51 protein-coding genes (2 of these 51 cut by a window edge) are annotated in these 56,146 nt (G+C 71.2%); 28 read left to right on the top strand and 23 right to left on the bottom strand.

All coding sequences use genetic code 11. From position 1 onward, the window contains the following. On the bottom strand, positions 1–193 hold the 5' end (the start) of the coding sequence (gene rhaI / locus QSK18_RS19855; RefSeq protein ID WP_285621548.1) for an L-rhamnose isomerase. It extends 971 nt beyond the left edge of the window; 193 of the gene's 1,164 nt are visible here — the first part of the coding sequence; it begins with the start codon at positions 191–193; the stop codon falls past the left edge of the window. Positions 194–443: 250 nt separating this feature from the next. Then, the gene (locus tag QSK18_RS19850; protein WP_285621545.1) at positions 444–2,699 is read right to left on the bottom strand and encodes a glycoside hydrolase family 3 C-terminal domain-containing protein; all 2,256 of its coding nucleotides are present in this window, start codon (positions 2,697–2,699) and stop codon (positions 444–446) included. A 108-nt stretch (positions 2,700–2,807) separates the two neighbouring features. On the opposite strand from QSK18_RS19850, the gene QSK18_RS19845 reads away from it, so the two are divergent. The 7 genes from QSK18_RS19845 (at position 2,808) to QSK18_RS19815 (ending at position 14,189) form a co-directional block, all read left to right on the top strand. After that, a complete protein-coding gene (locus QSK18_RS19845) occupies positions 2,808–3,407 on the top strand; it encodes a TetR/AcrR family transcriptional regulator (protein WP_232809509.1) in 600 nt (199 codons plus the stop codon). A 401-nt stretch (positions 3,408–3,808) separates the two neighbouring features. Then, positions 3,809–6,493 carry a fibronectin type III domain-containing protein gene (locus QSK18_RS19840; RefSeq protein WP_285621542.1) on the top strand — a complete coding sequence of 895 codons (2,685 nt, stop codon included), beginning with the start codon at positions 3,809–3,811 and terminating at the stop codon, positions 6,491–6,493. 119 nt (positions 6,494–6,612) lie between these two features. Further along, complete coding sequence (locus QSK18_RS19835; RefSeq protein ID WP_232809511.1) at positions 6,613–7,581, top strand: AAA family ATPase; 969 nt, start codon at positions 6,613–6,615, stop codon at positions 7,579–7,581. Next, positions 7,581–8,918 (top strand): DUF58 domain-containing protein, encoded by a 1,338-nt coding sequence (locus tag QSK18_RS19830; RefSeq protein ID WP_285622049.1) that lies wholly within the window; start codon positions 7,581–7,583, stop codon positions 8,916–8,918. Before QSK18_RS19835 ends, QSK18_RS19830 begins: the two co-directional genes overlap by 1 nt. After that, positions 8,915–11,176: a DUF4129 domain-containing transglutaminase family protein gene (locus QSK18_RS19825; protein WP_232809512.1), complete on the top strand. Its 2,262-nt coding sequence runs from the start codon at positions 8,915–8,917 to the stop codon at positions 11,174–11,176. The genes QSK18_RS19830 and QSK18_RS19825 overlap by 4 nt, the downstream gene beginning before the upstream one ends. Next, positions 11,173–13,845, top strand: coding sequence for a protein kinase domain-containing protein (locus QSK18_RS19820; protein WP_285621539.1), 2,673 nt, complete (start codon positions 11,173–11,175; stop codon positions 13,843–13,845). The genes QSK18_RS19825 and QSK18_RS19820 overlap by 4 nt, the downstream gene beginning before the upstream one ends. A gap of 50 nt (positions 13,846–13,895) precedes the next feature. Further along, positions 13,896–14,189, top strand: coding sequence for a WXG100 family type VII secretion target (locus tag QSK18_RS19815; protein ID WP_232809514.1), 294 nt, complete (start codon positions 13,896–13,898; stop codon positions 14,187–14,189). Positions 14,190–14,294: 105 nt separating this feature from the next. On the opposite strand, the gene QSK18_RS19810 is transcribed toward QSK18_RS19815, so the two are convergent. The 5 genes from QSK18_RS19810 to QSK18_RS19790 all read right to left on the bottom strand — a co-directional run bounded on the left by QSK18_RS19810 (position 14,295) and on the right by QSK18_RS19790 (position 22,275). Next, positions 14,295–18,572: an FtsK/SpoIIIE domain-containing protein gene (locus QSK18_RS19810; RefSeq protein WP_285621536.1), complete on the bottom strand. Its 4,278-nt coding sequence runs from the start codon at positions 18,570–18,572 to the stop codon at positions 14,295–14,297. A 98-nt stretch (positions 18,573–18,670) separates the two neighbouring features. Beyond that, on the bottom strand, positions 18,671–20,158 hold the full coding sequence (locus tag QSK18_RS19805) for an MFS transporter (protein ID WP_285621534.1): 1,488 nt from the start codon (positions 20,156–20,158) through the stop codon (positions 18,671–18,673). Then, positions 20,155–20,715 (bottom strand): TetR/AcrR family transcriptional regulator, encoded by a 561-nt coding sequence (locus QSK18_RS19800; RefSeq protein WP_232809517.1) that lies wholly within the window; start codon positions 20,713–20,715, stop codon positions 20,155–20,157. Before QSK18_RS19800 ends, QSK18_RS19805 begins: the two co-directional genes overlap by 4 nt. A gap of 97 nt (positions 20,716–20,812) precedes the next feature. Beyond that, positions 20,813–21,226: a hypothetical protein gene (locus QSK18_RS19795; protein ID WP_285621529.1), complete on the bottom strand. Its 414-nt coding sequence runs from the start codon at positions 21,224–21,226 to the stop codon at positions 20,813–20,815. Next, complete coding sequence (locus QSK18_RS19790) at positions 21,190–22,275, bottom strand: alpha/beta hydrolase family protein (protein ID WP_285621526.1); 1,086 nt, start codon at positions 22,273–22,275, stop codon at positions 21,190–21,192. The genes QSK18_RS19795 and QSK18_RS19790 overlap by 37 nt, the downstream gene beginning before the upstream one ends. A gap of 47 nt (positions 22,276–22,322) precedes the next feature. Between QSK18_RS19790 and QSK18_RS19785 the strand changes: the two genes are divergently transcribed. Together QSK18_RS19785 and QSK18_RS19780 are read left to right on the top strand one after the other, a co-directional pair. Continuing rightward, complete coding sequence (locus QSK18_RS19785) at positions 22,323–22,910, top strand: GNAT family N-acetyltransferase (RefSeq protein ID WP_232809520.1); 588 nt, start codon at positions 22,323–22,325, stop codon at positions 22,908–22,910. After that, on the top strand, positions 22,907–23,725 hold the full coding sequence (locus tag QSK18_RS19780) for a PaaX family transcriptional regulator C-terminal domain-containing protein (protein ID WP_232809521.1): 819 nt from the start codon (positions 22,907–22,909) through the stop codon (positions 23,723–23,725). Before QSK18_RS19785 ends, QSK18_RS19780 begins: the two co-directional genes overlap by 4 nt. Here the strand turns inward: QSK18_RS19780 and QSK18_RS19775 are convergent. The 4 genes from QSK18_RS19775 to QSK18_RS19760 all read right to left on the bottom strand — a co-directional run bounded on the left by QSK18_RS19775 (position 23,688) and on the right by QSK18_RS19760 (position 26,940). After that, complete coding sequence (locus tag QSK18_RS19775; protein WP_285621521.1) at positions 23,688–24,494, bottom strand: alpha/beta fold hydrolase; 807 nt, start codon at positions 24,492–24,494, stop codon at positions 23,688–23,690. The two genes, QSK18_RS19780 and QSK18_RS19775, sit on opposite strands and share 38 nt — an antisense overlap. A gap of 15 nt (positions 24,495–24,509) precedes the next feature. Then, positions 24,510–24,965 (bottom strand): universal stress protein, encoded by a 456-nt coding sequence (locus QSK18_RS19770; RefSeq protein ID WP_232809523.1) that lies wholly within the window; start codon positions 24,963–24,965, stop codon positions 24,510–24,512. Positions 24,966–25,116: 151 nt separating this feature from the next. Beyond that, positions 25,117–26,274 carry an iron-containing alcohol dehydrogenase gene (locus QSK18_RS19765; protein ID WP_232809524.1) on the bottom strand — a complete coding sequence of 386 codons (1,158 nt, stop codon included), beginning with the start codon at positions 26,272–26,274 and terminating at the stop codon, positions 25,117–25,119. 69 nt (positions 26,275–26,343) lie between these two features. Continuing rightward, entirely contained in the window at positions 26,344–26,940 is a 597-nt protein-coding gene (locus tag QSK18_RS19760) for a GNAT family N-acetyltransferase (RefSeq protein ID WP_285621519.1), read from the bottom strand. Between the two features lie 103 nt (positions 26,941–27,043). On the opposite strand from QSK18_RS19760, the gene QSK18_RS19755 reads away from it, so the two are divergent. After that, positions 27,044–27,769, top strand: a complete 726-nt coding sequence (locus QSK18_RS19755) for a universal stress protein (protein WP_285621517.1) — start codon at positions 27,044–27,046, stop codon at positions 27,767–27,769. Positions 27,770–27,779: 10 nt separating this feature from the next. Here QSK18_RS19755 and QSK18_RS19750 read toward each other — a convergent pair whose 3' ends face one another. Next, a complete protein-coding gene (locus tag QSK18_RS19750; protein ID WP_285621515.1) occupies positions 27,780–29,324 on the bottom strand; it encodes a sensor domain-containing diguanylate cyclase in 1,545 nt (514 codons plus the stop codon). 57 nt (positions 29,325–29,381) lie between these two features. Between QSK18_RS19750 and QSK18_RS19745 the strand changes: the two genes are divergently transcribed. Then, positions 29,382–29,981, top strand: a complete 600-nt coding sequence (locus QSK18_RS19745; protein ID WP_285621512.1) for a phosphoribosylanthranilate isomerase — start codon at positions 29,382–29,384, stop codon at positions 29,979–29,981. Here the strand turns inward: QSK18_RS19745 and QSK18_RS19740 are convergent. Next, positions 29,978–30,853: a nucleoside hydrolase gene (locus QSK18_RS19740; RefSeq protein WP_285621509.1), complete on the bottom strand. Its 876-nt coding sequence runs from the start codon at positions 30,851–30,853 to the stop codon at positions 29,978–29,980. The genes QSK18_RS19745 and QSK18_RS19740 overlap by 4 nt on opposite strands. A gap of 114 nt (positions 30,854–30,967) precedes the next feature. Between QSK18_RS19740 and QSK18_RS19735 the strand changes: the two genes are divergently transcribed. Further along, positions 30,968–31,660, top strand: coding sequence for a carbohydrate kinase family protein (locus QSK18_RS19735; RefSeq protein WP_232809530.1), 693 nt, complete (start codon positions 30,968–30,970; stop codon positions 31,658–31,660). 3 nt (positions 31,661–31,663) lie between these two features. On the opposite strand, the gene helR is transcribed toward QSK18_RS19735, so the two are convergent. Beyond that, positions 31,664–33,823 carry an RNA polymerase recycling motor ATPase HelR gene (helR, locus tag QSK18_RS19730; RefSeq protein ID WP_285621505.1) on the bottom strand — a complete coding sequence of 720 codons (2,160 nt, stop codon included), beginning with the start codon at positions 33,821–33,823 and terminating at the stop codon, positions 31,664–31,666. A gap of 129 nt (positions 33,824–33,952) precedes the next feature. Here helR and QSK18_RS19725 point away from each other — a divergent pair, with 129 nt between their 5' ends. The 4 genes from QSK18_RS19725 (at position 33,953) to QSK18_RS19710 (ending at position 37,724) form a co-directional block, all read left to right on the top strand. Next, positions 33,953–34,471 carry an HAD domain-containing protein gene (locus tag QSK18_RS19725; RefSeq protein WP_232809532.1) on the top strand — a complete coding sequence of 173 codons (519 nt, stop codon included), beginning with the start codon at positions 33,953–33,955 and terminating at the stop codon, positions 34,469–34,471. 139 nt (positions 34,472–34,610) lie between these two features. Continuing rightward, positions 34,611–35,603 (top strand): ABC transporter substrate-binding protein, encoded by a 993-nt coding sequence (locus tag QSK18_RS19720; protein ID WP_285621502.1) that lies wholly within the window; start codon positions 34,611–34,613, stop codon positions 35,601–35,603. Beyond that, entirely contained in the window at positions 35,603–36,415 is an 813-nt protein-coding gene (locus QSK18_RS19715) for an ABC transporter ATP-binding protein (protein WP_232809534.1), read from the top strand. Before QSK18_RS19720 ends, QSK18_RS19715 begins: the two co-directional genes overlap by 1 nt. 25 nt (positions 36,416–36,440) lie before the next feature. Next, positions 36,441–37,724 (top strand): amidohydrolase family protein, encoded by a 1,284-nt coding sequence (locus tag QSK18_RS19710; protein ID WP_285621498.1) that lies wholly within the window; start codon positions 36,441–36,443, stop codon positions 37,722–37,724. Positions 37,725–37,743: 19 nt separating this feature from the next. Here QSK18_RS19710 and QSK18_RS19705 read toward each other — a convergent pair whose 3' ends face one another. Beyond that, positions 37,744–38,304 (bottom strand): helix-turn-helix domain-containing protein, encoded by a 561-nt coding sequence (locus tag QSK18_RS19705; RefSeq protein WP_232809536.1) that lies wholly within the window; start codon positions 38,302–38,304, stop codon positions 37,744–37,746. Positions 38,305–38,468: 164 nt separating this feature from the next. Between QSK18_RS19705 and QSK18_RS19700 the strand changes: the two genes are divergently transcribed. The 7 genes from QSK18_RS19700 to QSK18_RS19670 are packed head-to-tail and all read left to right on the top strand — an operon-like array spanning position 38,469 to position 45,086. Continuing rightward, the gene (locus QSK18_RS19700; RefSeq protein WP_232809537.1) at positions 38,469–39,683 is read left to right on the top strand and encodes an amidohydrolase family protein; all 1,215 of its coding nucleotides are present in this window, start codon (positions 38,469–38,471) and stop codon (positions 39,681–39,683) included. Positions 39,684–39,697: 14 nt separating this feature from the next. After that, positions 39,698–40,447, top strand: coding sequence for an ABC transporter ATP-binding protein (locus QSK18_RS19695; protein WP_232809538.1), 750 nt, complete (start codon positions 39,698–39,700; stop codon positions 40,445–40,447). Then, complete coding sequence (locus QSK18_RS19690) at positions 40,444–41,217, top strand: ABC transporter permease (RefSeq protein WP_232809539.1); 774 nt, start codon at positions 40,444–40,446, stop codon at positions 41,215–41,217. The genes QSK18_RS19695 and QSK18_RS19690 overlap by 4 nt, the downstream gene beginning before the upstream one ends. 35 nt (positions 41,218–41,252) lie before the next feature. Continuing rightward, complete coding sequence (locus QSK18_RS19685) at positions 41,253–42,440, top strand: substrate-binding domain-containing protein (RefSeq protein WP_232809540.1); 1,188 nt, start codon at positions 41,253–41,255, stop codon at positions 42,438–42,440. After that, on the top strand, positions 42,440–43,756 hold the full coding sequence (locus QSK18_RS19680; RefSeq protein WP_232809541.1) for an FAD-binding oxidoreductase: 1,317 nt from the start codon (positions 42,440–42,442) through the stop codon (positions 43,754–43,756). The genes QSK18_RS19685 and QSK18_RS19680 overlap by 1 nt, the downstream gene beginning before the upstream one ends. Beyond that, complete coding sequence (locus QSK18_RS19675; RefSeq protein WP_232809542.1) at positions 43,753–44,520, top strand: creatininase family protein; 768 nt, start codon at positions 43,753–43,755, stop codon at positions 44,518–44,520. The genes QSK18_RS19680 and QSK18_RS19675 overlap by 4 nt, the downstream gene beginning before the upstream one ends. Further along, positions 44,517–45,086: a pyridoxamine 5'-phosphate oxidase family protein gene (locus QSK18_RS19670; protein ID WP_285621486.1), complete on the top strand. Its 570-nt coding sequence runs from the start codon at positions 44,517–44,519 to the stop codon at positions 45,084–45,086. The genes QSK18_RS19675 and QSK18_RS19670 overlap by 4 nt, the downstream gene beginning before the upstream one ends. A 3-nt stretch (positions 45,087–45,089) precedes the next feature. Here the strand turns inward: QSK18_RS19670 and QSK18_RS19665 are convergent, their stop codons facing one another. After that, complete coding sequence (locus tag QSK18_RS19665) at positions 45,090–45,710, bottom strand: DUF1349 domain-containing protein (RefSeq protein WP_285621483.1); 621 nt, start codon at positions 45,708–45,710, stop codon at positions 45,090–45,092. A 21-nt stretch (positions 45,711–45,731) separates the two neighbouring features. Next, the gene (locus QSK18_RS19660) at positions 45,732–46,223 is read right to left on the bottom strand and encodes an NUDIX domain-containing protein (RefSeq protein WP_232809545.1); all 492 of its coding nucleotides are present in this window, start codon (positions 46,221–46,223) and stop codon (positions 45,732–45,734) included. A gap of 48 nt (positions 46,224–46,271) precedes the next feature. Between QSK18_RS19660 and QSK18_RS19655 the strand changes: the two genes are divergently transcribed. Next, positions 46,272–46,937 carry a TOPRIM nucleotidyl transferase/hydrolase domain-containing protein gene (locus QSK18_RS19655; protein ID WP_232809546.1) on the top strand — a complete coding sequence of 222 codons (666 nt, stop codon included), beginning with the start codon at positions 46,272–46,274 and terminating at the stop codon, positions 46,935–46,937. Here the strand turns inward: QSK18_RS19655 and QSK18_RS19650 are convergent. From QSK18_RS19650 to QSK18_RS19625, 6 genes are all read right to left on the bottom strand, one after another. Further along, a complete protein-coding gene (locus QSK18_RS19650; protein ID WP_232809547.1) occupies positions 46,921–47,313 on the bottom strand; it encodes a hypothetical protein in 393 nt (130 codons plus the stop codon). The two genes, QSK18_RS19655 and QSK18_RS19650, sit on opposite strands and share 17 nt — an antisense overlap. A 27-nt stretch (positions 47,314–47,340) precedes the next feature. Beyond that, complete coding sequence (locus tag QSK18_RS19645; RefSeq protein ID WP_232809548.1) at positions 47,341–49,557, bottom strand: putative bifunctional diguanylate cyclase/phosphodiesterase; 2,217 nt, start codon at positions 49,555–49,557, stop codon at positions 47,341–47,343. A 24-nt stretch (positions 49,558–49,581) separates the two neighbouring features. After that, on the bottom strand, positions 49,582–50,403 hold the full coding sequence (locus QSK18_RS19640) for an SAM-dependent methyltransferase (protein WP_232809549.1): 822 nt from the start codon (positions 50,401–50,403) through the stop codon (positions 49,582–49,584). Between the two features lie 129 nt (positions 50,404–50,532). After that, positions 50,533–51,093 carry a hypothetical protein gene (locus QSK18_RS19635; RefSeq protein ID WP_232809550.1) on the bottom strand — a complete coding sequence of 187 codons (561 nt, stop codon included), beginning with the start codon at positions 51,091–51,093 and terminating at the stop codon, positions 50,533–50,535. Positions 51,094–51,135: 42 nt separating this feature from the next. Next, positions 51,136–51,348 (bottom strand): DUF397 domain-containing protein, encoded by a 213-nt coding sequence (locus QSK18_RS19630; protein WP_285621475.1) that lies wholly within the window; start codon positions 51,346–51,348, stop codon positions 51,136–51,138. A gap of 104 nt (positions 51,349–51,452) precedes the next feature. Beyond that, positions 51,453–52,355 carry an SDR family NAD(P)-dependent oxidoreductase gene (locus tag QSK18_RS19625; RefSeq protein ID WP_285621472.1) on the bottom strand — a complete coding sequence of 301 codons (903 nt, stop codon included), beginning with the start codon at positions 52,353–52,355 and terminating at the stop codon, positions 51,453–51,455. 99 nt (positions 52,356–52,454) lie between these two features. Here QSK18_RS19625 and QSK18_RS19620 point away from each other — a divergent pair, with 99 nt between their 5' ends. From QSK18_RS19620 to QSK18_RS19605, 4 genes are all read left to right on the top strand, one after another. Then, the gene (locus QSK18_RS19620) at positions 52,455–53,120 is read left to right on the top strand and encodes a TetR/AcrR family transcriptional regulator (RefSeq protein WP_285621469.1); all 666 of its coding nucleotides are present in this window, start codon (positions 52,455–52,457) and stop codon (positions 53,118–53,120) included. A gap of 72 nt (positions 53,121–53,192) precedes the next feature. After that, positions 53,193–54,422: a glycosyltransferase family protein gene (locus tag QSK18_RS19615; protein WP_285621466.1), complete on the top strand. Its 1,230-nt coding sequence runs from the start codon at positions 53,193–53,195 to the stop codon at positions 54,420–54,422. Then, positions 54,409–55,632, top strand: coding sequence for a glycosyltransferase (locus QSK18_RS19610; RefSeq protein WP_285621463.1), 1,224 nt, complete (start codon positions 54,409–54,411; stop codon positions 55,630–55,632). The genes QSK18_RS19615 and QSK18_RS19610 overlap by 14 nt, the downstream gene beginning before the upstream one ends. Then, on the top strand, positions 55,632–56,146 hold the beginning of the coding sequence (locus QSK18_RS19605) for a glycosyltransferase family 4 protein (RefSeq protein ID WP_285621452.1). Its footprint extends 640 nt past the window's final position; only the first 515 of its 1,155 coding nucleotides appear in the window; the start codon lies at positions 55,632–55,634; its stop codon lies beyond the right edge, outside the window. Before QSK18_RS19610 ends, QSK18_RS19605 begins: the two co-directional genes overlap by 1 nt.

Here is a 56,146-nt window from a genome sequence, read left to right as displayed (position 1 = left end):
GCAGCGCCACCGTGGGGGCCAGGCCGGTGTACCGGTGCACCTGCGCCGCGTCGGCGATCTTCTCGAACGGGTCGCGGGCGGTGCCGGCCGATCCGAAGACCTTGAAGCGGGTGCCCGAGTTGCCGAAGGCCCAGGAGGGAAGCTCGATCGCCTGCGCCGCGAGCTGCGGGGCGACATCGATGAGTCGAGACATGACGGCGTTGTCCGTTCGTCGCTGAAACGTTTCATGGGAACGTAGCACGGGCGGGCCTCGGGCTTCCAGAGGCAGTTACGAACAGATTGAGGACGTCGGTCAGCGGTCCGGCGGGAGCCTCGCCCGAAGGGCGTGTGGGCTCGGGTGAAGGGCCGGGATTGTGCTCCGGCGTCCGGAACGCACGACGGCTGGGGGCACCCGGACACGGGTACCCCCAGCCGTCGGCTGAAACGTCTCAGTCCACTTCAGTTCACTTGGCGGCCTTGTCCACCTCGTTGAGCAGGCCGGCCACCGTGCCGTCGATGTCGGTGCGGCCGGAGAACGAGATCAGGCTGCGCAGCGGCATGCTGCCCAGCAGCTTCTGGGTCTCCGGGTCACGCCACATGGCGCCCGCCTCACCCAGCCCGGACAGGAACTGCCCCAGCACGGCGGCGCCCTGCGGGTGCTGCATCCACTCCTCGAACGTCGCCTCCTTGCCCAGCTCGGGCTCCGGGGCGGGGACGTCGAGGGTGATCGTCTCGACCGCCCGCAGGTCCCGCGAGGACGCGCCGATCTGCACCACGAACTCACCGGGCTCGACCACCCAGCCGTTCGGCGACCAGAAGGCGAAGGCCCGCTCGTCCAGCTCCAGCCGCACCCGGCGGGACTCGCCCGCCTCCAGGCGCACCTTGGCGAACGCGCGCAGCTCGTGCACCGGACGGTCCACCCCGGCGACCGGGTCGCCGACGTACACCTGCACGACTTCGGCGCCCGCACGCGTCCCCTGGTTGGTGACCGTCACCTCGACCACCGCGGCGGCCACCGTGGGGTCCGGCACCGTCACCCTGGCGTCGGAGTAGCCGAACGTGGTGTAGCCCAGGCCGTGGCCGAAGGGGAAGGCGACGTCGCGGCCGGTGGTGTCGTACCAGCGGTAGCCCACGTAGAGCCGCTCGCCGTAGAACACCTTGCCCTGGTTGCCCGGCCAGTTCACGAAGGCGGGGGTGTCGCTCAGCTGCAGCGGCACCGACTCGGCCAGGCGGCCTTCCGGTTCCGCCGAGCCGAACAGGATGTCGGCCGTCGCACTGCCGCCGGCCTGACCGCCCAGCCAGACCTCCAGCACGGCGTCGGCGTTGCCGACCACCTCGCCCAGTTGCACCACGGCCCCGTTACTGAGCACCACGACCACCTTCGCCCCGGTGCCCCGCAGTGCGGCCAGCAGGCGCAGCTGGTTGGCGGGCAGATCCATGTGGGTGCGGTCGAAGCCCTCCGACTCCTCGGCGTCCGGCAGCCCCAGGAAGGCGAACACCACGTCCGCCCCGGCCGCGGTCTCGAGCGCCGCGGCCACCAGGGTCTCCTCGTCGGAACCGTCGAAGGCGAAACCGGGAGCGAAAACCACCTCACGACGGGTTGCCTCACCGATCGCGGTGAGCGCGTCGTCCAGCCGGGTCGGGTTGATGTGCGAGCTACCGGCGCCCTGATAGCGCGGCGTGCGGGCGAACTCGCCGACCACGGCGATCTTCCCGCCGTTCTCGGCGTCCAGCGGCAGCAGGGCGCCCTCGTTGGTCAGCAGCACCGAGCCGGCCGCCGCGGCCCGGCGGGCCAGCGAGTGGTGCTGCTCGGCGAGCTGTTCCACCGACTGCGGCGTCTCGTCCGCGGGCCGGGCGGCCCGCAGCCGCTCGTGGGTGGAAAGCACGTTCGAGACTGCGATGTCGAGAAGTGACTCCGACAGCGTTCCGTTGCGGACAGCGTCCACAATTGCTTTCGGGCCCCGCTCGCCGGAGGAGGGCATCTCCAGGTCCAGGCCGGCCGCGACCGCGGCCACCGGGTCGGCCACCGCACCCCAGTCCGAGACCACGTAGCCCTCGAAACCCCAGTCGCCCCGCAGGACGTCGGTGAGCAGCCAGCGGTTCTGCGAGGCGAAGGTGCCGTTCAGGCGGTTGTACGAGCACATCACGGTGGCCGGCTGGGCCTGTTGGACGGTGCGCTCGAAGGCCGGGAAGTAGATCTCCCGCAGGGTGCGCTCGTCGACCTCGGCGCTGATCCGCATCCGGTCGGTCTCCTGGTTGTTGGCGGCGTAGTGCTTCAGCGAGGCGCCAACGCCCTTGGACTGCACCCCGTTGACCCAGGCGGCGCCGAGTTCACCGGCCAGCAGCGGGTCTTCGGAGAAGTACTCGAAGTTGCGGCCGCACAGGGGGGAGCGCTTGATGTTCACGCCCGGGCCGAGCAGCACGTCCACGTCCAGCGCACGGGACTCGGCGCCCAGGGCCTGCCCGACCTGCTCCAGCAGTTCCGGGTCCCAGGTGGAGCCCAGGGCGGCGGCGGTGGGGAAGGCGGTGGCCGGGTGGGCGGCGTTGATGCCCAGGTGGTCGGCGCCGGCGGTCTGCATGCGCACGCCGTGCGGGCCGTCGGTCAGGGTGGCGCCCTCGATTCCCAGGCGCTCGACCGGGCGGGTGGTCCAGAAGGAGGCGCCGGAGACCAGCGAGGCCTTCTCCTCGAGGGTGAGCTCTTCGATCAGGGGGTGCGCCATGGGTTCTCCTCGTCGAGGTGTGGTCCTGTCCTGACCGTACCTCGAAATTCGACCACGTGGTCGAGGATGGGTCGACATCTTCGGCCGACGGTCGCTAACCTCACCGGAATGGCAGATCCCCCCACCCGCCGGCGCGGGCCGTACGCGGGCACGGCCGAGCGGCGCCGGGCGATCCTGGAGTCGGCCTTCGAGGTGTTCGCGAAGGTGGGCTACCGCAGCGGGTCGATGCGGGACGTGGCCCAGCGGATCGGGATCTCGCACACCACCCTGCTGCACCACTTCTCGTCCAAGAGCGAGCTGCTGGCCGGGGTGCTGGAGCTGCGCGACGAGTACGGCTCGACGGACTTCGCCGACGGCGGGCCGGGGATGCTGAGGCAGCTCGTCGAGGTGGTGCGGCGTAATCAGGACACCCCTGGGCTGACCGAGCTCTACTGCATCCTCTCGGCCGAGGCGACCGATCCCGAGCACCCGGCGCACGAGTACTTCCGGGGGCGCTACGCCCGGCTGACGGCCCGGCTGCACGAGCAGTTGCAGGAGATGGCGGCCCGGGGGGAGCTGCGCGACGGGGTCGATCCGGCCCTGGAGGCGCAGCGGATCATCGCGCTGATGGACGGGCTGCAGGTGCAGTGGCTGCTGAACCGCGAGTCGCTGGACATGGCCGAGCAGCTGCGCGACTACCTGCAGCGGCTTTCGGTGCCCGTGATCTGAGATACATCACCGATTGCGATCGCTCGACTACCCCGCGGTCGAGAGGGCTTGAGCTACGGGCACTCTGCGGTGACGGCTGCGTACGTAGCGCGATCCGGGGTGGGCTGGGGAGGTGATGGTCTCTTCGGTTTGCCATCCGTGCTGAAGGATCGAAATGTGCTGTCTCTCCAACAAAGGACGCCCGCAGGCGGCACCTTGTGAGGGTATGCACACTGCCGGGTGTGTTCTTGGAGCTTGGCGGGGTCAGTAATCTGTCGCCCTGTTTCTCTGGTCCGGTGTCTCGCCTGGGGGTGAAGTGGTCCAGGTGAAGCCAGAGATGAAGTTGTTTTGATGTGTTTTTAGGGGAATCGCAGGGACTCGCGCGGCATAATCGCTGCCGGTGAGCTTCTGGGGGGAGGCCTGTGTTCTGGGAACGGTTTGCGTCGCGCCTCAAGGTGCGCGGTGCGGGTGTGGTCGGGTGCGTGCTGGTCTTCGCGCTCGTGGTTGGGGCGGGGCTGATCGGCGCCCAGGCGACCGGTGCGGTGGTGCGCCTGCAGGACGGCGGGGCCTGGCTCGCGAACTTCGCGCAGGGCAGCGTCACCTGGGTCAACGGCTACGCCGGGCAGGCCGGTAAGACAGTCCCGATCGGCTCCCTGAGCTCCCCGTTCAAGGTCGTGCAGCGGCCCGACGGCGCCTACGCGGTCGACGAGAACGGCAAGGCGACCCTGATCGACGGGGCCCAGCTCGACGTCTCCGACCGGCCCAAGCAGCTCTCCAGCGGTGTGCGGGTGCTGGCCAACGGCGCCGCCACCTGGGTGCTCGACACCGAGAAGGCCCAGGTGCAGCGGGTCGACCCCGACTCGCTCGAGCCGATCGGTGAGCCGGTCGCGGTCGAGGGGGTCAGCCAGGCCGTCGTCGACAGCGAGGGCTACCTGTGGGCGGCCGTGCCCTCCCAGGGCGTGGTGGTGCGGATCGGTGACGGCGCGGTCGGCCGTACCGAGGTGGGCAGTGCCGGGCAGAACGTGACGGTGGCCGCCGACGAGCAGGGCGAGCGGGTCTTCGCGGTGAACACCACCGCGGGCTCCACGTTCTCGCTGCACGGTGACGGTGAGGCGCGCTCGTTCGAGCCGTTGCCCGAGGGCAGCGGCGGTAAGGGCCTGAAGGTCGACGTCGGTAACGACGGGCGGCTGCTGATCGGTCTGGACGGGCGGGCCGTGGTGGTTCCGGCCGACGGTGAGGGGCGCGCGGTCTCGCTGCCCTCCGGCACCAAGGTCGACCAGGTCGAGATCGTCTCCGGCATCGGCTACGTGGTCGACCGCGACTCCGACAGCCTGATCAAGGTGGACATGGGCGCCGGCACCGGCGCGGCCATCCCCAACGTCGGCAGCAAAGACCTCGACGACGTGGTGGCCCACGGAAACCTGCTGTACCTGAACGACTCCGGTGGCAACCAGGTCAAGGTGGTCAAGCCCGACGGCGTGATCGTGCCGATCGAGAAGTACCGGCCGGGCCAGAAGCCGTCGAAGAAGAAAAAGAAGAACCAGAACAACGAGCAGCAGCAGGCGCCGGAGACTCCCGACCCGCAGACGCCCGAGACGCCGGACAGCGAGAAGCCGGACGCCGAGCAGCCGCGCAACAACGACAAGAACGACAAGAACAAGGGCGAGCAGGACAAGCCCAAGCCCGGTCAGGACGACGAGGACCAGGGTGAGCCGCAGACGCCCGGGCCGGACGTCACGCCGATCGAGAACGACGGCCCGCCGGCGGTGGCCACGCCCGACCCGGAGGCCACCGGGCTGCCCGAGGTCACCGAAGAGCCGGAGCCCACGCAGGATCCGGAGCCGACCGAGGAACCGGCCGATCCGCCGCAGGCGCCGGTCGTGGCCGAGATGGTTCCGGAAGACGCTGCGGCCCTGGTCACCTGGGGCCCCGCGCAGGACCGCGGGTCCGAGATCACCGGCTACGCCATCGTGGTCGACAACCAGGCCATCGTTGAGGTCGGTGCCGGCGAGCGTCAGTACCGGCTCACCGATCTCACCAACGGCCAGCAGTACGGCGTGCAGGTGCGTGCCCTCAGCGCAGCCGGTGACGGTGACCTCTCCGCGGTGCGTTACGTCACGCCCAGCGCCGACCTGCCCGGTGTTCCGGGTGGGGTCAGTGCCACCGCGGGCGATGCTCAGATCACGGTGAAGTGGACGGCGGCGCAGGGCAATCGCACTGCGGTCCAGGGTTATACGGCGGCCGCGGTCACTACCGGCGGTAACCGCATCCCGGTCGAGGTCGTCGGCGCCAACGCCACTGAGGCCACGATCCCGGGGCTGACCAACGGCACCGGGTACACGGTCGAGGTGGCCGCGCGCTCGGGTGGCGGCGAGGGTGAGTACGGCCGTCCTGCCGATGGGCAGCCGGGCAGCGCTGGCAATCCGGTGGTGCCCGCGGGTGTGCCGGGTCAAGTCACGCTGGGCACCCCGGTCGCCGCGGTTGGCTCGGTCGACGTGAGCTGGCAGCCCGGCGCCAACGGCGGCAGCGCTATCACCGGTTTCCAGGTGCAGGTCGGTAACGGCGCGGTGCAGAACAAGGGTGCCGCGGAGCGCAAGCACACCGCCAAGGACGTTTCGGCCACCGCCGACACCACGGTGAAGGTGCGAGCGGTGAACGCCAAGGGTCAGGGGCCGTGGGCCTCGGTGGCGGTGCGGTCGAAGGAGCTGGCGCGCAAGCAGATGTACCAGTGCAAGAACCGCGAGGTCGGCGACATCTACATGCTCGACCTGGACTCGGACTGCAACAACCCCGAGGCCACGCGCTGGTACCAGGCCACGCCGATCTTCAAGGCGCTGTCCACCCAGCAGCCCGGCACGGTGCAGTTGATGCGCTGCATGATCACCAAGCCGCGGGGCATCATCCGGCAGCAGTTGCAGACCTGCCCGGCCGGCTCGGAGGCCAACGGTGGCACCGCGTTCTGGGCCTGGACCAGCGCCAACGCGAACGGCATCGAGATCCGGGAGTACCGCTACTCCGGGTCGGAGAACGGCGGCTACTACTACGCCCCGGTGGGTTCCGGCGCCCCGTCCGGGTTCGCCGCGACCGGTCGCTCGTTCTGGACGTGATCGGCTGCCCGGCCTGCGGGTGATCCGCAGGCCGGGCAGATCGGCCGTCTGCACCGGCGCAGCGGCCTCGTGTGCACCACCCGACGCAACGCACGACTCAGGAAAGCGCAGGAGACACGATGTCTGAACTTGCCGACATTGCCGGGAGTATCCGCTCCAGCGTGGAGCGGGCCCTCCAGGGCAAGCCGGAGGCCGTCCGGCTGGCGGTGATCACCCTGCTCAGTGAGGGGCACCTGCTGGTCGAGGACGTCCCCGGGGTCGGTAAGACCACGCTCGCCCGGGCGCTCGCGGCGAGCGTGGAGGGGCGCTGGCAGCGCGTGCAGTTCACCCCCGACCTGCTGCCCGCCGACGTCACCGGGATCACCGTCTACCACCAGCAGTCGGGGCGTTTCGAGTTCCGGCCCGGCCCGGTGTTCGCCAACCTGGTGCTGGCCGACGAGATCAACCGGGCCTCGCCGAAGACCCAGTCGGCGCTGCTCGAGGTGATGGAGGAGCGGCACGTCACCGTGGACGGCCGGGAGTACCCGGTGCCCCGCCCGTTCACCGTGGTCGCCACCCAGAACCCGGTCGAGATGGACGGCACGTTCCGGCTGCCGGAGGCCCAGCTCGACCGGTTCATGATGCGGATCAGCATCGGCTACCCCGACCCGGGCACCGAGTCGGCCATGCTCAAGTACGAGGCGGACGGCCCCACCGTGGCCTCGATCCGCCCGGTCATCGGCCTGGACGTGGTCCAGCAGATGATCACCCAGATCGCCAAGGTGCACGTGGCCGACGAGATCCGCGACTACATCGTGGCGGTCACCGGGGCCACCCGGCAGCTGCCGGAGGTGCGGATCGGGGCCAGCCCGCGCGCCGGCCTGGCCCTGCTGCGGGCCTCGCGCACCGCGGCGGCGATCGACGGGCGCGGCTTCGTGACCGCCGACGACGTGAAGTCGATGGCCTCGGCCGTGCTGGCGCACCGGCTGATCCTCACCCCGCAGGCCGAGCTGGCCGGCGTCACCGACTTCGACCTGGTCGACCGGGTGATCAGTGGCCTGCCCACGCCCACCTCGCTGGCCGCCGGGCAGGGTAACCGCCGGTGGTGATGACCGAGCCGGCCGGCGCCCAGCCGGCCGCCGGGCCCGCCGGTCCGCGTGGATCGCGTGGGGTGACCGGGCCGCAGTCCGCCCGCCCGGCTCCGGCCGGCCCGGGTGTGCCGCAGGGGCAGGCCGGCGGGGCCGCTGCGCCGGCGCTGGGCAGTCCGCTCGGTGGTGAGTCCGTCGATCTCGGCCGGATCCGGCTCAGCCCGGCCGGCAAGGGTCTGCTGGCGGTGGCCGTGGCCGGTCTGGTGGCCGGTTTCGGCTTCGGCTACGTCGAGCTGGTGGGGGTGGCGTTCGCCGCCGCGCTGCTCGTACTGGTCGCCGCGGCGCAGGTGCTGGCCCGGGTCTCGGTCCAGGTGGAGCGCAGCATCGCCCCGCAGCGGGTGTCGGTCGGCGAGAAGGCCATCGGCATGCTGCAGATCCGCATGGGGGGCCGGGGCCGTTCGATGCGCGCGGTCGACCAGGTGGGGGGCCGCAAGCACGAGATCCCGGTGCCGAAGGGCTCCAGCGGTGAGATGCGGCGGGTGGTCTACGACCTCGACACCAGCCGGCGGGGTGTGTTCCCGGTCGGCCCGCTGCGCCTGCACCAGCACGACCTGTGCGAGCTCGCCCACCGTCAGCGCGAGCTGGGCGGTGTGCTGCAGCTCATCGTGCGCCCGCGCACCTACCCGCTGAGCCAGCCCTCCCAGGGCCAGTCGCGCGACATGGAGGGCCCGCGCGCCAATTCCGGCGCCGAGAACGGGGTCACGTTCTCCGGTCTGCGCGAGTACGTGCCCGGCGACGACCTGCGCATCATCCACTGGAAGGGCCTGGCCCGCGGTGGGCCGCTGACCGTGCGCACGCACGTCGACAGCACCCGCAGCGACATCCTGATCCTGCTCGACGACCGGGCGAGTTCCTACCGCAGCGAGCACGACTTCGAGGAGGCGGTCTCGTTCGCCGCCTCGGTCGCCACCATGGCCCTGGCCGCGGCGGTCACCGTGCGGGTCAGCCCGGTCAGCGGCCGGGGCCTGGCCGGTTCGGCCTCGGCCATCCTCGACGGCCTGGCCGGGATCACCCTCGGCGAGCCCGGCCGGCCGGGCCACAACAACGGGCAGACCCTGGCCAGCGCTTCGCAGCGCACCTCGGGCGGCGGCCGCACGGCCGTGGCCATCCTCGGCCCCAACGCCCGGGACGAGCTCGCCGCGCTGGCCCCGCTGCGCCAGACCTGGTCCACCGTGCTGGCCGCGGTGGTCGATCCGGCCGCCCGCAACCAGCGCCCGAGCGCCGAGCCCGGCGTCGCCGTGCTCACCGAGGCCACCGCGTCCGAGCTGGCCGCGGCCTGGAACCGGAGGTGGGGATGAGCGCCCCGCCGATCGACGCCCCCACCCGCCGGGCGCCGAACGCCCCCAATCGTCAGCGCCCGCAGTCGGGTTCGGCTCAGCCTCCGGTCCAGAGCAGTAGCCACCAGTCCGGTGTGATTCTGCAGCGTCTGGTGCTGGGCCTGATCACCGTCCTGGCCGCCGCGGTGGCCTGGTGGCGCATCTACCCGCCGCTGTCCTTGCCGGTGCCCGCGCTGAGCGGAACCCTGCTGGGAGCCATGGCTGTGGTGTTCGCCGACCGGGCCACCGCCGGGCTGCCCGCCCTGCGTGGGCTCGCCCGGCTGGCCCTCGGGCTGGTCGCGGCCCTGGTGGCCGGGCTGATCACGGCCATGACGGTGGCCGTTCCCCGCAGCACGGCCCCGGCCGACGCGGTCACCGGTGTGATCGAGGCCGTCACCGGCGGTATTTCGCGCATCCTCACCACCACCCTGCCCGCGCCTCCGGCGGCCGACCTGCTGCCGCAGTTCGCCGTGCTGTGCGCCCTGGCCGCGGCCGCCACTGCGGCGATCGCCCGCAGCCGGGGCGGCCTGGCCCTGGCCGCCCCCGCGCTGTGCCTGCTGCTCACCGCGCTGATCTGCGGGGTCGGCGGCGCCGGCGATCCGCTGTGGGTCGCGCTGCCGTTCGTCCTGGCCACCGGCTTCCTCGTGCTCGCCCGGCCCAACCCGGTCTCCATCGCGGTGACCACCGTGGTGCTGGCCCTGGGCTGCGCCGGAGGGCTGGCCGTGGGCGGCCTCGCCCGCGAGCCGATGGATCCGCGCCACCTCACCGCCCCGCCGCTGAAGGCCGAGCAGCCCACCGCGCCGATGGACGAACTGGCCGGCTGGCTGCGGCACTCCGGCGACACCGCGTTCGAGGCCCAGGTCGACGCGGCCTGGCAGAAGAACCCCCAGCCCTGGCGCATCGCCACCCTCGACACCTACGACGGGATCCGCTGGAGCAGCAGCACCCCGGCCGTGCCGGTGGGCTACGACCTGCCCGAGTCCGAGGAGACCCGCCCGCCCCTGGCCCAGTCCGAGGTCAGTGTCACCCCGGTCGCCCTGGAGGGCGTCTACGTGCCGGTCACCGGCCGGGTCGGCCACCTGGCCCGCCCGGGCATGACGTACGACCTGCGCGCCGAGACCCTGGTCGATCCGGAAGGGCTCAACGGCACCTACGAGCAGACCGTCACGCTGGGCGAGACCGAGAAGGAGAGCCTGGCCGGAACAGCCGCCGGGCGGGCCGGGTCCGGCGACCCCAGCCGCTCGCTGGAGGGCTGCACCGACGGCCAGATCGTCCGGCTGGCCCAGTCCGCCGTGGCCGGCGCCGACGGCCGTCCGCTCAGCCAGGCCCTGGCCCTGCAGACCTGGTTCAGCCAGTCGTCCGGCCTGAAGCTCGACCCGGAGGCCATGCCCGGCCACAGCTGCGGCCGGGTCCTGGAACTGTTCGGCGCGAACGGTTCCGGCAACGGTAACAACGGCAACGACGCGAACCAGGGCAACGGCACCCCCGACCAGTTCGCCACCGCCTACGTGCTGATGGCCCGCAGTCTCGGCCTGCCGGCCCGGGTCGCGGTGGGCTTCGCAGCGGGCCGGGCCGACGAGTCCGGCAAGGTCACCGTGAGCTTCGGCGACGCCGACGCCTGGCCGGAGATCTGGTTCCAGGGGCAGGGCTGGGTGCCGTTCTCGGCCACGCCCGACCGCTCCGGCTCCAGCGCCCCGCTGGAGCAGGAGGAACAGCAGCAGGAACAGCCCACCCAGCAGCCCGAACCGCCGAAGGAGGAGCCGGCCGACACCGGCCCGCCGCAGGAGGGCAGCCTGGACCAGGCCGGTACGGCCGAGGCCGAGACCACCGACTGGACGCCGCTGATCGCCGCGGTGGCCGTCGTGCTGGCGTTGCTGCTCGCCCTGCCCGTCGTGGGCGCGGTCGTGAACGTCCTGCGCCGACGTCGTCGCCAGGCCGCCGGTGCCCTCGGCGCCTGGGCCGAACTGCTCGACCGGCTGGCCGATCTCGGCCATCCCAGCGCCGGGCGCACCTCGCTCGAGGTGCGCAGACTGCTGACCGGGGTGGAGCCGGGCACCGGGCGAGACGTGGACGCCCTCGGCCGCCTGGTCGACGCACAGGTCTACGGCGGCTCCTCGCGCGGCGCGGATCCGCAGGCCTGGGGCCATCTCCGGCAGATCGAGAAGGCCCTGGCCCCGCACCGGCCCTGGGCCCGTCGCCTGGCGCGCGCGGTCGACCCGCGCCCGAGGAGGTGGGCATGAGCGAGCACCTCGGTGCCCCCGGCGGCGCCCAGATCGGCGACGTGATCCCCGAGCTCGACGGCCTGGTCGGTATGGAGGCCGTGGCCAGCGGCGGGTTCAGCGTGATCTACCGGGCCTTCCAGCCCGCGCTGAACCGCACGGTGGCGGTCAAGATCATGAGCGCCGACGGGGTGGACCGCCGCGACCGCGAGCGCTTCAGCCGGGAGATGGGCCTGACCGGCAAGCTCGGCACCCACCCGAACATCGTCGACGTGTACCAGCACGGCCTGACCCGTCACGGCCAGCCGTACCTGATGATGCCCTGGTACGACGGCGGTTCCCTGGCCGACGGCCTGCGTGACAGCGGCCCGATGCCCCCGCCGGTCCTGCTGCGCCTGGCCATCAAGATGGCCTCGGCGCTGGGCTACGCCCACAGTCACGGGGTGCTGCACCGCGACGTGAAGCCGGGCAACATCCTGCTCACCGCGCTGAACGAGCCGGTGCTCGCCGACTTCGGCATCGCGGTGGACGCACGGCAGGCCGGGAACGCGACCGTGGCCTGGACGCCGAACCACGCTGCGCCCGAGGTGCTCTCGTACGAGGAACCGACGGCCCAGTCCGACCTGTGGGCCCTGGCCTCCACGCTGTACACCGCGCTGGCCGGCCGCCCGCCGTACCCGGTCGACCCGGGCAACACCCTGCTCTCGATCCAGCAGCGCTTCCGCTCTGCCCCGCCGCCTTTCGTGCGTACAGTCGTGCCTGCTTCCCTTTCGCAGGCCCTCACCGAGGCGCTCGCCCCGGCCCCCAAGGACAGGCCGGCCGACATGGCCGAGTTCATCGTGGGCCTGCAGGCGGTGGAGCGGGAGCTGGGGCTTCCGGTCACCGTGCCTCCGGGCCTGGCGCCGGTCGCTGACGCCAGCCGGGCTCGCCCCACCGGCCCGGAGCCCTCCACCCTGGTACCTGGGCGCCCCGGCGACACCTCCGGGCCCGGGGGTTCTGGTGGGCGCGGTGGCGCGAACGGGCAGGGGCCGCACGGCGATCAGTCGTGGTCCGACGAGTCCTGGTCCGGTCAGCCCTGGTCCGACCCGTCCCGGCACACCACAGGCCCAGGAGCAGACACTGGTCACGGCGCTGGCCCGGGTCAGGCCGGTAGACCTGGTACGGCAGGCGGTTACGGCGCGGTCGGCCACGCCCGTGGCAACGGCAACGGCAACGGCTACGGCGGTGGTGACGGCTACTCGGGCGGCAACGGCTCTGCGGGTGGCAGCGGCTTCGGCGGTGGTGACGGCTACGCAGGTGGCCACGGCTCCACAGGTGGCAGCGGCTTCGGCGGTGGTGACGGCCACGCAGGTGGCCACGGCTCCACAGGTAGCAGCGGCTACGGCGGCGACAACGGCTACGGCAATGGCTACGCAGGCGGCAGCGGCACCACGGGTAGAAGTGACCGCCAGGGCGAGCCCGGCAGTGGGCCCCTCGGTGGTCATGGGCAGACCGGTGGTCAGGGGCAGTTCGATGGCCGGCCCGGCAGCCAGGGCCAAACGGGTGGGCAGGGGCAGCCTGGCGGCTCGGGGAAGTCCGGCGGTCTGAGCCAGACCGGTAATCCCTGGCCGGGGTCCGCCTCCTGGCAGCCCGACGACTCGTGGCAGGCCGAGACTCCCTGGCCCGGCATGCCCACCGACGGGGCCGGTATCACCGACCAGGCCACCCACCTCGGCCAGGACAGCCAGGCCGGAAAGAAGGGCCGGTTCGGCCGACGGGGACGGGCGGCCCAGTCAGACCCAGGAAGCCAGAGCGGCCCCGGCAACCAGAGCGGCCCCGGGAGCCAGAGCGGCCCCGGAAATCAGAGCGGCCAGGGAAGCCTGAGCGGCCCCGGGAACTACGGCGGCCCGGGAAACCGGAACGCGCAAGGGAACTCGAGCGGCCACGGCAACCAGAGCGGCCTGCTGGGCCAGAACGGCCAGGGGAGCCAGGGCGGCCAGAACGGTCAGGGCAGCCAAGGCGGCCACCCGGGCCAGAACGGCCGCGCTCACCAGGGCGGGTGGCCGGGGCACGAGGTGCAGGCCGGGCCGGGCAACCAGCACGGCGCGTACAACCAGGTGGGCCACCGCGGTCGTCCCGATTCGGCGCAACCCGCGCCACCCGTCCCTCAGTTCAATGCCGTTCTTCCCAACGAGGGCACCCAGATCCCCGACGGCGTGACCGTCGTGGTCGGTGGCCGCCGTCCCAAGGAGAAGGCCGGCTGGTCGTGGAAGCGGCGCCTGCTCACCTCCACCGTGGGTGGTCTGGTCACCGTCGCCGCGGTCGTGGTCGGTCTCTCGGTGATGGCTCCGGACAAGCCCGACGAGTCGGTCACCCCGCAGGAGTCGCCGGCCACCTTCGTGCCGCCCACGGTCAGCGGTCTGCGGGCCACCGACCGCAGCCCCACCAGCATCACCATCACCTGGCACTCGCAGGGGCCCTACGAGAACGCGCACCGCGTGGTGGTCGAGAAGGGCGAGACCATCTGGCTGGAGCCCGAGCAGATCCAGGCCGGCGCGTACACGCTCACCGGCCTGAAATCCGGCCACAAGTACTGCATGACGGTCGACGTGTACTACCGGGCGCCCACGTCCGACACGGCGGCGGCCGACGACAAGCCGGAGTACGCCGTCTCCTCGTCCGAGCGCAAGTGCTTCTCCACCCGCAAGTGAGTTCCACCCACAGCTTCCACACCGGAAACCGTTAACGCAGAGGGGTAACCATGAGTATCAACGTCCGTTACGAAGACCTGCAGAGCACGGCCACCCAGCTGAACGCCGGCCGCGAAGAGATGATCGCCAACCTGAACCGGCTCAAGGGCCTGGTCGACGGTCTGGTCGCCAGCGGGTTCGTCACCGACCAGGCCTCGGGCCGGTTCCAGCAGTCGTACCAGCAGTGGAACACCGGCGCCAGCAACGTGATCCAGGGCCTCGAGGGCATGAGCGCCTTCCTGAACCAGGCCATCGCCCGGCACCAGCAGCTCGACTCCGAGCTGGGTTCCGCCGCCGGCGCCTGAGCCGAGCCCTGAGCCGAGCACAGAACAGAAACACGCGTCGTGCCCCGGCGCCGGGTGTTGTGGAAGGCACCCGAGCGCCGGGCAGGCGTACTACGAACGCGCCGCTCAGGCTACGCCCGCGGCCTGGATCGGCTGCACCGACCGGCGGACGGCCAGGTAGCCCCGCCCGGGCGGCACCGGCAGGATCTGGTCGCGCTCCAGCGTGAAGCCCAGCTGGCGGGCGGCGAAGACCCCGGTGGGGGCCAGCACCAGACGGGTGCCGTTCTGGATCGACGTCTCCACCACCCGCGCCAGTGAGCGCACCGAGCCCTCGAGCACCGGCCCGGCGTCACCGCACAGCACCAGCGCCCGGGTGCCGGCCGAGGCCGGATCGGCCAGATCCTCGAGCAGCGTGGGGGCGGGGGCGAAGTTCTCGATCCGCGCCTCGATCTTCATCTGGTCGAAGTCGTCCACCACCACCGCGTGACGTCCCCCCTCGAAGGGGGCCACCGCCGTCCTCAGTTTCTCGTCGTTCCAGGTGGTTCCGGACAGCACGGTCAACTGCGGCGACAGCCCGGCCAGGGTCTGCAGCGGCGAGCGCGGCGGGGCGATGGCCAGCACCGGGACGCCCACGTGCAGCAGCGACTGCACGATCGCGTTGGCGCTGGTGCTGCGGCCGCTGCCCTCGGGCCCGCTGATCAGCAGCAGGTGCGGGTCGTCGCCGAACAGGTCCACCCCGAGTGGTTCGATGTGCGCCCCACCGCGTCCCAGCGGGATCCAGGTGGGGCTGGGCACGTTCTGCCAGAGGATGCGCTCGCCCAGCGGCACGTGCACCGGCAGCGCCGCGAGAGCGCGCGGCGCACTGGTCAGGCTGTGGGCCTCGCGGGTGCGGGCGGTGAAGTCGGCCTCGTCCACCTGGAAGATCTGCACGTGGCAGCCGGTGGCCGTCTCGATGCCGCGGCCGGGCAGCCGGGGCGGCGGGCTGAACTGACCGCCGATCGCGGCCCGGCGGGCCGACTCGTTGGGGAAGGCCAGCAGGACGCGCCGGTTGAACAGGTCGGGCAGCCGGCCGTTGATCATCACCTGACCGCCGGTGACCACGACGTGCACGCCCACCGGGGGACCGCCCTGGATCACCTCGTAGAGCATGGTGAGGACGCTGGTCTCGTCGAACAGGCCCTGGTTGCGGTTCTCCAGGCCTTCCCAGCCGTCGACCAGGACCACCAGGGCCGGTCTCGGGGCGCCCGAGGCGAACCGTTCCCTCGTCCGTTTCTGGACCTCCTCGGCCAGCCAGGTGACCAGGCGGCGGATCCGGTCGGGCTCGCCGATGTGCATCACCGCGCCGGTGTGCGGCAGGGCCGCGCAGGCGTTGAGTTCGCCCTCGCGGTTGGCCACCACGTACAGGTGCACCTGGTCGCTGCGGTGGATCGAGACGCCGTTGATCAGGGCGCGCAGGGCGTTGGTGCGCCCGGACTGCGGGCCGCCGGCGATCATCCAGCGGTCGGTGCCGGCCAGGTCGAGGGCCAGGACCGGCTGCTCCTGGTTCTCCGGGTCGTCGGCCACGGCGAAGGCCAGGGACCCGGGCGGCGCCATCCGCAGGTTGCCGGTGCGCAGCAGGGCGGGCAGCGGGGGCAGCAGCGGCCGCTTCATCGGCGGCAGGTTCGCCGCCCGTGAGGCCGCCTCGACCGCGGCGATGGACAGGGTCTGGTCGGTCTCGCCCCGCACCGGGCCGCCTCCGGCCGAGGGCCGGGGCAGGCCCAGCTGCGACCAGTCCACGTGCCGTACCGAGGCGGGCGGGGCGGTGCCGTCGGGCGGGGGATCGCCCAGGTAGCCGGACTGGAACGGCCGGGGCTGGCGGCTCTCGTCGAGGGTGCACAGGATCAGCCCGCGGCCCTTGAACCGGCCGGGGATGCCCACCGCGTCCGGGGTCCCGAGCACCTCGACGCTGTCGGACTTCTCGTTCTGGCGCAGGGTGATCCGCAGGCTGATGTTGTTCTTCATCTCCGGCGAGAGCTTGCCCTGCAGCGACTGGGTGGCGAAGACCAGGTGCATGCCCAGCGAGCGGCCCTTGCCGGCCACCGCCATCAGTTCCTTGGGGAAGTCGGGCGAGGTGTCCATCGCCCGCGCGTACTCGTCGAACACCATGACCAGGCGCGGCAGCGCGGGCATCCGCGGATCGCTGCGGCGGGCCTTCCAGTAGTTGTCGATCTCACCGCCGTGCCGGCCGAGCATCGACTCGCGCCGGCGCACCTCGGCCCGCACCGAGGCGAGCACCCGCTGGGCGGCGGCCTCGTCGAACTTCTGGGCCGGGTCGTCCTCGGTGTTGCGGATCAGCGCGACCACGTGCGGGCAGTGCTCGAAGGGCAGGAACGCGCTGCCGCCCTTGAAGTCGACCAGCACCAGGTTCAGCTCGTCCGGGCGGTTGGCCAGCAGCAGCGAGGTGACCAGGGTCTGCAGCAGGATGCTCTTACCGGCGCCGGTGGCCCCGGCCAGCATGGTGTGCGGGCCCTGCCCGGCCAGGTCGACGGTGACCGGGCCCTGCGCGTCGGCGCCCAGCGGCACCTCCAGCTGGGGGCCGGGGTGCTCGTCCCAGAGCTTGAGCACGTCTTCCGGGGTGGGCCGGGCCAGGCCGACCAGGTCGAGGAAGCGCTGCGGGTAGGGCAGGGCGCCCGGGTCGTCGCGGGCGCTGAGCCGGTCACGCATCGGGGCCAGGGCCCGGGCCAGCACCTCGGCCTGGCGGCTGCTGAAGCGCTCGGGCACGATCGCGTCGGCCGTGCCGGACCGGTCGCCCCAGGCGGTGACCGTGTCACCGTCGAGCCGCACCAGGCCCCGGCAGTCGATCATGTCGCGGGTGTCGATGCAGATCGAGTAGACCCCGACCTCGGGCCCGTCGTGCAGCACCTCGCGGATGCCGGGCACCTTGCGCATCGACAGCGCGCCCTGCAGCACCACCACCACGTGCTGGTCGATGCGGGCGTTGTGCACCTCGCGCAGCGCGTCCTGGCGGATCGCGATGAGCTGCTTGAGCTCGTCCAGGCGGGCGCCCCGGGTGGCCGGGGTGACCCCGATCGCGCACGGCGTCTCGCCGCCGTCACCGGCCACCACGTGCGGCAGCCAGCGTGTCCAGGCCAGGTCGGGGTCACCGTCGGGGGTGAGCACCACGATCCGCAGATCGGCCGGGCTGCGCAGGGTGGCGAGCTGGGTGAGCAGCCAGTTGGCCACCTGGGTGGTGCGCTCGGGCGGCCCGACCAGGCCCAGCACACCGGTGGCGCGCAGGTCGACGGTCCAGGGCACGCCGCGCAGCCACGGGTCCTCGAACCCGACCCAGGGCTCACCGCGCAGCGTGATCGAGGCCGGCCGGTCGTACCGGCCGACCCGCAGCAGCAGCGCCTCGTCGGACTGGCCGTCGCGGGGCCACAGCCCGCGCACCGAACCGGAGGCGATCAGCGCGATGCTCTCCGGGTCGGGGGCCTGGGCGTGACGCACCTGGATCTCGGTGACCGTGGCCTGGTCGATCTGGCCGGCCACCCGGCTGCGGGAGTTCTCGAACTTCTCCATCCGCTCGCGGCGGGCCCGGCGCTCGAAGAAGGCCGTGGCGCCCATCGTGATCGGGGTGAAGGCGGCGAACAGCAGCATCGCCGGCTGCTTCATGATCAGGGCCATCGCGACCCCGAGCAGCATCGGCACGAACATGGCCACGACCATGGCGCCCTTGCTGCTGCCCTCGGCCGGGGCGCTGGGGAAGCTCAGGTCGAGGGGGGAGACCCGGGGCGTGGGCGCGTAGGCGCGGTCGAACTCCAGGTGCGCGTCGGTGGTGCGGCTCAGCTGCACCGGCGGTCCGGGGGAGGCGATCACCTGCAGCACGTCGTCGCCGACCTGGAACCGCTGACCGGGGGCCAGGAATCGGGGGGCACCGATCCGCTCGCCCTCCACGGTGATCCCGTTGGCCTGGTCGGCGGCCTCGGTGACCTGGATCGTGATGCCCTCGCGGGCCGCCGAGATGTGCGCGTGCTCGCGGGAGATCTTGGGGTCGCGCAGTTTCACGTCGGCCCCGGCCGAGCGCCCCAGCGTGCTCGTGCCCTCGGGCAGGAACAGGGAGCGCCCGGCGTCGGGGCCGCTGAGCACCAGCAGGCGGGCAACCAGGTTGGGCGCCACCGGCCGGGTCAGCGGCCCGGGCTGCCCGATGGTCAGGTACGAGCCGACCGTGAGCGGGCTGTTCTCGATGACCTCGTCGGGGTCGAGCCACTCGTGCCCCACGTAGCAGGGGCGATCGCCCACACGGAAGGGCAGCGCCGCCAGCAGCGAGCGCACGGTGCTCTCGCCGGACGCGCTGATCTCGACGTCGTGCTCCGCCCCGCCCTGTGGATCGAGCTGTGGATCGAGCACCGTCAGCCGGATGATCAAACCGTTTCCCCCACGGATCGGCCTAGTGATGACCGACCGATCCTAGAGGGACATTCGCGCCGGTTTCGGCACGAATACCCTGGGTTACGGCACTACTCTCAATGGTGGACGTCGGTCAGTTCCAGTTCCCGGGGGATCCAGCACCACACCACGACGGCCGCGATCGCGACCATCAGGGCCCCGATGAGCCCCACGGCGGCGAAGGCATTGGTGAACGATTCGCCTGCCGCCTCCTGGAACCTGGTTCCCACTGACCCGGCGACCGATTCGGTGACGGCGTCACCGGCGTCCCCAGGTAGCCCCGAGCGGTAGACGACCCCGGCGATGCTGCCCAGCACGGCCACCCCGAGCACGGCCCCGATCTCGAAGGACATCTCCTCGATGGCGGCGGCCGAGCCGGCCTGGTGCACCGGTGAGCGGCCCATGATCAGTGCCGACCCGACGCCGAGGGCGGCGCCGCCGAGGCCGACCATGAAGAACGCGACGGCCAGGCCCGCGTACGGGATCGGCCGGGGCAGCAGGAAGACCGTGGCCAGGCCCGCTGCGGTGACCAGCAGGCCGGAGGTGATCACGGTGCGCACCCCGATCCGGCCGGCCAGGGCCGGGGCGAACGGCGAGCCGATCAGGCCACCCAGGGCGGTGGGCAGCAGGGCGGCCCCGGCGGCCAGCGGCGACCAGCCCTGCACCAGCTGCAGCCACTGAGAACCGACCAGCAGCAGGGCCATGAACACGGTGCTGTGCGAAAGCGCCGAGAGCACGCCGGAACGGAACACCGGGTCGGCGAAAAGACCCACCGCCAGCATGGGCTCGCTCTGCACCAGGCAGCGCCGCACGAAGGCGGCCATCGCCAGCAGGCCGGCCACCAGGACGGCCACGGTGGGCACGTCGACGCCGTACTTGCTCAGATGCTTGATGGCGTAGACGATCCCGACCATCCCGCCGACCGACAGCAGCACGCCCACCGCGTCCAGGCGCGCGGGGCGCTCGGACCGGCTCTCCGGCAGCAGGAAGATCCCGGCCACGGCGGCCACCAGCATCAGCGGCACGTTGAGCAGGAAGGCCGAGTGCCAGCTGAACACCTCCAGCAGCACGCCGGCCACGATCGGGCCGATCGCGCCGCCCAGAGAGGCCATTGCCGCCCAGATGCCCAGCGCCAGCGCCCGTTCGCCCGGCTCGGGGAACAGGGCGCGGATCAGCGAGAGCGTGGTCGGCATGATCATCGCGCCGCCGATGCCGAGGAGCACCCGCAGGGCGATGACGGCGCCGGGGGAGTCGGCGAACAGCACCAGCAGCGAGGTCAGCCCGAACACGGTGAAACCGGCCAGCAGCATGCGTTTGCGGCCCACCCGGTCGGCCAGGGCGGCCACCGGTACGAGCAGGCCGGCCAGCACCACCGGGTAGGCGTCGACGATCCACAGCTGGGAGACCAGGCTGGGCTGCAGGTCGGCGATCAGGTCGGGCAGGGCGACGTTCAGCACCGTCATGTCCATGACCACGACGAGCAGGCTGGCGGCCAGGACGGCGAGGCCGGCCCAGCGCCGCGGGGGTGACTCGATCTTCGCCACGGGGGCGGTCCGGGTGCTCATCGGGCGCGGGTCCCTTCCAGGAAGGTGACCACCACGTAGGCGTCGAGGTCCTGCCGGGCCACCCGGCCGACCGTGACCGCGTCGCGGGCGGCGACGAGGATGCCGTACACCGCGGAGGACAGCCAGCGCGGGTCGAGGTCGCTGCGCAGCAGCCCGGCCTTCTGCCCGGCGGCCAGCAGCGCCGTCTCCTGCCAGGCCAGCTCCTCGGTGCGGGCCACCAGGTCCGGGGCCACCCGCAGGTAGGGGTCGGTCAGGGCGAAGCCGAACTCGTCGTAGTCGGCCAGGTAGCGGCTGAGCACGTCGCGGATGCAGGCCTCGATCCGCCCGGCGTCGCCGGAGGCGATGGCCTCGGACACGCCGGCCTCGGCCATGCTCTGCTCCCAGCGGTTCAGGGAGCGGGTGCCCAGTTCGTGCAGCAGTTCGTCACGGGTGGAGAAGTGGCGGTGCAACGTGGCCCGGCCCACCCCGGCCGCGGCGGCCAGGTCGGCCATGGAGGCCCGGGCATCAGTGTTCAGACGGCGTACGGCCGCGGCCAGGATCGCGTCCCGGGAAGTCATGGTGAGTCCTTCGGAAGACTTGCTGAGACATCACTGTCTCATGTGAGACAGATCTGTCTCAACAAGTATTCCCGGGGCCCACCCGGGATCCACCCGGTCAGCCCCCGATGCCGCCCGAACTGCCGGACTCGCTGTTGCGGGGTGGCTCCAGGCAGGTGACCGTCCCGTCCGGCTCGTCGAGGTAGCGCTCGGTCTTCTTGGGGCAGTCCTCGTCTGTGGGCACGTTGGGGCCGCTGACGTAGTCGTGGTCCTCGGAGCAGAACACCTCCGCGAGCGGTTCGCCCTCGGCGTCCTCGTTGCCGTCGTTCGCCCAGCACACGTCGTCCACCGAGTACCCGTCCGGCGTGGTGGCGAACAGCAGGGCCCCGGCCATGATGAAGCCGGCGACCACGGTGATAGCGCCACCCACCAACCCGAGCACGCCCAGACCGATAAAGACCCCCTTGCGGCGTCGGCTCTCGGTCCGCGGGTCGATCAGCGGTTGCCAGTTGTGAGGGGGTCTCGGGCGCACGCTGCATCTTGCGGTGCAGAAGAGGCGGGTGTCTGCCCGTTTTCCGTTTCGTGACTTTTACGATCGGCCGTCCGGGTGGCGGCGTACTCGGCCAGTGCGTCGAGAAAACCGGGCGCCATCAGCCGGCGGGGCCGGAACACGGCGGTCAGCAGACCACGTACCTGCGACTGCTCCACATCGGTGCGAGCCAGTGAGTGGGCGGCCCCGGCGAACCATCTCACCTGCAGTTGCTGTGGTCCGAGGATGGAACGGTAGATCCGTTCGGTCTCGTGCGCGTCCACGTTCTGGTCATGGCCGGCCAGGACCAGCAGCACCGGCGTGCCTCGCGCCGCCAGGTCGTGCAGGGCGCAGGTGGCGTCGCTGCGAAAGTTCTTCAGCACGAAGCCCCAGCGGGCCCGGCTCATCGGCTCACCGTCCGGATCGGCGGCCAGGTAGTCGTCGTAGTCGCCGTTGCGCTCCAGAACGGCGTTGATCCGCTCTCTCTCCTTCAGCGCTGCATCAAGGTCGGCGGCCGTCGCCCGGAGGTTGAACTCGCCCTGCCGCAGCCAGTTGATCGCGGGGGAGAGCAGAACCACGAAGGAGATGCGCGGATCATCCGCCGCCACCTGCGGCACGACCCAGCCGCCCTGGCTGGCGCCCCACAACCCGACCTCGTCCGGGTTCAGCTCTGACCGCTGCCGCAACTGCCCGACCACTTGCGTCACCTCACGTGCCCGCTCGGCCTGGTCCTGGGTGAGCCAGTCGCCCTCCGATCCGCCTACCCCTGGCTTGCTCCAGGAGACCGAGGCCACCCCCGCCTTGGCCAGCGCCTCGAACTGAGGCCGGTACAGGCCGTCGTTGGTGGCCTCGACCGGCCCGTCGCCGTGCACGAACACCACCACCGGCACCGGCCCCGATCGCTGCCGCGGAAGAGTGAGCACGGCGTCCAGCTGCCCCTGCGGCCCGGTGAGGCGGATCCGGCGCTCATCCATCTCGAAGTGGTTACCCGCAACGGCGAGCCCGGTCAGAACGAGGACCACCGCCCCCAGGGCGGCCAGCCAGCGACGCATGATCTATCCTTTCAGCAACGATCGTTTCCTCGACGATAGGTCATCACATGGAGATCCGGATACACCGGGCCGTCCCCCGCGGAGCCGAGGCCGACGCGGCCCGCCTCTACGGCGACGCGTTCGGGTCGAAGTTGCGGCCAGGGCTGGGCACCGGCGCGGTCCGGGAGCGGTTCCTGGCCGCGGCACTGCGGCCCGATCGGATGGTGTGCGCGGAGGTCGACGGCGTGGTCTGCGGGGTGGTCGGGCTCAATCTCGACGGCGACGGCGCGTTCTCGATCACCTGGCGCTCCCTGCGCGAGCACTACGGCGCAAGCGCCTGGTGGCGGATGCTGCTGCTTCTGCCGCTGCACCGCGAACCCCGGAAGGGCCACCTGCTTTTGGACGGGATCGCGGTCGATGCGCGGATGCGTGGCCGTGGGGTGGGTGGCCGGCTTCTGGACGAGGTGGACCGGATCGCCGCCGAGCAGGGGTTCGACCGCATCGGTCTCTCGGTGATCGACAGCAACCCCCGGGCGCGGGCGCTGTACGAGCGGCACGGCTACTCGGCTGCGCGGACCGAGCGGGTCGGCGCGCTGGGGGATCTCTACGGTGGTTTCCGGTCGGTCACCAAGATGGTCAAGGAGGTCGGGGCGTGAGCCTGCCGGCGCGATTCGTGGTGGAGAGCCTGGTCGACGACGAGGGGACGGCCTCGCTGGCCCAGGTCTACGACGTGGGCAACGCGCTGGGCATCCCCGACCAGCCGATGCGTCTGACCGTACGGCGCATGATCGCGGCGGGAGAGTTCGTGCAGGAGGGGCGCGGGCGCGCCGGAACCCTGCGGCGCACGGCAACCGCAGATCTGACCGAGCGGCACGACGCGGCCTTCGTCGAGTTCGCAACGCGACGCGACCAGGGGCAAGAACCTTGGGACGGGTGGTGGCACCTGTTCGTCTATTCGGTACCGGAGACGGATCGCCAGTTGCGCGACGACGTCCGGCGCACCCTGGTGCGTCTGGGCGGGGCGCAGCTGCGGCCCGGCGTCTACGTCAGCGCCGACCCCTGGCAGGCGCTGGTGAACGCCGAGCTGGGGGACGCGGAGGTCAACAGCTGGACCCTGAGCACCCAGGACCTGCGCCGCGGGGAACTGCGGGAACCGGCCGAGCTGGCCGCAGCGCTCTGGCCCCTGCCCGAGATCTCCGGCCGCTACACCGCCCTACCCAGGCTCACCTCGTCCCCTGTTGGTAGTGACCGCATCGAGAACCTGCGCCGCGCGCTGGAACTGGTGGCAGCGTTCGACCAGGCCATGGCTCCCGACCCGCTGCTTCCGCCGGAGCTGCTGCCCAGCCCCTGGCCTCCGGTCGCCGCCCGGGCCGCGTTCCACCGAGCCTGGGCCGACCTGGCCGAGGCGGTGGCCGCCGAGGGGCTGCCGTTGTTCAGACGGTTCGCGGCAGGAAACTCTCCAGCAGGGTGAGCACCTGCTGCGGGTGCGTGATGGTGGGGGAGTGACCGGCGCCCGGGATCTCGTGCACCTCGCCCGCGCCCGGCATCGCCTCGCTCATCAGTTGCATGCGCGAGCGGGGCAGCGACTGGTCCTCACTGCCGCGCACCAGCAGCGCCGGGCAGGTGATCTCGCCCAGGCGCCCCGACACGTCGTCCCGTTCCAGCAGGCACTGCGCCGCCGCGCCGAGCGGAAGGCTGTAGTGCCGCTGCCAGTTGCGGATCCAGGCGTGCGCGGCCGGGTGCTCGCCGATGAGCTGGCGGGACAACGGCACCACGATGCCCTCGACCGGCCCGTGCTCGGCCAGCCCGGCGAACATCCCGGCGTAGACCACCTTGTCGTGCGGGTCGCAGGCCTGCGCCTCGGTGTCGAGGAGCACCAGGCCCCGCACCCGCTGCGGGGCCAGCAGCGCCACCCGCAGAGCGGTGAACCCGCCCTGGCTCACCCCACCGACCACCGCCTGAGGCACCTTCAGCGCGTCCAGCAGGCCCAGGACGTCGCGCGCCTGGTCCCAGTAGTCGAACGGGCTCTCGCCCTCGGGGGAGTTGCCGTGGCCGCGCGCGTCCCAGGCGATGATCCGCCAGCTGTGCGCCAGGGACGACTCGAAAACGGCCGAGAACATGGTGCGGTCGAGGAAGTAGCCGTGGCCGAGCACGAGCGTGGGGGCCGTGGAGGGACGGCTCGGGGCGCTGTCGGTGTACGAGAAGGTCCGGCCGCCGACGGTGATCTCGCGGGTCTCCATCCGGTCAGGCTACGACTACTTGAAACGGCCGGTGAAGGCGAACAGGGGCTCCTGCTCGGGACGCACGATCACCAGCGGCGAACAGGCCCGGTGAGCCACCTCGGCGGCCACGATGCCGCAGCGGTCCTCACCCACCACGAGCAGGCTGGCGGTGAGCGACTCGGCGATCAGCACGTCGTCGGCCCGCCCGGCGATCACCCGGGTGCTGACCGGCAGCGGGCTGGTCGCGGCCCGCAGCGGTTCGGCGATCGACTCCAGCCAGTGCGCCGTGCTGATCAGGACCTCGGGTGAGGGTGCGGCCGCCCGCGGCGCACCGGCCGGCCGGGGTGGCATCCGCAGCGCGTGGACCAGGACCAGCGGAAGGTGACGGGCCCGGGCCTCGTCGGCGGCCTTACGGGCGACCAGGACGTTGGACGGTGTCAGGTCGATCCCCGCGACGACCCGGTATCTGCGCCCTATCTCGGCAGACATTCAATTCCCCCAGTGAATGATGCGTGAGGAGGACGGTACTCGGTCTACCCGAAGGTAAGAAGCACTTTTCTTGAACCTCGCAGAAAAAGCCGGGTCACGGGCGTGCTGTGAGTTTCGGGATAAGTGAAAACCCCTAGTCCGAAAAGGCTGTTCAGAGCGACGCTCGGACCGCAGCGGTCATTTCTTCGCGGGTGAGTGGAAGAGGATTCGCTTTCGTTGAAGAAGCGGCCAGTGCGCCGTCCACCAGTTCGTCCACGTCGTCCTCGCGCAGCCCCAGTTCGGCCAGACCCGGCACGCCCAGAGCCTGGACCAGTTCGCCCAGCGCGGCCACCGCCGGCTCGGCCCCCGCCTCCTCCGAGCCGGTGACCAGCGGCCCGAGCGCGGCGAAACGGGCCTGCACGGCCGGATCGGGAGCGCGGCGCAGGGCGGCCAGATCAGCCTCCAGAACCGCCGGGAGGAAGGCCGCGCACAGAGCGCCGTGCGGAGCACCGAGCATGCCGCCCGCCACCCCGGCCAGGCCGTGCACCGCGCCGAGCCCCGCATTCGCCAGCGCCACGCCACCCAGCAGCGAGGCCAGGGCCAGGTCGGCGCGCACGGCCGGATCGTCGGTGCCCTCGTGCGCCGCTCGCGGCAGGGCCCGCAGCGAGGCCGCCAGCCCCTGCCGGGCCAGCGCGTCGGTGACCGGGTTGGCCCGGCACGAGATCAGCGGTTCGACCAGCTGCACCAGGGCGTCCAGACCGCCGTGCACCAGGGGGGTGCGCGGAAGGCCTTGCAGGAGATCGGGATCCACCACCGCGGCGCGGGCCAGCATCGCCGGGGAGCGCAGGCTGACCTTGACCCGCCCGGCGGTGAGCACGGCGTTGCGGGTGACCTCGGAACCTGTGCCGGCCGTGGTCGGGACGGCCACCCACGGCAGCACCGGGCCGGACAGCGGACGGCCCTGGCCCACCACCTCCAGGTGCTCCAGCGGGTCGCCGTTGTGCACGAGCGCGGCCACGGCCTTGGCGGTGTCCAGGGCCGAGCCGCCGCCCACGCCGAGCACCGCCCCGACCCCGCCGCTGCGGGCCTGGGCCACGGCGGCCTGCACCGACTCGACCGACGGCTCACCCCCGGCCCGCACGGTGACCGTGCTGCGGCCGGCCTGCTCCAGACGCTCCCGCAGGGGCGCGGCGTGGCGGTCGGAGGCACCGGTGACCAGCAGCACCCCCTGGTCGCCCGCGGCCTCACCGGCCAGATCGGCGGCCTCGGCTGCGCGTCCGGCGCCGAAACGCACGTCACCGGGCAGAGTCAGGGCGAAGCTGTTGAACACGGATCACCTCGGGGGTGGGAAATGCGGCCACGGTCGGACCGCCACGCTACCGAGCGGCGACCTGCGCCCTCACACCGTGGTGGAGCGGCCCAGGTAGGTCACGGTGGGACCGCCGACCGGGAGCTCCTGGAAGCCCAGCCGCTCGTAGAAGAGCCGGGCGCTGGTGTTGGTAGGAGCCATGCCCAGGTGCACCGCCGGCGCCCCGGCCTCGCGCACAGCGCCCAGGAACCGGTGGATCAGCTGCCGCCCGAAGCCCTGCCCCTGAACCTGCGGCAGAAGGTCGATGTGCAGGTGCGCGGGGTGGTTCTCCAGGCCGGGCTCGAGCATCCGCTGCGGATTCAGGCCCAGTTCCAGCAGCCAGCGGTCGGTCTCCGCGTACGGTTCGGGGTAACGCCGACGCAGATGAGGCACCCAGGAGGTGGCATAGCTCTGCACGAACGCCGGGGTGTCGGCCGTGCCCAGCACGTAGCCCACCGGCTGCCCGGCGTCTTCCAGGACGAACGCGAACCGCGGTTCCAGCGTGACGTAGGGCGCCGCGAAACAGTCGCCCATCAACTCGTCGCTGCTGTACTGCCCCCGGGCGTCGCCCCCCGCGTCGCCGGTGCGCACGCAGATGTCCTGGACGGCGGGCAGGTCTTCGGGCCGGTACGGGCGGATGTTCGGCACGGGCCCGAGCCTAGGGCTTGTCCGGGCGAAGTGTGACCTTCGCCCCTGACCCGGCGAGAAGTTCCGAAGCACAATGAAACAGGTGGCACGGAGGGAGCTGACCATGACGTACTCCGAACGTAAGACCGTGGTGGGGCACGACGGGACGCCCGCAGCAGCGGCAGCCCTCGACTGGGCGGCCGCAGACGCAGCCCGCCGGGGCTCGGAACTCCTCGTGATGCAGACCGACGAACGCGGCTGGGCCGACGCGCTGGCCCGGGTACGGCGCCTCGCCCCGGAAGTGCCGGTCACCCTGACCGGTACCGGCCGCTCGCTGGCCGAGGCCTCGGGCCGGGCCGAGATGATCGTGCTGGGCGCCCCGGCCGCCGGCTCGCCCCAGGCCACGGTCGTCTCCGAGGTGGTGGCCCGGGCCGGCTGCCCGGTCGTGGTGGTCCGCCCGGACGAGCCCGGCCCGGCCAGCGGCCTGCCGGTCTCCGTGGGCTACGACGGCTCGGCCTGCGCCGAGCGCGCGCTCTCGTTCGCGGCCGAGCGCGCCGCCCAGTGGCAGGTGCCCCTGGTGGTGGTCGTGGCTCAGGCTCCTCTGACGGCCGACCCGCAGACCCTGGGGGCGCAGGCGGCCGCCTGGGTGCTGCGCCGCCACCCCGGGCTTGAGGTGCGCCACGAGGTGGCCGAGGGCGAGGCAGTACCGGCCCTGGCCGCCGCCTCCCGTGGCTGCGGACTGATCGTGGTCGGCAGCCGAGGGCGCGCCCTGGCCGCAGGTGTGCTCGACAGCTCGGTCGGCGACGGGCTGATCTCGCGCTCACAAAGCCCGCTCGCCGTCGTCCACTGATCCAACGGTCCTACCCCGCAGGTGAACGCCCGCGCCGCAGGTTCTTCTCCGCGTAGAGAGCCTCGTCGGCGCGGGCGTTGAGCAGGGCCGGGGCCTCGCCGACCTGACGCACGGCATACCCGGCGCTGAAGCCCACTCCCTCGGGCGCGGACCAGACGGATGCGAGCCGCTCCAGGACCGCCCGGGCCACCGCGCCGTCGCCCCGGGCGATCACCGCGAACTCGTCCCCGCCGAAGCGGCAGACCAGGTCGGTGTCGCGCACCGATCCGGCCAGGGCGGCGGCGAAGGCGCGCAGCACCCGGTCCCCGGCCGGGTGACCCTGACTGTCGTTGAGCGCCTTGAACTTGTCCAGGTCGAACAGCACCAGCACGGCGTCGTCGGCCAGGCACTGCAGGGCCTGCTCGAACGCCCGCCGGTTGCCCACCCCGGTGAGCGAGTCGGTCATCGCCGCCCGGTCCAGCTCCTCCACCTGCCGGACCCGTTCCAGCACCGGCCCGGCCTGGATCGAGAGCAGCTCGATCACCTGGTCGGTGAAGTGGTCGAGGTCGGACACCGGCCGGGTCCACCAGATCACCATCACCCCGACCAGCCGGTCGCCGACCAGGATGGGGACGTACAGCAGCGAACGCGCCGACACCCGGGCCACGTACTGACGCGAGACCAGCGGACTGCTCAGGGCGTCGGCCACGTACAGGTGGCGCCGAGAGCGCGCGGCAACGGCAGCGCCCGAAGGGTCGGTGCCGACCGACAGCCGCACTCCGGAGAAGTCGGCCCCGATCCCCGCGCCGCCCCGGGCGACCAGGTCGTCGGCCGGCGGCCCGGAGTCACCCGCCCCGAAGCCCGGGATCGGCCGCTCCGAGACCATCGTGAACACCCCGTCGGCGCGCAGCACGTGCATCGCCAGCTCGCTGATCAGCCGGGCCGCGTCCGACTCGGTCTGCGCCTGCAGCAGTGGTCGCAGCCCGGCGTGCAGCTGTTCCAGATCGCTGCGCTGGCGCTTCTGCGTCCAGATGGCCGCCGCGATCATCTCCCCGATCACCCCGGCGAACAGGATCGTGCCCACCAGTTCGACCAGGTGCTCCTGCTGCCTACCCAGCCCGGCCACCACCCCCAGCAGGGCCAGGTTCAGCGCGGTCAGCGCGGTGGTGCGCCCCGGCCGCAGCACCAGCCCGGCGTAGCCCAGGCTCAGCATGTAGACCGGCTGGTAGTGCCCGAGCACGCCGGGCAGCCCCTCGCCGAAGTTGAGCAGGAACGCGCTGGGCAGCACCGGCCAGATCAGCACCGAGTCGCGGAACCGGTGCCAGGGCAGCAGGAGCAGAGTCAGGCCGAGGACGGCGACCCCGGCCACGATCAGCAGCTGCGGCAGCCGGGCCTGCTCGTTCTCCCAGGTCTGAACGGTGACACAGGCGGCGTAGACGTCCGCGGCCAGGTAGAGCGCACCGGCCAGGCGGCCCTTGCGCGTGCGCTGGGCGTCCTCGTCCAGCCCGGGCACCAGCCAGGTCCGCAACCAGCGGGAGGCCCACCAGGCCCAGGACCGGCTGCGCTCGTTCTGCACACCGGTTCATCGGCCGCTCCCGCCCCGGGATCAAGCCGGGGGACTAGGATCCGGCAGGTGTTCGTGAAGATCTGTGGCATCCGTGACCTGGACACGGCGCGGGTGGCGGTGCAGGCCGGCGCCGACGCGATCGGCTTCGTGCACCACCCGGCCAGCCCCCGGCACATCGAGGCGGCCGGGATCCGGGCCGTCCTCGAGGGGCTGGACGACCAGGCCGTCGAGACCGTCCTGGTGGTGCGCCGGCTCCCCGTCGAGCAGGTGCTGAAGGTGGCGCACGACAGCGGCGTGGCCACCGTGCAGTTCCACGGCGGCGAGAGCGACGAAGACCTGCAACGGGCCGTCAGCGAGGGGTTCTCGGTGATCCGCGCCCTCTCCCTCACCGAGTACGCGAGCAGCTCACCGACGTCCTCGATCAGTGCCCGTCTGATGCTCGACGCGCCGGAACCCGGCCAGGGGCAACTGATCGACGCCGAGGAGTTCACCACCCGGCCCGCCGAGCCGTGGATCCTGGCCGGCGGGCTCACCGTCGAGAACGTGCGGGCCCAGATCCGGCACCTACGACCCGGCGGGGTGGACGTCTCCAGCGGCGTCGAGTCCTCGCGTGGGGTGAAGGACCACGCGAAGATCGCGGCCTTCGTGCAGAACGCCCGCAGCTAAACGCTATCGCGCCCGAACCGGCGGATCTTGGCGAACATGTCCTCCAGCAGGAACCGCACGTCGATCGACTCGGCCACCCGGACCGGATGACCGGCCCCGGCCACGTAGGAGCCCGACGGGTCGAACCGGGGTGCGGGGCGCTCGCGGAAACTGCCCCCTCCCGGGAACAGCATCAGTGCGACAACGGGTGAGTCGCCCAGGGTGCGTGACTCGATCGGGGCCGGATGGTGGGCGGTGTTCCACTCCACGAGCTGGTCGATCAGGTAGTCGGCGAGCGGGCTGGTGCCCCGGATCTTCTCCTCAAGTTCGGCGTACCCGACCGAGACCTGGGCGAAGACGTTCCGGGGGATCTGCCACACCGTGATCCCCGAGTCGAAGACCACGTTGGCCGCAGCTATGTCGTTGCCCAGGTTGAACTCCCGGCCGGGCCACGCGTCCACCCCGTCGTATCCGGGCCCGCCGATCCACAGCACCACCACCGGCCGCTGGGTGATCGCCGGGTCCAGAAGGATCGCCGAGGCCATGTCGGTCAGCGGGCCGAGAAAGCCCACGTAGAGCGGATCCTCCTCGGATGCGAGCAGGCTCTCCTCGATGATCAGCCGGGCGCCGGGGCTGTCCTGGGGCGTGTGCTCGTCGGTCAGCGCGTGGGCGGCCCCGTTCGCCACCGGGGTGTCCAGATCCACGAGATGCAGCAGGCGGTCGATCTCCTCCCGCGACTCCTCCATGCTGCGCGTGCTGCGGTGCTCGCCGAAATGGGCCGGGATCAGCCCTCGCACGTCCAGCGAGGGGGAGAGCAGGGCGTGGACGATCGCGAACTGGTCGTCGGCCTCGTTCTTGGCGTCGGTGTCGAGAATGACGCGGCGGCGTTTCATGGCACTCCCTGCAACGGTGGCGGACATGAGCAGTACGAGTCTTTCGCACCGGCGGCTGCGCCGGACGAGCGACCCCACCCGGCGCTCAGCACGGATCTCACTACCCTGGAGAACGTGAACCCGAGCCACAGCCGGAGCAACCACGTAGTGGTGATCGGTCAGCGAGCCGGCCAGGCGGCCGCCGCGGCGACCTTCCTGGGCGGACCCGGGGTGACCCTGCTCGGTTGCGTCGAGTCGGTCCGACAGAAGACGTCGGTGCTGGAGGAACTGCGCGGGTTGCCGGTCGAGGTCGGTCACCTCCGGCTCGCCTCCGGCCCGGAAGACGCGCTGCGGCCCGACGACGTGTGCGGGGACGACGTGGCCGGAGCCGACGTGCTCCTGGTGGGGATGGACATTCCACCGGAAACAGCTCGGGCGGCAATGTATTACACGCGCGGCAAGGTGATCCTCGACCCCACGCCGGCGGCCGGGCAGCCGCCCGCGGCCCAGCACATCGAGGCCCTGGCCCCGTTCGTCCACGTCATGGTGCCCGACGCCCTGACCGTGGCCGCGCTCGACGTGGCCAACCCCTTCGACGCCGAGATCTACCAGCAGGCCGGTGATCTGGCCGAGCGGCTGCGGGTCAACGTGGTGGTCCCGCCCGGCCCGGCCGAGGAGGCCGGCGACTGCTTCCGTGGGGTGCTGGCCCTGCTGCTGGCCGAGAAGACGCCGCTGCCCGAGGCGGTCCGGATCGCCGTGCGGGCCGCCTCGGTGGCCACCATCACCGGAAAGCTCCCGGCCCGCAGCGAGACTCTCTCGGCCAGCTGACCTTCAGCTGAGGATCACCAGCTGCCGGGTGGCCCGGGTCATCGAGACGTAGCGGTCGACCGCTCCCTCGATGCCCTCGCCGAACCGGTCCGGGTCGACCAGCACCACCAGGTCGAACTCCAGGCCCTTGGCCAGCGTGGGGGTGAGTGAGCGCACCCGCGGCCCCGGCCGGAACCGGGGATCGCCGATCACGCAGGCCGTGCCCTCGTGGTGCTCGGCCAGCCACTGCTCCACCACGTCGGGCAGGTCGCCGGCGTCGCCGAAGACCACCGGCAGCCCGCTGCTGCGGATCGAGGTGGGCACGTTCGCGTCCGGCAGAGCGGCCCGGATCACCGGCTCGGCCTGGGCCATCACCTCTTCCGGGGTGCGGTAGTTGATGCTCAGCGAGGCGATCGCGACCCGGTCCAGCCCGACCCGGGCCAGCCGCTCGGCCCACGGCTCGGTGAAGCCGTGCCGGGCCTGGGCCCGGTCGCCGACGATGGTGAAGCTGCGGGAAGGGTTGCGCAGCAGCAGCATCTGCCACTGGGCGTCGGTGAGCTCCTGGGCCTCGTCCACCACGATGTGGGCGAACGGCCCGGCGAGATCGGCGATGTCGTCCGGCCGGGCGGCCGGCAGCGCCGCCTCGTCGACCAGGGCCTCCTGCAGGTCGCTGCCCTTGAGGATGATCATCGTGTCGTCGGCGTCGTCCAGCGCGTCCAGGATCTCGAAGACCACGCCGGCGCGTTCCTGGCGCTGCGCCTCGGCCGCCGCCTCGGTGCGCCGCCGCCGGCTCGCGGTCTGCGGGTCGCCCAGGCGCTGGCGGGCCGCGTCCAGGAAGGGCAGGTCCTCCTCGGTCCAGGCCTGCCCGTCCTTGCGCTGCAGCAGCCGGACCTGCTCGGTGCTCAGCCAGGGGGCGCAACGGCGCAGGTAGGCCGGCACCGTCCAGAGGTCGGCGACCAGTTCGGTGGGCTCCAGCGTGGGCCAGGCCCGGTTCAGCGTCGTCATCAGTTCCTGGTTGCGCTGCAGCCAGCGCCGCAGCGCCGGGGCCGAGACCTCGGTGCCGTCCTCCTGCTGGTCGTGCTGATCGGCCACCAGCGTGACCAGTTCGTCGAGGATCAGGTCGGGCGCCTCGTTGTGCGGCGTGCCCGGCGAGATCGATCCCAACGCGGCCGCCCAGTCCGCGGCACTGAGCCACAGATCCTCGACCCACGGCGAGCTCACCGACAGGCCCTTACTCGGCGGGGTGACGTAGAACCGCACCGCGGCGTCGATCACCTCCACCACCTTGGCCGTCGACTTCAGCCGCCCCACCTCCGGATCCCGCTCCGGCTTCGCCGTCGCCCCCTCCGGCACCAGATCGCGCAACGTGCACGTGCGCACCCCGTCCTCACCCAGACTGGGCAGAACGTCGCCCACATAGTCCAGGTAGGGCTGGTGCGGCCCGACGAACAACACCCCGCCCCGCCGGTGCCCCAGCCTGGGATCCGAATACAGCAGGTAGGCCGTGCGGTGCAGCGCCACCACCGTCTTCCCCGTGCCCGGCCCGCCGTCCACCACCAGCGCCCCGCGCGACCCGGCCCGGATGATCGCGTCCTGATCGGCCTGGATCGTGCCCAGCACGTCGCGCATCCGCGGGGAACGGGTGCTGCCCAGGCTGGCGATGAACGCCGACTGGTCGTCCAGTGCCGCGTTGCCCTCGAACGCCTCCGGGTCGAACACCTCGTCCCAGTAGTCGGTGATCCGTCCGCGCGTCCACCGGTAACGCCGGCGACTCGCCAGCCCCATCGGGTTGCCGTGCGTGGCCCCGAAGAACGGTTCGGCCACCGGCGAGCGCCAGTCGTGCAGCAGGCGGTGCCCGTTCCGGTCGGTCAGCCCCAGCCGCCCCACGTACATGGGCTCCTGCCCCTCTGGGCTTTCGGTCACCATCCGGCCCAGGCACAGGTCCAGCCCGAACCGTCGCAACGTGCGCAGCCGGCTGGTGAGCCGGTGCACCTCCTGGTCGCGGTCGAAGGCCCGCTGCCCCTTCCCGGCCGGCGCTCTGCGCTCGGCTTCCAGGCGCTCGGACAGTTCGGCGATCGACTGCTCGAGGGTGCTCGCGATCGCCGCGAAGTGTTTCTCGTCCGCCCCGATCAGATCGGGACGGGCCTTGGTGTGCAGGTCGGCGGGCAGATCGAAGGCTTTCACGGTCGAAGATTCTGCGCCGCGAACAGGGCCTTGCCGCAAGCCCCCCACTGCGCTATAACGTAGTTAGTGGCGGGGGAACCCGCCTTTTCTTTTGCCCGCAAACCGGCACCGTCGCGACACTATGGCGGTATGGACACATCCGCCCCGGTACCCCTGTGGTTGCTGGACTTCGACGGCGTGATCAACGGCAGCCGCGCCGGGTGGAGCGCCGCCCCGCACTCGAAGTGGCTGCAGGCGGCCGACCGCGCCTACCTCGTGCGCTACAGCCCAGCCCTGGTCAGCCGGATCCGGGGCCTGGTCACCTCCGGCGCGGTGGAGCTGCGCTGGTCCACCACCTGGGTGGACGACATTGCCCAGGTGAACAAGGAACTGGGCTTTCCGCCCGAACTCGCAGGGGTGGCCTTCACTCTGCCGCACGGCGTGGACACCACCCGGGAGCAGGTCAGCGCCCTGAAGATCGAGGCGGCCCGGAAGGCAGCTGCCGATGGGCGGGCCGTGATCTGGACCGACGACGAGGTCATCCCGGCCGACGGCCCGGTGCGTGAGGAACTCGAGGCCGCCGGTGCGCTGCTCATCGTCCCGAACAGCAAGCGCTGCCTGCGGCCCACCGACCTGGACACCATCGAGAAGTACCTGCACACCCGGTAGGTCGAGCGATTGGTAAAAAGTCCGCTTTGTGCGTTCAGCGGTCGCCCAGATCGTTGACGTGATCATCGGCGACCGTCTTCAGTGGTTCTCCGGCGACGGACCTTGGCCCCGTCGCCGCCCACTCGAGGAGGAACCGGCGATGCGTGTTCTGTCCAGTCTGCTCGGCCGCCCGAAAACCCTTCTGCTGGCGTCGGCCCTGGCCGGGGCGTTGACCCTGACCGGGTGCGGAGGATCGGACGACGAGGCCGAGGGGCAGGCGCAGGACGGGGGACCGGTCTCGGTCAGCGTGGGGGTCATCCCGATCCTCGACGTGGCGCCGATCTACCTGGGCATCGAGCAGGGCTTCTTCGAGAAGCAGGGCCTGGAACTGAAGATGGAGACGGCCCAGGGCGGGGCCGCGATCGTGCCCGGCGTGGTCAGCGGCCAGTACCAGTTCGGGTTCAGCAACACCACCTCGCTGCTGATCGCGGCCTCGCAGAATCTGCCCCTGAAAGTTGTTACCAACGGTGTGAACTCGACCGGTGAGAAGGGTAAGGACTTCGGCGGCATCGTGGTGCCGCAAGACAGCCCGATCCAGACCGCCGCCGACCTGGTTGGCAAGCGGGTCGCGGTGAACACGCTGAAGAACATCAACACCACCACCACGAACAAGGTGGTGCGTGACGCCGGCGGCGATCCCTCGCAGATCGCCTACACCGAGCTGCCCTTCCCCGAGATCCCGGCCGCGGTGGCCGGTGGTGACGTGGATGCCGGGCAGGTGGTGGAACCGTTCCTGACCATCGCCAAGCAGCAGGGCATGCGGGAGATCGCCTCCAACTTCGCCCAGACCGACCCGAACCTGAACGTCGGCCTCTACTTCACCTCCCAGCAGTACGCAGGTGAGAACGCCGAAGTGGTGCAGAAGTTCACCTCGGCCATGCAGGAGTCGCTGAAGTACGCCAACGACAACCCGGAGGAGGCCCGGAAGGTGCTCTCCACCTACACCGAGATCGAGCCGGCCGTGCAGGAGGCGGTCACCCTGCCGAGCTGGCCGGAGCAGATCGACACCGCCTCCGTGGAACTGCTCAGCCAGCTGGCGCTGCAGGACGAACTGCTCGACGCCGAGCCCGATCTGACGAAGCTGCTGCCCTGATGAACGCGGCCGCGCTCGAGGTACGCGCTCTGGCCAAGACTTACGAAGGGCACAAGCGCCGGGTGGAGGCGATCCGCGAGCTCACCTTCAGCGTCGGCACCGGGCGGCTGGTCTGCGTGGTCGGGCCCTCGGGAGCCGGAAAGACCACGCTGCTGCGGTGTATCGCTGGCCTGCTGGCCCCGACGTCCGGCGAGGTGCTGCTGAACGGGCAGAAGGTCACCGGCCCGCCGCCGGGTATGGCGGTGGTGTTCCAGGAGTACGGGCGCAGCCTGTTCCCCTGGATGACGGTGCGGCAGAACGTGGAACGGCCGCTGATCGAGAAGGGGATGAAGAAGCCGCAGCGGCGGGCCGCGGTGGACGACGCCCTGTTCGCGGTCGGTCTGCTCGAGAGCCACGACGCGCACCCCTGGCAACTCTCGGGCGGTATGCAGCAGCGCGTTGCGATCGCCCGCGCGGTGGCCTACCAGCCCAGCGTTCTGGTGATGGACGAGCCGTTCGCCGCGGTCGACGCCCAGACCCGGGGCGAGCTGGAGGATCTGGTGCGGGACCTGTGGCGGCGCCTCGGCGTCACCACCCTGTTCGTCACGCACGACATCGACGAGGCGGTCTATCTGGGCGAGCGGGTGCTGGTGCTGTCCAACCGGCCCACCCAGCTGCTGCAGGACGTGACCATCGACCTTCCGGCCGAGCGCGACCAGCTCAGCACCCGCTCCGAGCCTCGTTTCACCGAGCTGCGCTCCCAGGTGTACCGCCTGGTGCAGCAGGCCAAGCAGGGGGTGCGCGAGGTGGCCGAGCTGAAGGAACATCCGTGAAATACGCGCCTGGTAGACCGGGCGGATGCTCACCATCACCGGCGCCCGTAGCGTTCTGATCGACCAGCACACCACCACAACGAAGGACGTGGTGGTCGCCGACGGTCGCATTGTCGCCGAGGCGGTGGGTGAGGGGGAGATTTTGGACGCCGCGGGCGGCGTGGTCACGCCCGGTCTGGTGAACGCGCATCACCATTTGTTGCAGAGCGCCTTCCGCACGCTGCCGGGCTCGCGGGGCGTGCCGATGCGTGAATGGCTGGGTGTGATGGGCGCCGCTTACACCCGGGCCGGGGTGGATCCGGAGCTGGCCGGGGCGGCGGCGTCGGTGGGGCTGGCGGAGTCGCTGCTGAACGGCGTCACCACGGTCGCCGACCACCATCTGACCTGGCCGAGCGGCTGCGACGACGTGGGCATCGCGCGGGCCGTGGTGCAGGCCGCGCAGCAGGTGGGCGCCCGGCTGGTGTTCGTGCGGGGCAGCGCCCGGGACGACCCGCAGGAGGCCGCGGCCTCGGCGACCAGGATCGTGGAGAGCCTGCCCACCGGCTCGGACGGGATGCTCCAGCTGGCCGTGGGCCCGGCCGGGGTGCACAGCGACTCCCGCGAGACCTTCGAGCTGCTGGGCGAGGTGGCGGCCCGGTTCGGGCTGAGGCGGCGCACCCAGGCCAACGAGCAGGTCGATGTGGAGGTGGCGCTGGAACGATACGGACGGCGTCCGCTCGATCTGCTGCAGGAGTGGGGCTGGCTGGAGCCGGACGTCACGGTGGCGCACCTGTGCGACGTGACCGGCGACGAGATCAAGCGGCTGGCCGCGGCCGGGATCACCGCCACCCATGCGCCCGGCTGTGACGTGCCGATGGGCTGGGGCGTGGCCCCGGTGGCGGCCCTGCTGGAGGCGGGCATCGAGGTCGGGCTGGGCACGAGCGGGGGCGGCAGCAACGACGCCGGGCATCTGCTGGCCGATGCCCGCCTGGCGATGCAGGTTTCGGCGTTGGCCGGGCCTGCCTTGCCGGCGCGCACGGTGCTGGGGATGGCGACGGCCGGGTCGGCGGCGGGTCTGGGCCGTCCGGAACTCGGTCACCTGCGGGTGGGCGCAGCCGCGGACCTGTGCGTGTGGGACGTGAGTGGGGTGGCCGATGCGGGGGTGGCCGATCCGGTCGCCGGGTTGCTGTGGGCTTCGCCCGGGCGGCGGCCCCGGCACGTGGTGGTCGGCGGGCGCGTGGTGGTGCGGGACTACCTGCTGACCGGGGTTGACGAACCCGATCTGGTGGCCGGTCTGGACCGGGTGCTGAGCCGGGGACGTCAGCGCTGACCTCAGAGCTGCCTCGAGCTCACACCGGCCGGGTGCCTTCCTTGACGATGAACAGCCGATAGGCGCCGGCCCCGGACCAGCGGTGCGGTACTCCGGCACTCAGGTACAGCGAGTCCCCGGCCTCCAGCGTGACCCGGCCCTCGGCCCCCAGGTCGATCAGCACCCGGCCCAGGGTGACGTGCACGAACTCGTCCTCCGCGTGCTGGTAGTACTCGCCCGGGTCGGTGTTGTCGCCCTCGAACATCATCGGTTGCATCCGGCGGTCGCCGCTGGTGAGCAGCCGGGCCCGGCCCAGGCCGTAGGGGCCGGTGGTTCCCTCGTGGGCCCGCTGCACCTGCACGGCCGGGGTGTGAGGATGGCCATCGACCGGCCCCTCGACCGGTCCGGCAGCCAGCAGCTCGACCTGGCTCGTGCCCAGGGCCAGGGCGATCTCAGCCAAGGACGAGATGCTCGGGTTGGTCAGTCCCCGCTCGACCTTGCTCAGGAAGCCGTGGGTGAGGCCCGCCGACGCGGCCAGCTCGGCCAGGGTGAGGCCGCGCGCGCGGCGGATCTGCCGGATCCGGGTTCCGAGGGGCTGCACGCTGACGGCTGACTCCTTCGTGGTCGCAACTCTTTACCGCAGCGTCCCCGCCCGTGACATGGCCGAAACGCGGGATGCCTAGATTCGCCGATGTTCCTGACAGGAACATTTCGCGAGCATCCTACGCAAGTACCGAAGGTCGTCCAGCGGCCGGAAGGAGAACCGTGCCGGCCCTGCCTCAGCCCCTCACCCGCCTGCTCAACGCCACCCTGCCAGAAGGGCGAACAGTGGACGTGGGTCTGCGTGGCGGTCGGGTGAGTGAGGTGGTCGAGGCCGAGGGCCGGGCGGCGATCGAAGGTGAGCTCGACCTGAAGGGCTGGGTCCTGCTCACCGCCCCGGCCGAACCGCACGCCCATCTGGACAAGGCCCTCTCCTGGGACCAGATCGCCCCGCCGATGGGTGATCTGCGACTGGCGATCGATTCGTGGCGGGCCCACAGCCACACCATGACCACCGAGAGCATCGCCGAACGGGCTTTCGCCGCAGCCCAGTTGATGCTGCGCAACGGCACCACGGCCGTGCGCACCCACGTCGACCTGCTGGTCGGGCCGCAGCCGCTGCGCGGTGTGCAGGCGCTGGCCGGGCTGCGTGAACGGCTGCAGGGACGGATGGACCTGCAGATCACTGCGCTGGCCGCGCCGGACACGCCCGACGAGATCGTGCACGCAGCCCTGGATCTGGGCGTGGACCTGGTGGGCGGCGCGCCGCACCTGGCCCCCGATCCGCTGCGCGACCTCACCCGTCTGCTGGCCATCGCCGAGTCCCGCGGCGTGGGCACCGACATCCACACCGACGAGGGCCTGGACGGCGAACCCACTCTCACCTACTACGCCAAGGCCGTGCAGGACTGGCCGGCCGACCGGATCCGCTCGGCCGGGCACTGCGTGCGCCAGGGCACCCTCGAGCCGGCCGAGCTGGCTCAGACTGTCGAGGCGGTCAAAGCGGCTGATTTGGGCATCATCTCGCTGCCCATCACCAACCTCTACCTGCAGGGCTGGCAGCATCCGGTCTCCACCCCGCGGGGGTTGACCGCGCTGCGGGCCTTCCTCGACGCCGGGGTCAAAATTGCTGGGGGAGCGGACAACCTGCGGGACCCGTTCAACCCGGTGGGCCGCGGCGACGCCCTCGAAACCGCCTCCCTGTTGGTCACGGCCGGCCACCTGACCCTGACCGAGGCCTACCACGCCGTGTCGGCCGGGGCCCGCGAGGTGCTCGGCCTGCCGCCGGCCGGAGCCTTCCCCGGTGCGGTCGCCGACTTCCTCGCGGTGCGGGGCAACAGCCTGGGAGAAGTGGTCGCGGCCGCCCCCGCCGACCGGATCGTCCTGTACCGAGGCGCCCTGGTGGCGCGATCGTCCGTTGTTCACGAAACCGCCCTGTAGAGAAGGAGGTGACCATGTCTGACGAGACCCCGGCCGTCCTGCTCGATTTCGAAGACGTGTCGATGCGCTTCCCCGACGGCACGAACGCCCTCACCGGCGTGGACCTGAAGGTCGCCCGGGGCGAGTTCGTCTCGGTGGTGGGGCCGTCCGGCTGCGGCAAGTCCACCCTGCTGCGCATCGCCTCGGGCCTGGAGAAGGCCTCCACCGGAAAGGCCTCGGTCAGCTCCGACCGGATCGGCTACGTGTTCCAGGACGCCACGCTGCTGGCCTGGCGGTCCGTGCGCCGCAACGTCGAGCTGCTGGCCGAGCTGCACGGGGTGCCCAAGGCCGAGCGCTCCGAGCGGGCCACCAAGGCGATCGAGCTGGTCGGCCTGAACGGCTTCGAGAAGCACCTGCCGCGCCAGCTCTCCGGCGGTATGCGGATGCGCACGTCGCTGGCCCGCTCGCTCACCCTCGACCCGGAACTGTTCCTGTTCGACGAGCCGTTCGGGGCCCTCGACGAGATCACCCGGGAGCGGCTGAACGACGAGCTGCTGAAACTCTTCGTGCAGCAGGGCTTTGCCGGGCTGTTCATCACCCACTCGGTGGCCGAGGCGGTCTACCTCTCCACCAAGGTCCTGGTGATGTCCGGCCGGCCGGGCACGATCGTCGAGGAGTTCGACGTGCCGTTCGCGATGCCCCGCGACCCGGACATCCGTTTCACCGGGGAGTTCGCCACCCTGGTGGGCAAGATCTCGCACGCCCTGCGGGAGGGACACCGATGAAACTCAACTGGTGGCAGCCCACCATCGTGCTCGGCCTGGTGATCGGGTTCTGGTACGCCGTGGCCTACTGGTACGACAAGGGCAAGGAACTGGCCTTCGTGGTGCCCTACCCGCACCTGGTGCTGGACACCGCGGTCACCGACCCGGCGTTCCGCAAGGCGCTGCTGGACAACCTGTTCCAGACCCTGGTGGTCACCGCCACCGGCCTGCTGATCGCGGTGGTGATCGGGATGTCCTGGGCGGTGCTGATGTCGCAGGCCCGCTGGCTGGAGCACTCGCTCTACCCCTACGCGGTGATCCTGCAGACCATCCCGATCCTGGCGATCGTGCCGCTGATCGGCACCATCTTCGGCTACGAGTTCGCCTCCCGGGTCATCGTCACGGTGATGATCGCGCTGTTCCCGCTGGTCTCCAACACCCTGTTCGGCCTGCACTCGGTCGACCGGGCCCAGCGCGAGCTGTTCCGGCTCAACGGCGCCGGGCGGCTCACCACCCTGCTGAAACTCCAGCTCCCGGCCGCGCTCCCGGCGATCTTCGTGGGCCTGCGCACCGCGGCCGGGCTGGCCGTGATCGGGGCGATCGTGGGCGACCAGTTCTTCCAGCGCGGCACCCCCGGGCTGGGCGTGCTGATCCAGGTCTCCAACTCCCGGCTCAACGGGGCCGGCACGTTCGCCGCCATCATCACCGCCTCACTGCTCGGCGTGTTCGTCTTCCTGCTGTTCGGGCTGCTGGGCCGGCTGGTCACCGGCAAGTGGTCCGAAGCCTCCTGAACGTTCCCGAAACCGTGCTGCCCCTAGGAGATCTGATGTCCCACCGTACTGTGCGCCGCGCTCTGGCCGCCGGACTCGCCCTGGCCACGGTGGCCGGTCTGGCCGCCTGCGGATCGTCCGACGAGGAAGACAGCGGTGCCGGTTCCGGCGCGAGCGCCGCGATCGGCGACGTGGACCTCTCGGCCGACTGCCCGGCCACCGTCGTCATCCAGACCGACTGGAACCCCGAGGCCGAGCACGGCCACCTGTACCAGCTGCTGGGCAAGGACTACACCGCCGACGCGGCCCAGAAGTCGGTCTCCGGGCCGCTGCTGTACAAGGGGCAGGCCACCGGGGTGGACGTCGAGATCCGTTCGGGCGGGCCGGCCATCGGCTTCTCCACCGTGACCAGCCAGATGTACCAGGACAAGGACATCATGCTGGGCTACGCCAACACCGACGAGGCGGTCCAGCTGTCGGCCAAGAACCCGGTGACGGCGGTGTTCGCCCCGCTGGAGAAGAGCCCGCAGATGATCATGTGGGACCCGGAGACCTATCCGGACGTCACCGACATCGCCGGCCTCGGCCAGTCGCTGAAGTCCAGCGGTGGCGTGGTCCGCTACTTCGGCGGCGCCGCCTACATGGAGTACCTGGTCAGCTCCGGGAAGCTGGACAAGAGCGTGGTCGACGGCACCTACGACGGCGCCCCGGCCAAGTTCGTCTCGGCCAAGGGCAAGGACGCGCAGCAGGGCTTCGCCAGCGCCGAGCCGTACGTGTACTCCACCGAGGTGCCGGCCTGGGGCAAGGAGGTGAAGTACCAGCTGGTGCACGACGCCGGCTACCCGTTCTACTCCTCGCCCCTGTCGGTGCGCAGCGGCGACCTGGAGAAGTACAGCCCCTGCCTGAAGAAGCTGGTGCCGGTGCTGCAGCAGGCCGAGGTGGACTACTTCGCCGACCCGGCCGCCACCAACGAGCTGGTGCTGGACCTGGTCACCCAGTTCAACAACGGCTGGGTGTACAGCGCGGGCGCGGCCGACTACTCGGTCGAGACCATGCTCGGGCAGGGCATCGTCAGCAACGGTGAGAACGACTTCGTCGGCGACATCGACGCCGAGCGGGTGCAGAGCATCATCGACATCACCACCCCGATCTACACCGCCGCCAACAACGCGCCCAAGGCCGGCCTGAAGCCGGAGGACCTGTTCACCAACGAGTTCCTCGACGAGACCATCGGGCTGTCCTGATGCGCGAACGCGTTCGGGCCCTGGCCGCGGAGCTGCTCGACCTGCTCGGCCCGGACGGGGTGAGCAGTCAGGACGCGGCGCTGGACCGGGCCTCGGCCGACGGGGCCCGGCTCTCGCCGATCATCGTCGAGCAGCTCCCGCTGGGCCGGGCCGAACTGGTGGCCTGGCCCACCAGCGCCGAGCTGATCGCCCAGACCGTGGCCGCGGCGGTCCGTCACCAGGTGCCGATCACCCCGCGCGGCAAGGGCACCGGCAACTACGGTCAGGCCATCCCGATGAGCGGCGGGCTGGTGCTCGACACCACCCGGGCCCGCAGCATCGTCGAGATCGGCGAGGGCTACGCGGTGGTCGAGGCGGGCGTGCCGATGGCGGCGATCGAGCACGCGGCCAACGCGGCCGGGCAGCAGGTGCTGATGTATCCCTCCACCGCCAACTCCAGCATCGGCGGGTTCCTGTCCGGCGGCTCGGGCGGCACCGGCTCGATCCGGCACGGCATGCTGCACCAGGACTTCGCCCTGGCCCTGGACGTGGTGCACGCCGAGCCGGACGCGAAGCTGGTGCACGTGGAGGGCGCCCAGGCCGAGCCGTACATCCACAACTACGGCACGGCCGGCATCATCGCCCGGGCCCGCATCGCCCTGGAGCCGCTGCAGCCCTGGCGCGGCCTGTTCGCCAGCTTCGACACGTTCGAGCAGGCGCTCAGCGTGATCCGGCCGTTCGCCGACCTGGAGCCCACCCCACGCCTGGTCTCGGCCGATCCCGCGGTACTGGCCGGGGCGCTGCCCACCGACGCGGCGATCCCACCGGGCCGGGCCAGCCTGCGGGCGATCCTCGACGAGGCCTCGCTGGAGGCGGCCACGGCCCTGGTGACCGGTGCCGGCGGGCGGGTGGAAGACGTGCGCGAGGGCACCCAGGCGATGCTGAAGATCAGCCGGATCTCCTACAACCACCCGATCGAGTGGCTGCAGAAGTCCGCTCCGGGCAAGTACTTCCACGTCGAGGTGGCGGGAGACGCGCTGGTCGACCGGATCGCCGAGGTGGAGGAGGTCTACTTCGGCGGCATGCTGCACATCGAGGCGCAGAAGGGCCGGCCGATCGGGATGCTGGCCGGTATCTACTCCAGCGCCGAGGAGGTCTACGCCGGGTTCGAGCGGCTGACCGCCCTGGGGGTCGGGTTCCACAACTGCCACCAGTGGTACGTGGACTACCAGCCCGAGCGCACCGCCGAACTGGCCCGCAGCACCGATCCGCTGGGCCTGCTCAACCCGGGCAAGCTGCGACAGCCTTCCGGGGTGCTCACCGGGCGGCAGGCATGACGTACAAACTGGCCGAACTCTCCGGCCCGGCGGTCGCGCACAGTCTCACCGACTCGTCCATCGCCGTGATCCCGACCGGCGCGATCGAGCACCACGGGCCGCACCTGCCGCTGCTCACCGACGCGCTGATCGCTTCCGAGGTGGCCGAAGCGGCCGTACAGCAGGGGCTTTCCCAAGGGCTGGACCTGTGGCTGCTGCCCACCCTCACCTACACCAAGTCGGACGAGCACGCCTGGGCGCCCGGCACCATGTGGCTCTCGGCCGAGACGCTCTGGGCCACCCTGGTCGACCTCGGCCGCTCGATCGCCACCACCCCGGCCCGACGGGTGGTGTTCGTCAACGGGCACGGCGGCAACACCGCCCTGCTCGGCGTGGCCAATCGCGAGCTGCGCCGCCGGTTCGGCCTGGACACCTTCAGCATGCCCGCCTCCTTGGGTCAGGCCGAAGGAGGCCCGGACGAGCTGGGTTTCGGTATCCACGCCGGTCACGCCGAGACCTCGGTGGTGATGCACCTACGCCCCGACCTGGTCAATCTGTCGCTGGCCGCCCGCAACGTGCCGGAGCACCTGGCCGAGCTGGAATACATCGGGTTCAACGGCTATCCGGTGAGTTTCGGCTGGACCAGCGACGACTTCGGCCCCTCGGGAGTGATCGGCGACCCGACCGGTGCCAGCGCCGAAGCGGGCGCCACGCTGTTCGCCGAGTCGGTGCGCCGCGCCGTGGGAGCCCTGACCGAGATCTCCACCTTCCGGCACAAGGCATGAGCATCGCGGGGGAGGCCTGGGAACTCCTGAGCGACTGGCTGCCGGGCAATCACGAGCCGGAACGTCCCCAGCTGCAACTGGCCACCGTGACCGACGAAGGCACCCCCGACGTCCATACTGTGCTGTTGACCCGGTTCTCGCCCGAGGGTTTCTGGTTCAACACCGACAGCCGTTCCCGCAAGGCCCAGCAGCTGCGCAGTACCCCGGCCGTGGCCCTGCTCTTCCTCTGGCCGGGGTTCACCCGCCAGCTCAGCGTGCAGGGCGTGGCCTCGGTGGTGCCGACGTCGGAGAGCGCCGAGGCCTACCAGCGGCGCTCGCCCTACCTGCAGCAGCTGGCCTGGCAGAACACCAACGCCTTCGCCCAGCTGCCGGCGTCGGAGCGGGAGGCCCGCTGGGACGCGTTCACGCACAGCGGTGACCTCTCCCAGCCGCCCCCGACCTGGGCGGGCTACCTGGTGCGCCCCGAGCGCCTGACGTTCTGGGAGGGCAACCCGGCCGCCGCCAGTCGGCGCACCGAGTTCACCTGGTGCGCCGGCGAATGGCGAAGGACGTACCTTGCCGGCTGAGCCTCAGGAACCGTCGCGCAGGTCGGCCAGCCGCTCGGGCACGAAGCCGACCTGGTCGAAACGCACGGCGCAGCCCGGGCCGGTGGGCGCCTGGGCCTCGAAACCGAAGCGCAGGGGCTGCTGACCGGTGCCCAGGGTGAAGTAGCGGATCATGTTCCAGGTCTCACCGTCGACCGAGGCGTGGTAGGCGAACGTCTCGCCGATCCGGGACACCCGCAACCACACCGTGTTCTGTTCCACCACGAAAGCGTTGGCGTCGTCGGCCACCCCACGGCACACCACCGAGACCACCATCGGCTCGCCGGCCGGAGAGTACTCGAAACACAGCTTGCCCCAGTGTGCCTCGTCCACCCAGATCAGCAGCACGCCTGCGTCGTAGGTGGCGTTGAAGTCCACCTCCACCTGGGCGACGAACTGGAAGTCGCCCTCGGGGGCCGCGGTGAGCAGGGTGGCAGCGTTCAGCAGGGCGGGGGAGGCGAGCGTGGCTGCGGTGCCCGACGGGTCCACGAAGATGTCGCTCTTCGGGTGCGCGGTGGTGCTGAGCACGCCGTCGGTGACCTCCCAGGTGGAATCGGGGGAGGGGGTCAGGTCGAAGGGCAGGCCGGGCACACGCGTCGTCGTCATGCCGTGATCCTTTCAGCCCGCTCAGGCCATGGGTAGGCCGTTCTCCGCATAGACCGTGCCGCCGTGCAGGTGGGCACCGAGCGCGGCGGTGACGATCCGGGCCATTCGCGGGTTGGTCAGGCGCGGCACGTCCTCGGCGGTGCACCAGGTCCAGGCGCGCAGCTCCTCGTCCTGCAGCACGATCTCGGCCTCGTCCAGGGCACCCCCTTCGAACACCCAGTTGATGCTGTCGCCACCCGGCACCCGCGGCGGGGCGTAGTTGACCAGCAGCAGCCGCCCGGGCGCGACCTGCACCCCGAGCTCTTCGTGGGTCTCCCGGAAAGCCCCCGCCTGCGGCGACTCACCGGCCTCGATCACACCCCCCGGCAGGTCCCAGCCCTCCTTGTAGGTGGGCTCGACCAGCAGCACCCGCGGCTGCGGCCCGGTGTGCTCGGTGAACAGAACGGCCGCCCCCATCACCTTCCGAGGCAGCGAGGCCAGCCACTGGGCGTGCTCTTCTTCGGTATAGGTCACGCGGGCCACGGTAAGACGATCGGCGGGCGCATTGCTACCGTTCCCCGGGTGCGTCCCGCCGAAGCTCTGACCCTGGCCACCACCACGAACGCGGCCGTGGTCGTCCTGGTCGAGGGCGAGAGCGACCAGGGGGCGGTGCAGGCTCTGGCCCGCCGTCAGGGCATCGACCTGCAGGCGCTCCGGATCATCGTGGTCCCGATGGGCGGCGCCTCCGGGATTGCGCGCTTCGTCGAGGTTCTGGGGCGTCAGGGGCTTGGGCTGCCACTCGTCGGTCTCTTCGACGAGGCCGAGATCGGCTACGTGCGAAGGGCTCTGGAACGAGCCGGCTGGTTCCCCCGGTACCTGGGCTCGCGTCAGGATCTGTTTGAGGACGTGTCGGCGCGGGCTGGTCTGGCAGCGCTGGGTTTTCATGCGTGCGTGGTGGATCTCGAGGATGAGCTGATCCGTGCGCTGGGGGCGGAGGCGGTGCTGGGGGTGGTGGAGGCCGAGGGCGAGATGCCCCGCTTCCAGGCCCTGGCCCAGCAGCCCGACCATCGCGGCGAACCGGTCGAGGCCCAGCTGCACCGCTTCCTGGGCACCCGCGCCGGCCGTAAGGTCCACTACCCGCCCCGCCTGGTCGAGGCCCTGACCCCAGGGGCTGAGCCGGCCTGCCTGGTGGGGGTGCTGCGCTCGGCCCTCGCGGTCAGGGAGTCAGGTCTCAGGAAGTCAGATTGACGAAGCTGTCCTCGGGGGAGCAGGTGTCCCGGTCGTTCTCGCCGACGCTGAGCAGGCCCCACCACGAAAAGGTGGGCCCGTACGCAGCCAGCACCTCACGCGGGAACTCGGCCACCAGTCGTCCATCGGTCATCTCCACCACCTGGCCGCAGTCCAGCTGGTGCCGGGGCTTGAACTGGTGGCGGTAGGTGCGGGTCATGCCGTCGGGACTGCGCTCCACCGCCAGAAGGGCGTTCTGGTGCACGTCGGGCTGGGACTTGATCCACACGGCGAACCGCGTGGTCTGCTCGGTGTCGAGTTCGCCGGACCAGCGGAACTCGGCCCGCACCGGGTCACCGGAGGTATCGAGCTTCACGTTGAAGGCCGGTTCAGTCACGAAGGGTGAGTTTAGCCATCCGGAGAGTCAGCGGCGCACCTGAATGGTGTTCATCGGCGCGGTGTCGGCGGGCCTGCGGGGCTGGCTGGGTTTGCCGATCACCGGGGTCGGGGAGGTGGTCGGGTCCTTGACCGGGGACGGGTCGCCCTGGTTCGGAGCCGGCCGGGTGGTTCGCGGGGCGGTCACCTCGGAGGACGGGTGCAGGGGTTCCGGGGTGGCGTAGAACCAGCCCTGGGCCACGTCGCAGCCGATCTCGCGGATCTGGGCGTCCTGCTCGGCCGTCTCCACCCCCTCGGCGGTCACCAGGAGGTCCAGGCTGTGGGCGAGGTCGACCAGCGTCCTGAGGATCTGCTGGTCGATCGGCGACCACGGACGTCCTGACTTGGTGCTCTGCAGGAACGTCCCGGCCAGCTTGAGCTCGTGCCAGGGCAGCCGGCGCAGCGCGGCCAGGTTGCTGTAGCCGGTGCCGAAGTCGTCCATCACCAGGCGCACGCCCATGTCGATCAGCGAGTCCAGCACCGCCACCGGCTCCGGGTCGTCCAGGTTCATCACCACGCTCTCGGTGATCTCCACCCGCAGCCGCGAGGGCTCCAGCTGGGCCTGGTCCAGGGTGCGCCGCACGTCGTCCAGCAGTTGCGGCGAGTACAGCTGCCGCACACTGACGTTGATGTTCACCGCGGGCCAGTCACTCACCGCCAGATCGGCGCAGGCCCGGTCCATCACCCAGCGCCCGATCGGCAGGATCGCGGCGTTCTCCTCGGCGATCCGGATGAACATGTCCGGTGAGAGCGAGCCCATGGTCGGGTGTTTCCAGCGCAGCAGGGCCTCGACGCTGTGCAGGTCGCCGTCGCTGAGGCGGATCAGCGGCTGGTACACCAGGGCCAGCTCACCGCGCTCGACCAGACCCGGCAGCTGCATGGCGACCTGGAAGCGGGTCAGCTGACCGGCCTTACGCTGCGGGTCGTGCTCCACCACCCGCCCCTTGCCGGCCTCCTTGGCCGCGTGCAGGGCCAGGTCGGCCGCCTGCATGATCTCGGCCGAGTTCGCCCCGGCCGCAGCCAGTTCCACCACCCCGACACTGGCGCCCACCTGCACCGGCAGCTGCCCGGTGACCTTCAGCGGCTGCTTCAGGGCGGCCAGGAGGTCCTCGGCCACCTGCATCGGCGCCACGTCCCGCGAGCAGCCGGTGAGCAGGGCCACGAACTCGTCCCCGGCCAGCCGGGCGACGAACGCGCCGGAGGGCAGGGCGGCCTCGGAGAGCCGCTCGGCCACCGCGATCAGCACCCGGTCGCCGACGATGTGCCCGCGGGAGTCGTTGACGAACTTGAAGCCGTCCAGGTCGATGAACAGCACGGCGACCCGCTCGTCGGGGCCCGGGTCGGCCACCGCCCGGTCGAGGTGCTGCAGGAACAGCACCCGGTTGGGCAGACCGGTGAGGGGGTCGTGGGTGGCCTCGTGCTGCAGCCGTTCCTGCAGCAGGCGGCGGTCGGTGATGTCCTCGACCACCGCCACCATGAAGGCCGGGTTGTCGTCGGAGTCGCGGATCAGGCTGACGCTGAGGTTGGTCCAGATCCCCTCGCCGTCCTTGCGCACGAAGCGCTTCTCGGCCTTGAACTCCTCCAGCACCCCGGAGGCGGTGTCGGCGTACTGCTGCCAGACCGCCGCTCCGTCCTCGGGGTGGATGTACTCCTGGATCTTCATGGCCCGCATCTCGTCCACCGTGAGGCCGAACATGTTCTGCAGGGAGGCGTTCACCTCGATGACGTTGCCCTCGATGTCGCCGACGGCGATGCCCACCGGGGCCTGGTCGACCAGCCGGCGCCAGCGCGCCTCCGACTCCGACAGCGCCCTGGCCACCTCGTCGCGGGCGGCCGAGGAGGCCTGGTGGATCGACTCCTGCTGGGTCAGCAGCCGCTGCTGCACGGCGGCCGCGTGCCCGGTGGCCAGTCCGCCCTGCATCCGCACGAGCTGCTGCTCGCGGTGCACGTCGCCGACGTCGGGCGCGTAGCGGGCCAGCACCATCAGCGCCTCGCCGATCGCCTTGGGCGCCGTGAGGTGGGCGTCGGCGAGCATCCGGCCGAGCCGACGCCCCGCGGCCTGGGCATCGGCCGAGGGCGTCAGGCCCGCCATCGTCACCATGGTCAGCCGCTCGGCCAGGTGCGCGAACTCCTGCTCACTGGCCAGCGGGTCGCCGGCCTCGCGCAGGGCCTGCTCCCAGCCCGCGATGAGCTTCTTCTGGGTCATCAGGCCGTCTGCACGCTCAGCCGGTCAGGGCTTGCGGCCCACTCCGGCCCAGCCCGGGAACCGCTCGGCATCCTTGGCCGAGATCTCCTCCTCCGGGTGCCAGAGGGCCAGTAGGGTCACGCCGGGCTCGACCAGTTCGTAGCCGGCGAAGAACGCCTCGACCTCACCGCGACCGCGGTAATTCATCGTGCTGGTGGCCTTCTTGTACAGATCGCGCATACCCTCGGTCTGCTCGCTCGGGTGCAGCTCGTCGGTGGCGTGGCAGATCAGCAGGTAGCTGCCCGAGGCGCTCCAGTCGCGGTAGGTCGCGATCAGCTCGGCCGGCTTGGCCTCGTCCGGCACGAAGTGCAGCAGGGCGCACAGCAGTACCGCGGTCGGCTGGGTGGGGTCGAGCAGACCCAGCCCGTTCACCTCGTCCAGCAGTTCGCCGGGCTTGGTGAAGTCACCGGCCAGGACGGCGGCGTTGGTGTTGCCCTCCAGCAGCGAGCGGCTGTGGGCCACCGCCACCGGGTCGTTGTCGACGTAGACGACCTTGGCGTCGGGGGCGAGGTCCTGCGCCACCTGGTGCACGTTGCCCACGGTGGGGATGCCCGAGCCGATGTCCAGGAACTGCCGCACCCCCTGCTCGATCAGGTAGGTCACGCCGCGCCGCAGGAACGCCCGGTTCGCCTTCATGATCAGCGGGAGGTCGGGCCACCCGGCGATGGCCTTCTCGGCCATCTCCCGGTCCGGGCCGAAGTTGTGGAACCCGCCGAGGTAGTAGTCGTAGACCCGGGAGACGCTGGGACGGCTGAGGTCGATGTCCTCGCCCACCCACTGCGGATTCGTCAAAGTCGGACCACCCATCAGCTCTGGCTACCGCGACCGGAGGGCCCGCCCGACGTCCGGGCGGGACCGAAGCGCATTCGCTACCGGACGGTACCAGAACACCGTTAAGTGGCAGTTAGTTCTCCAAACGGGCGCAGTGGGCGCCTCTCAGGTGTCGAGCTCGGCCAGCATGGGCCCGAGCAGGTCGTTCAGTTCCCGTACCAGGACACTCACGGCCCGCATGGCCAGGCCGGGCAGGTCGGGTCCGGGGGCCTCGGGAGCGGGTGGCAGGTCGGTCAGGGGGATCGGGGCGTCGATGAGGAGCAGAGGACGCACGTAGGGGAACCTGCTCATCTCTTCCGGAGAAGGCGTGAGGTACTGCCCGAGAACGGCCGGCCACCCCTGCCAGCCCCGGTCCTGCCCCCAGACCTGGGTCCGGGCCAGCGACTGGGGAAGGCCGGAGACCAGCTGTACGCGGGCGGTCAGCGATCCGTCCCAGGTGTTGCGCTCGCAGGCCACGTCGAGCACCCGCCGATGGAAACGCACATACCCCGGGTCGAGGTAGGGCAACGTGGCCAGTTGCCAGGCGGTGCAGGCGAAACCGACCGGGGAGATGTCGCCCCAGTGCTCCGAGAACACGGCCTCGAGCGCCCGCACGTGCGCGGCGTAGCGCTCGCCGTGCTCCCGGTCGTACTGGTGGTCGATCCAGGCCAGGCTCGGCGTCGGCATGGCGGCACAGCGTAGTGCTTTGCTGACAGCCGCCGGACCTGGTCAGGACCGGAGGGCCGAGCCGAGGTGATCGAACTCGCCGTTGCGCGCCCCCTGCAGCCACGCGGCGGCGCCGTCAGGGGAGAGCCTGAGAACGGCACCCTCGGGATGCTTGGAGTCACGAACTTCGGGGAACCCGGCCTGCTGGCGCATCTGCACACAGGCGCCGTTCGGGTTGGAGGCGCTCGCCTTGATCCAGGGGGTCTCGCTCACCATCGGTCACTCCTTGCGGACGTCGCCTTCGACGGTGATCTGATGGTGCGGGCGAGGCCGTGCCCGGCGGGCGGAGACCACCGAATCTGCCCCTAAGGGCAGAGAAGTCACGTCAGCGGGAACGTCACTCCGGTGAGTTCCTCGGAGACGGTCCACAGGCGCTGCTGGGTGGCCTGGTCGTGCGATTCGGGGCTGGAGGTGACGAGCTCGGGGTAGCCCCGGATCTCGCGCCGGCCGCCGGGGCCGTAGTACTGACCACCGGTGACGGCCGGATCGGTGGCGGCCCGCAGCGTGGGCAGGGCGCCCATCTCGGGCTTCTGGGTCAGCAGGGGGGCCAGCAGGTTGAGGGGGCCCCGGATGGCGGCGGGGATGCTGCGGGCCAGTTCGGTGTTGGCGACGCCGGGGTGCGCGGCCACCGCGATCGTCGTGCCGTGGTGAGCGAGCCGGCGCTGCAGTTCGTAGGTGAACATCAGGTTGGCGAGCTTGGCCTGGCCGTAGGCGCCGACGCGGCTGTACGAGCGCTCCCACTGCAGGTCGTCGAAGTGGATGGCGGCCTGGATGCGGTGGCCGGTGCTGCTGACCGTGACCACCCGGGAGCCGGGGACCGGCAGGAGCCGGTCCAGCAGCAGCCCGGTCAGGGCGAAGTGGCCGAGGTGGTTGGTGCCGAACTGCAGCTCGAAGCCGTCGGCGGTGGTCTGCCTCGGGGTGTGCATGACGCCGGCGTTGTTGATCAGAAGGTCGATGCGGGGATGGGTGGCCCGGAGCTCGGCCGCCGCCGACCGCACCGATTCCAGGGAGGTGAGGTCGAGCGCCTGCACCGTGACGTCGCCGCTGATCCAGGCGGCCGCCTGCCGGCCCTTCTCGACGTTGCGCACGGCCAGGACGACCGAGGCGCCCCGTTCGGCCAGCATGCGGGCGGTCTCGAAGCCCAGCCCGGTATTGGCTCCGGTGACGACCGCCGTCCGGCCGCGCTGGTCGGGGATGTCCTGCTGGGTCCACGAAGTGCTCATGACTCGCTCCTAAGAAACCGTCGGTCTGTTACGTGACGAACTTAAGGTACCGCCGGTCTGATGTCAAAGGACCGTCGGTCTTTAAGTTAGGCTGGCGATGTGACATTCCAGCGGGCGCGCAGCGAGGAGCAGCGGCAGATCCGGCGGCGGGCGATTCTGGACACGGCGGTCGCCATGCTCGGCGAGATGCCGGTCGCCGAGCTGACTCTCAACGAGCTCAGTCGTCGGGTGGGCCTGGCCAAGTCGAACGTCCTGCGGTACTTCGAGTCACGCGAGGCGGTGCTGCTCGAGCTGCTGGACCACTTCACCGGGGTCTGGCTCGGGGAGCTGGCCCAGGAGCTGGAGGCCGGCATCGAGCCGGACGCGTCCCTGGAGGCCCGGGCCCGGCAACTGGCCGAGATCCTCAGCCGGTCCCTGGCGGGCCAGGAAGTGCTGTGCGACCTCGCAGGGGCGCAGGGCGGCGTTCTGGAGCACAACGTCTCGCCCGAGGTGCTCAGGCGGCACAAGCGCTCCTCCCTGGGCCGGGTCACCGACATGGCCGAACTCCTGAACCGGTACCTGCCCGAACTCGGCGACGACGCGCAGCTGTTCTGCCTGATGAGCCTGATCTCGGCGGGCGCCCTGGCGACGTACGTCCCACCGCCGCCCAACCTGCTCGCGGTCTATGCGCAGGAACCGGATCTGGGCCGGTTCAACCTGAACCTGCAGGACGCCCTGCGGTTCACCTTCACCTCGGCGCTCGTCGGAGTGCTGCCGCGGGCCTGAGCCTGGCTCCGGATGAGAACGCTGTCATGACCGGCTCATGATCGGTCAAGTCGCGGGACCGATCGTGTTCACATGCCGACCACACCGGGTTGCCCGAGCAGGCGCACCAGGGTTCTGCTCTACTCCCACGACACCCAGGGCCTGGGCCACGTGCGCCGCAACCTGGAGATCGCCAGGGCCCTCGTCGAGGCGGCGCCGCAACAGACCGACGTGCTGGTCGTCACCGGTGCGCCGGAAGCGGGGAGCCTGCCCCGGCCAGACCACACTGACCTGGTCGTTCTTCCGCCCGTGAGCAAGAACGTACGCGGGGAGTACTCGGCCGCGACCCTGGACGTGTCGCTGGAAGAGATCCTGCAGCTGCGGGGAGCGCTGGTGGCCTCGGCCGTGGCCACCTTCCGGCCGGATCTGATGATCGTGGACAAGGAGGCGCGAGGGCTGCGGGGCGAGCTGGACCACGCCCTGTCGGTCGCTCGCGCCACCCGGGGAGCCGCCACCGGACGCCGGACGCGCCTGGTTCTGGGGCTGCGCGATGTTCTTGACACCCCGAGGTCCGTGCGTCGGGAATGGATTCGCGGACGTACGGTGCCCACGTTGCGCCAGTACTACGACCAGGTGTGGGTCTACGGCGATCAAGCCGTTCACGACCCGACCGCCGGACTGTCGTTGCCCCAAGATGTTCTCGACGCTGTCCGTTTCACCGGATATCTCGCCGAGGGCCGAGGACGGCCGAACCCGGCGCTGACCGAATTCAGCGCCACCCGTCGTCCTTACGTGCTGTGTCTCGTGGGTGGGGGACAGGACGGCCGCCAGCTGGCGCAGAACTTCGTCGAAGCGCCCCTACCTGAAGGGCATCACGGAATCCTCGTGGCCGGCCCCTACATGCCCGACGAGGTGCGCGCGGGCCTGCAGCAGCGTGAGGATCTGACGGTGCTGGGCTTCGTGCCGGACACCGCGCCGCTGATCACCGCGGCCGGCGCGGTCGTGACCATGGGCGGCTACAACAGCGTGTGCGAGGTGCTGGCCGCGGGCCGCCCCGGACTGATCGTGCCCCGTGTCCGCCCGCGCCAGGAGCAGGCCATCCGGGCCGAGGCCATGGCCGCCCGCACCCAGCTGGACTGCCTGCTGCCGGAACAGTTGAGCCCCACCTCTCTGGGGGCCTGGACCCGCGAAGCCGTGCGCCGAGGCACCGCCCGCCACGAACTGGATCTGCAGGGCCTGCAGCGGGTACCGCAGCTGGCGGCCGAACTTCTGAGCATCGCCCCGACGCGCAACAGTAAGGAATACGCCGATGTCATCGCCTGAACTCCCGCTCGCCAAGAGCTCTCCGCGCATTGGCTACGTGCTCAAGATGTATCCTCGGTTCAGCGAGACCTTCGTGCTGACCGAGATGCTCGCGCTGGAACGCCTCGGCGCCGACCTCTCGGTGTTCTCCCTGAGAATGCCGGTGGACGGCCGGTTCCACGAGTCGCTGGCCCAGCTCCGAGCGCCGGTGACCTACCTGCCGCACCGGCTGAAGGCGTCTGAGGCGTGGGCTCTGCTGCGGCAGCGCGCCGACGGGCTGCCGGGTCTGGCGCAGCACCTGCCCCTGCTCCTGGCGGCCGAGGCGGACGAGGCGGTTGCGGCGGTCGAGTTGGCCTGGGCCTGCCGACAGCAGGGGATCGAGCATCTGCACGCACACTTCGGTTCGGTCGCCACCACTGTTGCCCGGCTCGCCGCCCGGCTCAACGGCATTGGGTTCAGTTTCACCGCGCACGCCAAGGACATTTTCCACGAAGAGGTGGACGTGGCCGACCTGCGGGTGAAGTTGCAGGAAGCCGACTTCACCGTCACGGTCAGCGATTACAACGTCAACTACCTGCGGGCACGGTACGGCTCGGCCGCCGACCGGGTGGTGCGGCTGTACAACGGCCTCGATCTGGATCGCATCCCGTTCGCGCCCGAACAACCGGCCGCGCCCTACCTCGTGGCGGTCGGGCGACTGGTGGAGAAGAAGGGATTCCGGCATCTGCTGGAGGCCGTGGCGATCCTGCACAAGCAGGGCAACGAGATCCCCGTGAAGGTGATCGGGGCCGGGGCAGAAGAAGCGGCCCTGCGGCAGCAGGCTCTCGATCTGGGGCTGCAGGAGCACGTGAACTTCCTCGGCGCGCTGCCCCAGGGCCGCATGCTGGCCGAGCTGGCCGGTGCCACCGCTCTGGTGGCGCCGTGCCTGGTGGGTTCGGACGGCAATCGCGACGGCCTGCCCACCGTGCTGCTGGAGGGCCTGGCCACCGGAACGCCCTGCATCTCGACGCCGGTCACCGGCATTCCCGAGGCAGTGATCCCGGGCGAGACGGGGCTTCTGGTGCCCGAGGGTGATGCTCCGGCCATCGCCCGGGCGGTCTGCGAAATCATGGACGATCGCCACCAGACGGCTCGCTTGGTCGCCTCTGGGAGGGCCCTGGTGGAGCGGCAGTTCGATGCCCGGCGCAACGCCGCGCAGTTGCTCGGCCTGATCGAGCGGGCGGTGGCGTGATGCGGGTGGTCTACGTCTGCTCCGATCCGGGCATTCCGGTGTTCGGCACCAAGGGGGCCTCGCTGCACGTGCGCGCGGTGCTGGGGGAGTTGCTGCGGCGTGGGTGTGAGGTGCACCTGATCTGTGCCCGTCGGGGAGAGGGCTCGCCCGGAGCCGCTGCGGGTCTGATCAAGGCCGGTCTGACTGTGCATGAGCTGCCCCGGATGTCAGGACCACGAGAGGCGGCAGCTCAGGCCGGCGATGCGGCTGTCGCGCCGGTGCTCACCCGCATCCAGGCCGACGCGCCGGTCGACCTGGTCTACGAGCGGTATTCACTGTGGGGGCGCACGGCCACGGCCTGGGCGGCCGAGGCGGGGGTACCCAGCATCCTGGAGGTCAACGCGCCCCTGCCGGCCGAGGCCAGCACCTACCGCGACCTGCACGACGTGGCCGGGGCGACGGAGGTGGCCAGGTCGGCGATCTCGGCCGCGGGAACGGTGATCTGCGTGAGTGACCCGGTGCGGTCCTGGGCCTC

Origin of the sequence: Kineosporia sp. NBRC 101677, assembly GCF_030269265.1 — a bacterium.
Taxonomy (GTDB): domain Bacteria; phylum Actinomycetota; class Actinomycetes; order Actinomycetales; family Kineosporiaceae; genus Kineosporia; species Kineosporia rhizophila.
This window is presented reverse-complemented; position numbering and strand designations above follow the sequence as displayed.

Excerpts from the sequence above, each read along its gene's own strand:
- QSK18_RS19850 (WP_285621545.1), bottom strand. The coding sequence starts at position 2,699 with ATGGCGCACCCCCTGATCGAAGAGCTCACCCTCGAGGAGAAGGCCTCG.
- QSK18_RS19845 (WP_232809509.1), top strand. The coding sequence starts at position 2,808 with ATGGCAGATCCCCCCACCCGCCGGCGCGGGCCGTACGCGGGCACGGCC.
- QSK18_RS19835 (WP_232809511.1), top strand. The coding sequence starts at position 6,613 with ATGTCTGAACTTGCCGACATTGCCGGGAGTATCCGCTCCAGCGTGGAG.
- QSK18_RS19830 (WP_285622049.1), top strand. The coding sequence starts at position 7,581 with ATGACCGAGCCGGCCGGCGCCCAGCCGGCCGCCGGGCCCGCCGGTCCG.
- QSK18_RS19825 (WP_232809512.1), top strand. The coding sequence starts at position 8,915 with ATGAGCGCCCCGCCGATCGACGCCCCCACCCGCCGGGCGCCGAACGCC.
- QSK18_RS19820 (WP_285621539.1), top strand. The coding sequence starts at position 11,173 with ATGAGCGAGCACCTCGGTGCCCCCGGCGGCGCCCAGATCGGCGACGTG.
- QSK18_RS19815 (WP_232809514.1), top strand. The coding sequence starts at position 13,896 with ATGAGTATCAACGTCCGTTACGAAGACCTGCAGAGCACGGCCACCCAG.
- QSK18_RS19805 (WP_285621534.1), bottom strand. The coding sequence starts at position 20,158 with ATGAGCACCCGGACCGCCCCCGTGGCGAAGATCGAGTCACCCCCGCGG.
- QSK18_RS19800 (WP_232809517.1), bottom strand. The coding sequence starts at position 20,715 with ATGACTTCCCGGGACGCGATCCTGGCCGCGGCCGTACGCCGTCTGAAC.
- QSK18_RS19790 (WP_285621526.1), bottom strand. The coding sequence starts at position 22,275 with ATGCGTCGCTGGCTGGCCGCCCTGGGGGCGGTGGTCCTCGTTCTGACC.
- QSK18_RS19785 (WP_232809520.1), top strand. The coding sequence starts at position 22,323 with ATGGAGATCCGGATACACCGGGCCGTCCCCCGCGGAGCCGAGGCCGAC.
- QSK18_RS19775 (WP_285621521.1), bottom strand. The coding sequence starts at position 24,494 with ATGGAGACCCGCGAGATCACCGTCGGCGGCCGGACCTTCTCGTACACC.
- QSK18_RS19770 (WP_232809523.1), bottom strand. The coding sequence starts at position 24,965 with ATGTCTGCCGAGATAGGGCGCAGATACCGGGTCGTCGCGGGGATCGAC.
- QSK18_RS19755 (WP_285621517.1), top strand. The coding sequence starts at position 27,044 with ATGACGTACTCCGAACGTAAGACCGTGGTGGGGCACGACGGGACGCCC.
- QSK18_RS19740 (WP_285621509.1), bottom strand. The coding sequence starts at position 30,853 with ATGAAACGCCGCCGCGTCATTCTCGACACCGACGCCAAGAACGAGGCC.
- QSK18_RS19725 (WP_232809532.1), top strand. The coding sequence starts at position 33,953 with ATGGACACATCCGCCCCGGTACCCCTGTGGTTGCTGGACTTCGACGGC.
- QSK18_RS19720 (WP_285621502.1), top strand. The coding sequence starts at position 34,611 with ATGCGTGTTCTGTCCAGTCTGCTCGGCCGCCCGAAAACCCTTCTGCTG.
- QSK18_RS19715 (WP_232809534.1), top strand. The coding sequence starts at position 35,603 with ATGAACGCGGCCGCGCTCGAGGTACGCGCTCTGGCCAAGACTTACGAA.
- QSK18_RS19710 (WP_285621498.1), top strand. The coding sequence starts at position 36,441 with ATGCTCACCATCACCGGCGCCCGTAGCGTTCTGATCGACCAGCACACC.
- QSK18_RS19695 (WP_232809538.1), top strand. The coding sequence starts at position 39,698 with ATGTCTGACGAGACCCCGGCCGTCCTGCTCGATTTCGAAGACGTGTCG.
- QSK18_RS19690 (WP_232809539.1), top strand. The coding sequence starts at position 40,444 with ATGAAACTCAACTGGTGGCAGCCCACCATCGTGCTCGGCCTGGTGATC.
- QSK18_RS19685 (WP_232809540.1), top strand. The coding sequence starts at position 41,253 with ATGTCCCACCGTACTGTGCGCCGCGCTCTGGCCGCCGGACTCGCCCTG.
- QSK18_RS19680 (WP_232809541.1), top strand. The coding sequence starts at position 42,440 with ATGCGCGAACGCGTTCGGGCCCTGGCCGCGGAGCTGCTCGACCTGCTC.
- QSK18_RS19675 (WP_232809542.1), top strand. The coding sequence starts at position 43,753 with ATGACGTACAAACTGGCCGAACTCTCCGGCCCGGCGGTCGCGCACAGT.
- QSK18_RS19670 (WP_285621486.1), top strand. The coding sequence starts at position 44,517 with ATGAGCATCGCGGGGGAGGCCTGGGAACTCCTGAGCGACTGGCTGCCG.
- QSK18_RS19665 (WP_285621483.1), bottom strand. The coding sequence starts at position 45,710 with ATGACGACGACGCGTGTGCCCGGCCTGCCCTTCGACCTGACCCCCTCC.
- QSK18_RS19645 (WP_232809548.1), bottom strand. The coding sequence starts at position 49,557 with ATGACCCAGAAGAAGCTCATCGCGGGCTGGGAGCAGGCCCTGCGCGAG.
- QSK18_RS19640 (WP_232809549.1), bottom strand. The coding sequence starts at position 50,403 with ATGGGTGGTCCGACTTTGACGAATCCGCAGTGGGTGGGCGAGGACATC.
- QSK18_RS19635 (WP_232809550.1), bottom strand. The coding sequence starts at position 51,093 with ATGCCGACGCCGAGCCTGGCCTGGATCGACCACCAGTACGACCGGGAG.
- QSK18_RS19630 (WP_285621475.1), bottom strand. The coding sequence starts at position 51,348 with ATGGTGAGCGAGACCCCCTGGATCAAGGCGAGCGCCTCCAACCCGAAC.
- QSK18_RS19625 (WP_285621472.1), bottom strand. The coding sequence starts at position 52,355 with ATGAGCACTTCGTGGACCCAGCAGGACATCCCCGACCAGCGCGGCCGG.
- QSK18_RS19615 (WP_285621466.1), top strand. The coding sequence starts at position 53,193 with ATGCCGACCACACCGGGTTGCCCGAGCAGGCGCACCAGGGTTCTGCTC.
- QSK18_RS19610 (WP_285621463.1), top strand. The coding sequence starts at position 54,409 with ATGTCATCGCCTGAACTCCCGCTCGCCAAGAGCTCTCCGCGCATTGGC.